Source organism: Curtobacterium sp. VKM Ac-2887, from assembly GCF_015350935.1.
In the GTDB taxonomy this organism is placed as follows: Bacteria; Actinomycetota; Actinomycetes; order Actinomycetales; family Microbacteriaceae; genus Curtobacterium.
Genome location: NZ_JADKSB010000005.1, coordinates 1 through 56347 on the forward strand (window position 1 = coordinate 1; position 56347 = coordinate 56347).

The following is a 56347-nucleotide window of genomic DNA, read 5'->3' on the forward strand; positions in this document are numbered from 1 at the left end:
GGTGCCGGTCCGGCGGACCGGCACCGGGCCTCCAGGCGGTCACGCCCACCCCGTCGGGCCGCACCCTAGGGCGGTCACGCCCACCCCGTCGGGCCGCACCGTAGGGCGGTTGCGCTCGGCGCGTCGCGCCGCGGCTAGAGTGGTCGGCATGCCCCGGGACGAACACGGACACCTGACCGCCGGCCGCGTCTCCCCGCTCCGGACCGTCCCGAAGGACATCGAACGCCCGGAGTACGTCGGCAAGGTCGAACCGCACGAGCACGGCCTCGGTGACACGTACTCCCCCGACGAGGTCGAGCGCATCCGCACCGCCGGCCGCATCGCGTCCCAGGCCATCGACGCCGTCGGCGCGGCGATCCGTCCGGGCGTGACCACCGACGAACTCGACCGCATCGGCCACGACTTCGTCGTCGCACACGGCGCCTACCCGTCGACGCTCGGGTACCGCGGGTACCCGAAGTCACTGTGCTCGAGCCTCAACGAGGTCATCTGCCACGGCATCCCCGACGACACCGTCCTGCAGGAGGGCGACCTCGTCAACATCGACATCACCGCCTACAAGGACGGGATGCACGGCGACACAAACCGCACGTTCATCGTCGGGCAGGCGTCGCAGGAGGTGTCGGACCTGGTGACGCGGACCGAAGAAGCGCTCCGACGCGGCATCAAGGCCGTGGCCCCCGGCCGGGAGGTGAACGTCATCGGCCGCGCCATCGAGGCGTACGCGAAGCGCTTCGGCTACGGAGTCGTCCGCGACTACACCGGCCACGGTGTCGGTCGTGCCTTCCACTCCGGCCTGATCATCCCGCACTACGACGCGCCGCAGTACGACGACGTCATCGAGCAGGGCATGGTGTTCACCATCGAACCCATGTTGACCCTCGGCGGGATCGAGGCCGACATCTGGTCCGACGACTGGACGGTCTCGACGCGCGACAAGTCGTGGACCGCGCAGTTCGAGCACACCCTCGTCGTCACCGAACGCGGCGCGGAGCTCCTCACCGTCTCCTGACCGGACACCCCTTCCTGACCGGGCACTCCGGCAGGCAACCGAAAGGCACGACAACCTCATGACCTCCCTCGCAGTCGGCGTCGACATCGGTGGTACGGGCATCAAGGGCGCGATCGTCGACGTCGCGTCCGGTGAACTGACCACGGACCGCATCAAGAAGGCCACCCCGGAAGGCGGGAAGCCCCACGACATCACCGCCGTCGTCGCCTCGATCCTCGACGAACTCGCACCCGCGGCCGACGTCCCCGTCGGCGTGTGCTTCCCCGCGATCGTGCGGGACGGCAAGACCATGTCGGCTGCGAACGTGTCGAAGAAGTGGATCGGCTTCGAGGCCGAAGCGCTGTTCGAGAAGGAGCTCGGCCGCGCGATCCACTTCGTCAACGACGCCGACGCCGCCGGGTTCGCCGAGCAGCAGTTCGGCGCGGCGAAGGGCAAGGACGGCCTGGTGATCGTGACGACGCTGGGCACCGGGATCGGCAGCGCGCTCATCAACGACGGTGTGCTCATCGTGAACTCGGAGCTCGGACACCTGGAGATCGACGGGCACGACGCCGAGTCGCGCGCGTCCTTCGCTGCCAAGGAGCGCGACGACCTGTCGTGGAAGCACTGGGCGAAGCGCCTGCAGACCTACTACTCGACGCTCGAGGCCCTGCTCTCCCCCGAGCTCTTCGTCGTCGGCGGCGGCGTGTCGAAGCAGTACGAGGAGTTCCTGCCGCTGCTCGACCTGCAGGCGAAGATCATCCCGGCGACCCTGCGCAACAACGCCGGCATCATCGGCGCGGCGACCCTGGCTGCCCGGAGCGCCTGACCCGGCGGTCGGTCGGACGATCGAGCCCGCACTGGCCCGCACCGTGCGGCGTGGGAGTCGTTCGCTGCGGTTCGACGCGCCCCGCCGCTGGCGCCGAGGTTCCACGACTCGCCGCCTGCGGTGCGCCGAGGTTCCACGGAGCCCCCTCGTGCGCGCCGACATGCCGAGATCTCGGAACCTCGGGGCGCGGGCACGGGCGGGCACGGGCACGGGCACGGGGCCGGTACACTCGGACCTGCGAATGGGTCGGTGAGACGGTCGCGTCACTCCCCCGGGAGTGCCGAGGAACGTCCGGGCTCCACAGAGCAGGGCGGTGGGTAACACCCACCCGGAGCAATCCGCGAGACAGTGCCACAGAAAGCAGACCGCCGGCGGCAACGTCGGTAAGGGTGAAACGGTGGTGTAAGAGACCACCAGGGGTCCGGGTGACCGGATCCGCTCGGTAAACCTCGCCCGGAGCAAGGTCAGACAGAGGACGCTGAGGCTGCTCGCCGAGTCCTCGGGTAGACCGCTGGAGGCCGACGGCAACGTCGGTCCGAGAGAGATGGCCGTCACCGCCGTGCAAGCGGCGGGACAGAACCCGGCGTACGGCCGGCCCATTCGCCCCACTTCCACGAGACCCGTGCTCGACGCATGGTGCGGCGCTCGCGATCCCGTGCGAGGTTGCACGCTCGGTGCAGCGTCACAAGGCCGCACCGAGCGTGCAACCTCGCACCAGGCGACGGACCCCGCACCGTGCGCCCCCGCGCCGCCACACCCCGCACCGTGCGCCCCCGCGCCGCCACACCCCGCACCGTGCGCCCCCGCGCCGCCACATCCCGCACCGTGCACCACAGACGGCAGGCGCGGTGCCAGCTGGCACCGCGCCTGCCGTCGACAGCGTGCGAGCGCCTACAGCCCGGACTCGGCCGTCCGCACCAGGATCGCGTCGCTGTCCGGGCACAGCACCACGTCGTCCGGCGCGGCCCGGCGGATGTCCTGCAGGTCCGAGTTGTTCAGCGCCACGCCCGACGCCGTCGACACCCCACCCTGCAGCAGCGACGCACCGAAGCCGTAGCGGGCACGCTGCCGGTCGTAGAGCGCGAGCAGCTCGGCCGGCACCTTCGCGGCGACGTCGGCCCGGGCCTGCTCGGCAGAGGCACGGTCGGACGACAGCCGCGCGATCTCGGCGTCACGCTCGGCGACCAGGCTGGAGCGGGCGGCTTCGACGTCGGCGAGCTGCGCCTCGATGTCGCCGACCCGGGCGCGGAGGCCGTCGAGGTTCTCCATGACCTCGAGTTCGGCGGTCTCGAGGCCACCGATGCGGCGCTGCAGCGACTCGAGCTCGTTCTGCAGGCCGGTCGCGTCCTTCGAGTTCGACACGTTCTGCAGCATCGTGGTGTCGCGCTCGACGCGGGCCTGCGCGGTGGCGGTGTCGGACTCCAGGCGGGCGAGTTCGCGTTCGGCGTCCTCGACCAGGCCGGTCGCGGCGACGAGTTCGCTGCGCAGCCCGGCGGCCTTGGTGCCGAGTCCGGTGAGCTGGTCGCCCTTCTGCAGCGACGTGATGCGGTGCGCGATGCGGGTGACGTCGTTGTCGAGTCGTTGGACGTCGAGGAGGATGACCTGGTCCTCGGGTGCTGCCTTCATGGTCAGACTCCTTCAGTGGGGGTGGTGGGTTCGGCCGCCGGCAGGACCGCGAAGTCCCACGGGTCGGTGCGGAGGTCGCTCACGGTGACCCGGACGCCGGCAGCCTGGCGCAGTTGCGCGGCCGCGACGTCGAGCCAGAGCCACTCGGTGGCCCAGTGCGAGGTGTCGATGAGGGCGGGACCGCCGCCGAGCAGCGCCTGCTCGCGGAACTCGGACGCCGGGTGGTGGCGGAGGTCGCTCGTGATGTACACGTCGGCAGCGAGGACGGCGGGGTGGCCGAGCAGCGAGTCCCCCGCGCCGGCGCACAGTGCCACGGTGCGGACGGGCTGGTCGAAGTCGCCGGACACCCGGACCCCGGTCGCGGTGGGCGGCAGCAGGTCGACGAGTTTCCGTGCCAGGGCGCCGAGGGTCGTGCCCTCGGCGAGGACCCCGACGCGGCCGATGCCCGTCGCGGGGTCGGCGCCCGCGTCGAGCGGACGCTGGTCGGTGAGGCCGATCCGGTCGGCGAGCACGGCCGAGGTACCGGTGGTGACGACGTCGGCGTTGGTGTGGGCCGCGATCAGGGCGCTGCCACCGCGCACGAGGGTCGCGAGGACGCTGCCCTTGTACGTCGACTCGGCGATCGTCGTGACGCCGCGGAGCAGGAGCGGGTGGTGCGTGAGCAGGAGCCCGGCACCGAGCTCGACCGCTTCACGTGCGGTCGCGGGGAGGGCGTCGACGGCCAGGTGGACGTGCTCGACGGTGGCGTCCGGGTCCCCGGCGACCAGTCCGACGGCGTCCCACGACTCGGCTCCTGCGGCGGGCCACAGGTCTTCGATCACGGCCTGGAGTTCGCGGAGCGTCGGCATCCGGTCAGTCTACCGAGGCGACCGCGTCGGCACCGGCAGCCGGTCCGCGCGGGGTGATCCGGGCCTCCCGGTCAGCGGCGACCGAGCGCACGGAGCAGGCCGGCGACGAGTCGCGACCACCAGCCGGGCCGGGCCGGCTCGTCGGTGCCGGTTTCGGTGTCGGTGCCGGTTTCGGTGTCGAAGCTCGCCGGTGCGGCCGTCTCGACGACGGGTACGGCGATCACGTCCGGCAGCACGACGGGCGTGCTCGCGGTCGTGCCCTGGTGGGCGGTGAGGGCGGCCGCGAACGCGGCACGGTCGATGACCGTCGGCCCGGTGGCGGGCTGGACGAGCGGCGTGGGTCGCGTGTTCGCGGACACCGGCGACACGGCCGGGAGGCCCAGCACCGGTCGCACGGGCTCGTCGCGTTCCGGGGCGACCAGCGCCACGGCCGGGGTCGCCGTGACGACGTCGGCTGCCGGTGCGGCTGCTGCCGCCGGTGCGGGGCGGACCACGGCCACCGCGGGAGCGGGGGCGACGCCGGTCACGACGGCGACCGGAGCGGTCGCGGCACGGCGGGCGGCTGCACGGTCGCGACGGTCCGACTCGGCGGCGGCGTCCTCGAGCAGGTCCGCGAAGACGGTCTGGGCGAAGGCGCGGGCTGCGGTGACCTCCGGGTCGTCCGCGCCGTCGACGGTGGCCTCCCAGGCGGCGAGGCGGGCGAGGTCCTCGTCGCGGCGACGGACCTCGTCCTCGAGCAGGACGATCCGCTCGATGGTGCTGCGACCGGTGGACGACGAGACCTGGATCGCGAGGTCCTCGATGCGCAGGGCGAGGCGCTCCGGCGGTTCGGGGAACGACGGTGCGCAGACGGCGGCGTGCCGGGCGCGGTCGCGGCGGAACGCGGGAGCTGCGGGCGCGGTGCTGGCTTCAGGCGCGGTGCTGGCTTCGGGCGCGGCGACTGCTGCAGCCGCGGTGCTGGCGTCCGGCGTCTGGACAGCGGTGGCGTCCGGCGTCTGGACAGCGGTGGCGTCGGCCACGGCGCCGGGGCGCTGCACCGGGCCGGTGACGGGCGGGACCACGAGGTCCGCCACGTACGGCGTGCGCGTCGCCGGGGCGTCGCGGAGCCACTCCTCGACCTCGCGACCGATCGGGTCGACGAGGGGGGTGCGTGCACCGGACTGGGTCTCCATGTCCGAAGGATAAATATCGCGCGCGCCGAAACTCGGGACATCCGCGGTGTGTCGCAGCAATCCCTGCCATATCGCCCCGAACGTGAACGGCGTGTCGCCCGTCGCCCCGGGGGTCGGGTCAGAGCGTCCGCTCGAACGCGCCGAGGAGCTCCCGACCGGCGGGCCAGGCGCCGACACCGCTGGCGACGTTGACGTGGCCGAGCGGGCCGACCCGGAGTACCGCGGCCCCCATCGTCTCCGCGAACGCCAGAGCACGGTCGGCGGTGCAGTACGGGTCGTCGTCGCTCACCACCAGGCGGGTCGGAACGCGGGCCGCTGCGGTGCCGACCGGGATCGGGCGGGGCGCGGGGAACCCGGAGGCGGCCGCGGGGAAGCCCGGTGCCGCGGGGTCCGGCGGCGCAACGAGGAAGGCGCCGGCGACGGTGGGACCGGCGGCTCCCGCGACGGCTGCGGCGTCTGCGACGAGCCAGTCGGCGACGGCGAGCACGCCCAGGCTGTGCGCGACGAGCACCGGCGGTTCGGCGCACGACGCGACCGCGCGGGAGATGGCGTCTCGCCAGTCCCCCGGGTCCGGCTCACCCCAGGACGCCGGTGCGATGCGGACGGCGTCGTCGCCACACTCCCGCTGCCAGACGGACTGCCAGTGCTCCGCGTCGGAGTTCCAGATCCCGGGCACGATCACCCACGGTCGAGGTCTGCTCACCCGGGCAGCGTAGCGAACCCCGGACGGACCTAGCGCTGCAGGGTGTCGCGCGGGTACTCGGAGAAGCGCGCCGCGTACGCCGCCGAGAACCGGCCGAGGTGTGCGAAGCCCCACCGCATCGCCACGCTCGCCACGGTCAGGTCGCCCGTCGACGCACGGCGGAGCTCCTCGCGCACCCGATCGAGACGGATCCCGCGCAGCATCGCGTTCGGGGCGGTGCCGACCTGCCGCTGGAACGCCTGCTGCAGGCCGCGGACGCTCAACCCGACGTGCTCGGCGACGTCGGTGGTCGAGATCGGCGTGTGCGCGAAGGCGTGCATGTACTCGACGGCCTCGCGGACACGGCCCGTGGCGCCCTGCGGCAGGGGGACGTCCGGGGCCAGCAGCTTGTGCGGGAAGGTCCGGAGCAGGGACCGGGCGGTGTCCCGCGCGACCTCGGCCAGGGCGAGCGAACTGACCGACGCCCGACCGAGCACGACCGCCGCGGCACGCTGGACCTGCGCGTTCCAGCCCCGCAGCTCGGCCGTGCGCGGCGTCGCCGTGTGGTCGAAGACGAGCGGACCCGGCTGCGCACCGTGGACCTCGGCGGCGACGCGCTCCAGGGCGGTGCGGTCGAACTGCACCAGGCTCTGTCGGACGTCCTGCAGGTCGAAGGCGAAGGGACGGCCGGTCGGGAACATCATCGGGGCGGCGGGCGTGAACGCGACCTCTTGCCGGCCGATGTCGACGCGCCCGCCGCCGTCCGTGATCCACATGACGACGTACTCGTCGCGGACGTCCAGCTCACCCTGCATCCGCGCGTCGAACCGGGTCGACCGGAACGACATCACGTCGTCGCCGACGACGCGGAAACGGTACGCGAACGGACGCTCCGTGCGGGTCGCGGTGAAGCCCACACTGGCGTAGGCGTCCTCGTACATGTGCACGGCAGCGTCGAGATCGGCCCCCGACGTCTCGAAGCTGATCCTGGGATCCGGTTCGGCTGTCATCGCGCGAATCGTGACACGGCGGCCAGGAACCCCGGGAATCCCCCGCGGCACCTTGCGGATTGTGGCCCACGGAGTGCGCGAGACGGACGAAGCGACGGGTCACGTGGTGGCGGTCAGTGACGGGCGCGCAGGACCGTCCACCGGTTCTCGTCGGCGATCCGCTCGTACCGCAGGTCGTCCACGACCATCCGGACCAGGGCGAGTCCGCGGCCGCTCTCGGCGAGTCCGTCGGGCAACTCGGCCGACTCGGTGTCCACGGCGGCGGCGACGCCGTCGTCGGAGAGCAGTGCGGCGAACCGGTCCGCTCCGATCTCGAGGCGCAGGCGGCAGGAGACGCCCTCCGGGCGTGTCCCGTGCTCGATCACGTTCGAGGTCAGTTCGACGATCGCGAGTTCGAGGGCCATCCGGTCCTCGACGGAGACCGTGGGCTCGTGCTGCCACACGCCCGCCAGGAACTCGTGCACGGCGGACACGTCGTCCGGCGGGCACGACAACGCGAGCGTGTGCTCGGCAGCCGGGGCAGTCATCACCAGTCGGTGACCGCAGCGTCCCCGTCGGGGTACGTGCGGAGGATCTTGTCGATGTTGGAGAGCTGCAGGACCATCTGCACCTGCTCGGACGGCGCTGCGATGCGGAGGTCGCCGCCCGCCTGCCGCGCGGTCTTCAGGCTTCCGACCAGCGCGCCGAGCCCGGACGAGTCCATGAACTCGACGCCGGAGAGCTCGACCACGACGCGGGCACGTCCGTTGTCGACGACCTTCGCGACCGCCTCGCGGAACTCGGGGGCGGACACCATGTTGAGGCGCCCGCTGCACTCGAGTACCGCGGTGTCGGGCTGCGCTTCGTGTACGACGATGTCCATGCCGGGTGGTCTCCTCTGATCGGTGCGCCTTGCAACCAGCAACCTACCGGCTCCGCCGCGTCAGGTCCCGCTGCGATCCCGACGCGTCGCGGTGACCTGCACCACGACGGCTGCGGCCATGAGTGCTGCCATGACTCCGCCCATCGCCAGCGCGGTCCCGCCGAGCGCGCCAGCGAGCGGTGTCCCGAGGCCGCCGATCCCGAACGTCAGGCCGCCCTGCAGGGCCGCGGCCGTCCCCGGGTGCGCCGCCCCGACGTGCTGCGTCCGGGTCATCGCCGCGGGCAGCACGAAGCCCCACGCACCCGTGACGACCGCGAGGGCGCACCAGACCGGCACCGGACCGAGGTCGAGCAGCGCCGAGACGAGGACCGCCGCCGCACCTGCGGTGCCGACGAGCAGTCCGACGGTGAGCAGGGAGTCCTCGGAGAACCGTCCGACGACCCGGCCGAACACCAGCGTGGTGACGATCATCATCGAGGCGTTCGTGGCGAAGACCAGCGTGTACAGGCCCTCGGAGAAGCCGAACTGGGTCTGGAACACGAACGAGCTGGTCGCGATGTACGCGAAGAACCCCACGGTGGACAGCACCCCGCTCAGCACGTACGCCCGGAACCGCGGGATCGCCAGCAGTTCACGGATGCGTCGACCGTTCGCGGCGAAGCCCACGCGCCCGCGTCGCTCCGGCGGCAGGGTCTCGCGGAACCGCAGCACCACCATCGCGAAGAACAGCGCGCCGAGCACCGCCAGCACGACGAACATGATCCGCCACGTGCCGAACGTCAGCACGGCGCCTCCGGCCAGCGGTGCCACGACGGGGCCGATCGCGTTGATCGCGGCGAGCGTGCCGAAGACCTTCGCCATCCGGGTCCCGCTCGCCACGTCCGACACCATCGCCCGGCCGGCGACCGCTCCGGCCGCCCCGCCGAGCCCCTGGGCGATGCGGGCGAGGACGAGCGTGACGACGTCCGGCGCGAGGGCGCACCCGACCGAGGCGAGCGCGAACACCGCGGTGCCGACGACGAGCATCGGCCGCCGACCGACCCCGTCGCTGACGGGTCCGACGAGCAACTGCCCGACCGCGAAGGCGACGAGGAACGCCGTGAGCGACAACTGCACGGCACCGGGGGTCGTGCCGAGGTCGTGGGCGATCTGCGGCAGCGCCGGGATGTACATGTCGGTGGCGAACGGCGACACCCCGACGATCAGGGCCAGCGGCACGATCGGCGGCAGGGTGGTCGTGGTCGGTTTCCGGGTGCGCTCCGTCGTCACGACCGACACGCTACGCGCACCCGAATCGATTCGACGGGGGTACGGCGTGCGTGCAGGCGGACAGGAGCGCGCCGCTCACGTCTGCCGAGTGGTCACTAACCGTCGCACGGCGACCGGGCAGCCGACGTCGCGTGACCGCTCGGCGGTGCAGCCCTGGACGTGCGCGGCGCCGGACGGGAGGCCCGGGACAGCGCCGCCACGGGCCTCCCGTCCGCCACGGCGAGCGGACACGGCGCGCCGCTCACGTCCGCCGAGTGGTCGCGAACCGTCGCGCGGCGACAACGGAGCCGACGGTTCGTGACCACTCGGCGGTGCGGGGCTGCCGGCGTCAGCCGGTGTTCTGCAGGCCGGCGGCGATCCCGTTCACGGTGAGCAGGAGCAGACGGTGGTCGGCGTCGGTCGGATCGGTGCTGCCCGTCGTCCGGATGGACCGGAGCGCGCGGAGCTGCAGGTGCGACAGGGCGTCGACGTAGGGGCTGCGCAGGCGCACGGCCCGGGCCAGGACCGGACGGTCCTCGAGCACGTCGCTGCCACCCGAGATCCGGAGCACCCAGTCACGGGTCCGCGTCATCTCGTCGAGCACCTTGGCGGCGAGGTCGTCGCGGTCCGCGAGCTCGAGGTACCGGCGGGCGATGTGCTCGTCGGTCTTCGCGAGCGACATCTCGACGTTCTTGATCATCGCGCCGAACAGCGGCCACTCGGCGTAGGCGGCACGCAGGACGTCGACGTCACCGACCGCCTCGAGCGCGGAGCCGAGCCCGTACCAGCCGGCCAGGTTGATCCGCGCCTGCGTCCACGAGAACACCCACGGGATCGCCCGGAGGTCCTCGAGCGACTCGACCGACAGCCCGCGGCGGGCCGGGCGGGAGCCGAGCGGGAGCAGACCGATCTCCTCCATCGGGGTGACCCGTGCGAACCACGGAGCGAACCCGTCCGCCTTGACCAGGTCGTAGAACGCGACGCGCGAGACGTCGTCCAGCTGCTGCGCGAGGTCGGCGAACCGGATGGCAGCAGCGGCCGTGCGCGCCTCGTTGGACGGCGACGACGCGAACAGGGTGGCCGAGGCCATCTGCTCGAGGTGACGGGCCGCGATGTCCTGGTCGCCGTACTGCGCGAAGATGACCTCGCCCTGTTCGGTGAGCTTCAGGCGACCGTCGATCGATCCCGGCGGCTGCGCGAGGACGGCCTCGTTGGCCGGCCCGCCGCCGCGGCCGAGCGAACCGCCGCGACCGTGGAACAGGGTGAGCTCGACCTCGTTGTCCCGCGCCCAGTCGGCGATGCGGGCCTGGGCGTCGTAGAGCGCCAGGTTCGCGGAGACCGGACCGACGTCCTTCGACGAGTCCGAGTAGCCGAGCATGACCTCGAGCCGACGGCCGGTGGCGGCCAGACGACGCTGGAACGTCTCGGTGCGGACGGCCTCGTCGAGGATGTCGACGCTGGCGTGCAGGTCGGCGAAGGTCTCGAAGAGCGGGATGACGTCGAGCACCGGGGCGGCCTCGGGCGAGCCGAGTGCGGCGACGGCGAGTTCGTGCACGTTCGCCAGGTCCGCCGCCGACTGCGTGAAGGACACGATGTACCGACTGGCGGCACGGACGCCGTAGCGGTCCTGCAGGTCGGCGATGGTCCGGAAGACCGCGAGGACCTCTTCGGTGGTCTCGCTCAGCGCGCCGCCGGCCCGGATCTCCGCCAGGGCCGTGCGGTGCACCTGCGAGTGCTGCCGGACCTCGAGCTCGGCCAGGTGGAACCCGAAGGTCTCGACCTGCCAGATGAGGTTCTGCAGCTCACCGTTCGCCGGCCGGATCGCGCCGGCGGCGACGAGCGACGCCTGGATCGTCCGGAGGTCGGCGAGCAGGGCGTCCGGGCCGTGGTACGCGAGCGGCGTCGTGCCCTGGCGGGTGGCGTCGATGCGCGCGGCCGTGAACAGGAGCGCGCGGCGGTGGGTCTCGTTCGGGGCGCGGACGCCGATGCGCTCGGCGATGCCCGGGTCGAGCGACTCCTGCGCCGCCACGAGCGCGGCGAGCCCAGCGTCGGCCGGGGTGTCGCTCGCGTCGAGGGTCAGGGCGCTGCCGATGCGGGTGGTGGCACGGGTGAGCCCGATCAGGATGTGCTCGGCCGCGATCTCCGCAGCCTGGCGCGTGATGTCGGCGGTCACGTGCGGGTTGCCGTCGCGGTCGCCGCCGATCCAGGTACCGAACCGCACGAACGCGGGTGCCGTCACCGGTGCGCGACCGGCGTCGTCGCCCTGCAGCCGGTCGTCGAGCAGGCGGTAGACCTGCGGGACGATCTCGAACAGCGTCTGGTCGAAGACGCTCATGGCCGTGCGGACCTCGTCGAGCGGGGTCGGACGGGTCGTGCGGAGCGGCGAGGTGCGCAGGAGCGTCGTGATCTCCTCGAGCAGCCGTCGCTCGTTCTCGGCACGCGCGGTGGCGTTCTTCGAGCGGTCACGCTCGTCGATGAGGTCCGTGATGCGCCGCACGCCCGTGGTCACCGCACGACGGCGGGCCTCGGTCGGGTGTGCGGTCAGCACCGGGTGGAACTGCAGCGTCCGGAGTCGCTCGGCCGCCTCGGCCTCACCGACCTCGGCCACGAGTTCCGCGTAGGTCGCCGGGAACGAGTCGCCGGCCAGGCCGCCGTCGTCGCCGCGCTGCCGGAGCACCCGCACGCGGTGGTGCTCCTCGGCCAGGTTCGTGAGGTGGAAGTACGTCGTGAAGGCCTGCGCCACCGCTTCGGCGCGCTCGGCCGACATCGCGGACACGAGGGTCTGCGCGCGGGCAGCACCCTCGGCGTGGTCGCCCTCGTAGGCGTCGATCACGGCCGCACGCAGCGACTCCACGTCACGCAGCAGCTCGTCGCCGCCGTTCTCGCGCAGCACCCGGCCGAGCAGGTTGCCGAGGTAGCGCACGTCGGCGCGCAGGTCACTGTCGACCGCGCCGCTGACGTCGTCCCGAGCGCGCTCATGGCGCGCCGATCCGTCGATCGCCGTCATGGGGTCCTTTCGGGGTCGTCCGGGAACACCGTCCCGGCTCCGAGCAGCGTATCGGCCCGCGGCCACCCGTGACGTCGACCGTCCGGACGGACCAGCGGGCAGGGCGCCCGGAACACAGACGCGCGCGCAGCGCAGGCATGCAGGGAGGGGGGGACGCCGGGATCGCGACGCGTCGCGGGAGCACCCCTGCAGTTGCGACGCGGTCCGCGATCCCGGCGGGTCTGTGGTCGGCGCGGATCGGCTCAGATCAGCTCGGATCAGCGCGGATCGGCTCGGTTCAGCTCGGTTCGGCGAGCTGGGCCTGCGCGGCGCAGTGGACCTCGACGATCTGCACCCGCGCCGAGCGGCGGTCGGTCAGCGGCGACGTCCAGGGCACGATGACCTGTTCCTCGTCGCCGTCGTCGAGCCGGGCGAGCCAGACACCGGCGATCGCGTCGATCTCGGTCATCGTCGCGGCCACGGCGGTCGCGGCCCCGTTCGCGCGGACGATCGCCAGGTTGTCGACCGCGTGGTCGGCGTTCATGTGTCGGAGGATCGCTCGGCGCGCCTCGTCGTCGAACGGCTCGGTCACGCGGTCACCGCCACGTCGCCGGCCCCGTCGCTCACCGGGCGACGCCGGGCGTCGAGACCCTCGAGCAGGCCGTTGTTGAGCGAGTACGCCAGTTCGACCTCGGCGATGACCCGCTCCTGCTCGTCGGCCGTCCACGGCGCCGCGTCGAGCTGCGCACGGTAGGTGTCCTTGAAGGCACTCGGGTCCGCGACCTGGTCGAAGATGTAGAACAGGACGCCGTTCGTGTCGAAGCCGAACTGGTCGGAGAGCATCCGCCCGATCATCTGCCCGCCGGACAGGTCGCCGAGGTACCGCGTGTAGTGGTGCGCGACGAAGCCGCCCGGCCACTCGGCCGCGACCTCGTTGAGCCGCCGCACGTACGCCGTCGTGGCGGGGAGCGGGCAGACCAGCTCGGACCAGTCCGGGCCGATCAGGTACTCGAGGTCGGCGCGGATCGCCGGCATCCGGGTCAGCTGCGAGGTGACGAACGGCGCCGCCACCGGGTGGTCCGCCATCCGCTCGGCCGCACGTTCGAGGGCGTCGTAGACGAACGAGTACTGTCCGAGCAACGCCGCGTAGTCGGCGACGTCGCACTTCCCGCCGAGCAGGTCGTGCATGAAGCCGTTCCCGGCCGAGGAACCGTGCGAGCGACGCGTGCGCTTGCGCAGCAGCTCGGAGAACGGGATGACGGTCGTGTCCATGAGGTAAGGCTAACCTTAGTTCGACAAACGTCAAGCAGGAGAGAGGACGCTCGTACCGATGAGCTCCAAGCCCAAACGCCCCCAGCACGTCTTCGTCGTCGCCCGCACCGAGCGACTGTCGCCGCACATGGTGCGCGTCCACCTCGGTGGCCCGGCCTTCGACGACTTCGTGGGCACAGCCGACCCGGACAAGCTGGCCGCCACCGACAAGTACGTCAAGCTCCTGCTCGCCAAGCCGTCGCTCGGCCTCGAGCCCCCGTACGACCTCGAGGAACTGCGCGAGACGCTGCCGAAGCAGGACCGACCGGCCCGCCGGACCTACACGGTGCGGGCTGTCGACCACACCGCGAAGACGATCTCCGTCGACTTCGTCGTGCACGGCGACGACGGGCTCGCCGGGCCCTGGGCCGCAGCGGCGCAGCCCGGCGACAAGCTCGCGCTGTCCGGTCCCGGCGGTGGCTACGCGCCCGTCGACGACCCGGACGTCACCCACGTCCTGCTCGGCGACGACAGCGCCCTGCCGGCCATCGGCGCCGCGCTGGAGTCGATGTCCGACACGGCCACGGGCGTCGCCCTGGTCGAGGTCGCCGGCCCTGCCGACGAGCAGGAGATCGCGCGCCCGGCCGGGGTCGACCTGCGGTGGCTGCACCGCGACGCCACCGGCGCCCAGCCGGGCACGCTCCTGCTGGACGCGGCCCGGGCGCTGCCCCGTGCCTCCCGGCCGGTCCAGGTGTTCGCACACGGCGAGCGGACCGCGATGAAGGCGATCCGTCGGCTGCTGCAGGACGACTGGGGGCTGGAGAAGCGCGAGATGTCGCTGTCGGCCTACTGGGCGCTCGGCCGCGGCGAGGACCAGTTCCAGGAGGAGAAGCGCGAGCCGGTCGGCGTGATCTTCACCGACTGACGGGTCTCGGCCTGCACGGTTCTTCCCAGAGCGGTTGCGGTGGGAAGCGGAAACGGGCGTACCTGGTCGTTCCAACCGACCAGGTACGCCCGTTCCCGGCAGGGACGCCCGGTCCTTCCCAGAACGGACGCGGTGGGAAGCGGGAACGGGCGTACCTGGTCGTTCCAACCGACCAGGTACGCCCGTTCCCGGCAGGGACGCACCGGTCCGGCGCGGGTGCGCGGGTGCGCAGGGCGGCCGGGAGGCCCGGGGCACGTCGGTGGGTCCGGCTAGCGTTCCGAGCATGGTCACCTCGTCGTGCTGCGTGCCGGGTTGCGCGGGCCCCGCTGCGGACGCGCTCACGGTCGTGCCCCTGTGCGCGACGCACGTCACGCTGGTGACCGAGTTCGCGGCCGAGCACGTCGGCGTCGAGGACACCCTGCCGGGCCCGTGCCCGGTGTGCGGATCCCGTGTCGGGGTGCGGTTCCCGACGGCGTTCGTCTGCGCACGGTGCGAGTGGCGGTGGGGCGACGTACCCGACGGCGACCTCGCTCCCCCGCGGGTCGACGTCGTGTACTACCTGCGGATGCGCGACGACTTCGGCGACCGGGTGAAGATCGGCACGACGATGAACCCGAGGCAGCGGCTGGCCGCGATCCCGCACCAGGACCTCCTGGCGTTCGAGCGGGGCGACCGGTCACTCGAACGTCGGCGGCACGCGCAGTTCGCGGCCACCCGGTACCCCGGCACCGAGTGGTTCCGGGCGACACCGGAGCTGCTCGCGCACGTCGACGCCGTCGCGGCCGGTGTGGAGGACCCGTGGGACCTGCACGCCCGGTGGACGAGCGAGGCACTCGCGCTGCGCGGCTGACCGAGCGGGCCGGAGCGCGTCCGCGCCGGCGGCCCGCCCACGTCGGCGGCCCGCCCAGGCCGTCAGGCCGCGCGGAGCATCCGGTCGGCGGTGCGCAGGGACAGCGCCATGATCGTCAGCGCCGGGTTCGCGATGACGGCGCTCGGGAACACCGAGTTGTCGGCGATCCACAGGTTCGGGACGTCCCACGAGCGGCCGTCCGGGTCGACGACCGAGGTCTCGCGGTCCGCGCCCATGCGTGCCGTGCCGATGGTGTGTGCGGTGCGCTCGAGGACCCGGACGTCCTTGCCGCCGGCGGCCTCGACGATGGTCGTCATGGTGCGGACGGCGTGGCGGCGGATCGCGTCCTCGTTCGCGCCCGGGGTGAACGAGACCCGGGCTCGTGGCACGCCGTGCTCGTCGACCTCGTCCGCGAGGACCAGCCGGTTGTCGTCGTACGGCAGGCACTCGGCGTTCATGCCGACGCCCGCCGAGTGCGGGTAGTCCTGCAGCGCCCGCACGAGCTCGGCGCCGCGCAGGCCGCCGCCCCGGATGAGCGTGTTGGCGAAGGTCTGCGGCTGCACGCCGAGGCTCTGGATCAGGTACCCGCCGGCGAAGTCCGCGTCGGCGGGGCGGACGAAGTCCTCGGTGATGATCGACGACGGGTAGCCGCGGTAGGAGCGCATCGACTCGTCGAACCGTGCCCAGACCTGGGTGGCGCCGTGCGCGGTGAAGTTCCGGCCGACCTGGTCGTTGCTGTTCGCGAGCCCGGTGTGCAGCAGCAGGCGCGGGGTCTCGATGCCGCCGGCGGCGAGCACGAGGGCCCGGCAGCGCTGCCGGTGCTCGCGGCCGTCGTGGGTGTACAGCACGGCGCTGACCTCGCCGGAAGCATCGAGCTCGATGCCGTGCACGAACGAGTCCGGCCGGATCTCGGCGCCGAACGCCACCGCGGCGGGCAGGTAGGTGGTGTCCATCGATACCTTCGCGCCGTTGCGGCAGCCCTGGTGGCACGAGCCGCAGGAGACGCAGGCGTGCCGCAGGCCGTGGTGCTCCTGGTGGCGGTCCTCGGTGGTCAGGCCGACGGGGGCGTCGGTCGCGGTGATGCCGGCGGCCGCCGCCCCGCGCATCATCATGTCCGACGAGGCGTTGCGCGCCGGCGGACGCATCCGGTAGCGGCGCGACGGGTCCCACGGGTAGTGCTCGGGGCCAGCGACCCCGACGTCGTGTTCGACCTGCTCGATCCACCCGGTGAGCTCGGCGTGGCTGATCGGCCAGTCCTCACCGACGCCGGACGCGGAGCGCAGCGACAGGTCGTGCGTGCTCGGACGCGGTGTGAACGCGCCCCAGTGCAGCGTCGAACCACCGACTCCGGTGCCGCTGTTGTTCGGGCCGAACGCCGTCGGTGCGCCGCCGCCACTCAGCCGCTCGTCCATCCAGTTGATGTCCCCGGGGGCGGCGACCTCGTCGGGCACGTGGTCTCCCGGCTCGGTGTTGCGACCGGCCTCGAGGGCGACGACCCGCAGGCCACGTCGGGCCAGGGAGGCCAGCAGGGGCGCTCCGCCGGCTCCGGTGCCGACGACCACCACGTCGACGACGTCGTCCGTGCCGTACGTGCGCTGTCCGTCGAGTCTCATCGTGCTGCTTCCGTCGTCGTGGTGCCGTCGTGCGTGTCGTCGTGCGTGTCGTCGCGGGTGCGCTCGCGGCAGTCGGGTGCCGCTGGCTCCCAGGCCTCGCGCTGGTCGGCGGCGAGCAACTGGAAGCCCTGCTTGCGGACGCCGTCGCCCCCGTTCGCGAAGCCGTCGAAGTCGATCGCCGCCATCGTCGCGGGGTGCGCAAGCCAGTGCTTCACGAGGTCGACGCTGGCGTCCTCGTACCAAACCCGCAGCTGTGCTGCATCCATCACGGCGTCGAGCACACCGTCGGCGCCGTACCGACCGGCGGCCACGTCCTGCAGGGCGCTGTCGAGCACGCCGTCCTGCGCCGGCCCGGCGAGTACGTCGAGCGCTGCCCGGTACGCCTCGAGGTCAGTGGGCATGCCGTCGACGCGCCATCCGTCACCGAGCCCCGCGGCGAGCTGGTCGTCGACGCGCAGGGCGAGGTCCACCTGACCGTCGCCGGGCTGCGGCACGACGATGCGCGCGATCGCACGGAGGGTGTCGAGTTGCCGAGCAGTGAGCGCTCGCGGTTCGGCGGACGGGTCATCGGGCAGCGCGCGGGCCGCCAACAGGGAGCGCATGCGCGCGCTGACCCGCGGCGAGGCGATCACCCGTGCCTGCTCGACGGGCACGACGGGCGCCCCGGTGAACCGGCGGGTCCAGAAGTCGCGGATGCGGTCCGCCACCGCCTCGGGCTGCTCCCACGGCAGCAGGTGGGCAGCACCCTCGATGACCTGGAGCTCCGAGTCGGGCCAGTGCGGCAGCGTCAGGCGCCGCTGCGCCTCGGCGTCGAGGTCGCCGTCCTCGGCACCGGCGAGCACGAGTGCCGGCACGGGGTTCGGGGCCGCGTCGGACCAGTCCTCGCGGCTGCCGCGCGTGAGCCACGCCGTCCACGCACCGGGATCGGCGCGCTCGACGTCCTGCACGGCCGTCGTGTGTCGCTCGGGCGCCAGGGTGGACGCGGTGTTCGCGTCGACGAACTCGGCGGCGTGCGCCGCGCTGATCGAGCCGTCCGCCGCCCAGGAGAGCATCGCGGCGCGGCGGTCGTCGTCCATCGGTTCGGGCGCGAGCGGCGAGGCCGCGAGCAGCACCACGGCGCGCAACCCGAACAGGCCGTTCGCGCCGGACATCGTGCGGTCGGCGACGACCGTGGCGACCTTGCCGCCCATGGAGTGACCGACGAGTACCCACTCGCTCGCGCCACTGGCGCCGATCGCGCGCTCGACGAGCACGGCCATCTCCTCGACGGTCGTGCCGGACGACGCCGGGCTGCGGCCGAAGCCGGGCAGGTCGATCCCGACGAGTTCGAGGTCGTCGCGGATCAGGGCGCGGCGGAGCAGGGCGAACTCCTCGGAGCTCGCCCCCAACGCGTGGAGGCAGAACGCAGGGGTCACTCCTCTTGCCTACCGGTCGCTCCGCGGTGGACCCAGGCGGGGTGTACCCCGTCGGCGGATCCTGTACCCCGATCGGTCACCGTGCGTACGCGTCCACGAAGAGGTCGCCGCGGATCTCCCGCAGGGTGTCGGCGAGCCGATCGACGGTCCGGCCGGAGATGCCGGACACCTGCAGGTCGTACGGCCCGAGCGCCGGCAGGCGTCCGGTGCGGATGCGGACGACCTCCCAGCCGACGGCGCGGACGGCGCGGTCCTTCCGGCGGTCGGTGTCCTGCCGCGGGCCGACGTGCTCGAGGCCGTGGCGGCCGGTCGACTCGTACTCGATCGCGACGCGCAGCTCGGGCAGGATGATGTCCGGCCAGACCTCGACGTGGTCGAAGAACGGCCGGTCGAGGCGGATCGCGGAGTGGTCGTAGGTGAACGCGAACCGGTCGGACAGCGCCGCGCGGAGCTCTGCCTCGACCGCGGAGGCCGTCGCCGGGGCGCAGACGCTCGTGAAGGACTCGCCCGAGGGCAGCCGCGGGGTCTTCGGGCAGATCGTGCGGGGCACCGGCTGACTCGGACGTCGCGGCGTGCCCGGCGCCGGTCGACGTGCGCGGGTGCGGCTCGAGGCGACAGCACCGGCCGGGGTCCCGCGGGAGGGCGCGGCCGGCAGGGTCTGGCGACCGGTGGCCCGGACCACCCGCTGCGGGACCGGCACCTGCGACGGCCAGTCGGACGGCAGGACCGGCCAGCGCTGCGGTTGCGCCTGCACCGCGCACTCCGGGCACCACACCGAGCGTCGGCGTTCACGACCCGGCCGGGAGCGCTGTTCGGACGGCGTGGCGACGAAGACGTGGCCGACGTCGCACTCCCACGTCAGCAGGACCTCGGCCGCCGGCGGGACCTGGGTCAGGACGACGCCGTGGTTCCAGTCCGGGTGGTACTGCCGGATGAGCACCGGGTACGGCGCCCAGTCGGCGCGGAACTGCCCGACGGCGTACGGCACCGCCTCGCCGCGCGACCACTGTCGGCGGCGCCACCACGCGTCGACGGGTTCGGCCACGTCCACACGCTAGGCACCGCCACCGACACTGCGGGAAACCGGGGTGCACTCAACCCGCGAGGGCCCGCTTCGCGTACGCGACGAGCGCGTTCGCATGGCCGTGGCCGAGCCCGTGCTCGGTCTTCAGCCAGGCGACGACCTGCATGTGCGGGTGGTCGTCGAGCTGCTCGGCGACCAGGTCGAGCCACTCCTGGACCGGGCGGCCGTACGTCTTCTCGATGCTCGGGAAGTACGACGCCGGCCCCTTCGCCGTGCTGCCGTCCGCCGGGGGCGCTGGAGCGGTCACGCGGTGCGCTGTCATGGCAGAACAGTACTGCGCACCCGGCGTCACGGAACGTCACGCGCGCGGCGACTGTGACGCAGCGTTCCGCCCCGTAGCGGTGTGTTTCACGGTGCGTTGTCCGGGCACCGCGACCCTTCTACGGTCGCGACATGACCGACACCAGAACGGGACTGCCCCGCGGCGCGACCAGCGCCGTCGCCGGCACCGACGGGGTCGACGCGACCGGCGTCGACCACGCGGCCGGAGCGCCGGACGCACCACGGGCCTCCCGGCCGACCGTCGCGAGCGACGCAACCGACGCAACCGACGCGACCGCCACGTCCGTGGACGCCGCCGGACGCGCCGCGCTCGACCGACCCGTCCTCCCGCTGCGGCACCCGCTGCGCTGGATCGCCGCGGCCGTCGTGCTGGTGGTGCTCCTGAACTTCGTCGAGACGCTGTTCACGAACGAGTCGTGGGGCTGGCCGGCCGTCGGGAAGTGGCTGTTCAGCCCGGCGATCCTGACCGGCCTGCAGCTCACACTCGTCGCGACGGCGCTGAGCGCGGTCATCAGCTTCACCGGCGGCATCGTCGTCGCGATCGCCCGGCTCTCGCACAACCCGGTGCTGTCCGGGTTGGCGTGGGGCTACGTCTGGCTGTTCCGCTCCGTGCCGCTCATCCTGGTGCTCGTCTTCCTGTACAACCTCGGGTCGCTGTACCCGACGATCGGCATCGGGATCCCGTTCGGGCCGCAGGTCGAGGTCACCACGGCCAACGTCCTCGGCGACCTGGCCATCGGGGTGATCGGCCTGAGCCTGAGTGAGATCGCCTACGCCTCCGAGATCGTCCGCGCCGGCGTGCTCGCCGTTGACCACGGCCAGCACGAGGCCGCGCAGGCCCTCGGGCTCCCCCGGCGTCGCCAGTTCGTGCGGGTGATCCTGCCGCAGGCACTGCGGTCGATCGTGCCGGCGTTCGTGAACCAGGTCGTCGGGCTGCTCAAGGCGTCGTCGCTGCTGTTCTACGTGTCGCTGCTCGACCTGTTCGGGGTGGTGCAGAACCTGTCGAGCACCTACCCGACCGACATCATCCCGCTGCTCGTCGTCGCGACGCTCTGGTACCTCGCGCTCACCAGCGCGGTGTCGATCGTGCAGTACTACGTCGAGCGGTGGACCGCCCGCGGCTCGGTGCGGGCGTTGCCGCCCACGCCGTTCCAGCGGGTGCGGGCCGCCGTGCGTCGCGGTTCCGGACGTGGGTCGGGACGGCCTGGAGGCCCGGATCGCCCCCGGCAGGCCGCCTCCGCCGCGCGCGGGGTCGCGTCCAGCCCCGGTTCCACCATCGACGACAGGACCATCTGATGAGCGCAGCGATCAGCATCCACGGAGCCGTCAAGGCGTTCGGTGACACGGTCGTCGTCGACGGCGTCGACCTGTCGTTGCCGTCCGGGAGCGTCACCGTGGTGCTCGGCCCGTCGGGGTCCGGCAAGTCCACGCTGCTGCGTGCGATCAACCACCTCGAACCGCTCGACCGCGGCGTCGTCACGGTCGGCGGCGAGACGATCGGCGTCCGGCTCCGGACCGGGCGCGATGGGGTCCCCCGCTACAAGGAGCTGCCCGAGCGCCTGATCCTGCGGCAGCGGTCGCGGATCGGGTTCGTGTTCCAGCACTTCAACCTGTTCCCGCACCTGACCGCGCTCGAGAACGTGGCCGAGGGGCCGATCGCCGCCGGGGTCCCCCGTGCCGTGGCGCACGCCCGTGCGGCGGCTCTGCTCGAGCGCGTCGGACTCGGTGACCGTGGCGACACCCGGCCGCGGCAGCTCTCCGGCGGGCAGCAGCAGCGCGTGGCCATCGCGCGGGCGCTGGCGCTCGAGCCGTCGGTCGTCCTGCTCGACGAGCCGACCTCGGCGCTCGACCCGGAGCTCGTCGGCGAGGTGCTCGGCGTCATCCGGGGGTTGGCGGACACGGGCACCACGCTCGTCATCGTCACGCACGAGATCGCCTTCGCCCGCGAGGTCGCCGACCACGTCGTGTTCCTCGACCACGGCCGCGTCGTCGAGCAGGGCTCCCCCGCCCAGGTGCTCGACGATCCGCAGCACGCTCGCACGCGGGACTTCCTGTCCCGCGTCCGCTGACGCCGTCCCCTCGACGTTCCTTCTTCCCCTTCCACCTTCCCCTTCCACCCGATCCCAGGAGAACCATGTCCCCCACCACCCCCGCACGCTGGCGGAACCGCGCCGGCGCCCTCGTCCTCGCCACCGGAGTCGTCGTCGCCCTCGCCGGGTGCGCCACGTCGGCGACGGCCGGCTCCGGCTCGGGCTCCGGCGCGTCGGACGGCACGGTCACGATCGGCGCCGCGTCGAACGGTGCCGCCACCGAGACCAAGGTCACCGTCGACGCGGACGAGAAGCTGCACGACGAACTCCCGGCGTCGATCAAGAAGTCCGGCAAGCTCGTCGTCGGCATCGGTGCGCTGCCGGCCGGGTTCCCGCCGCTCGCGTTCACCGGCGACGACCAGAAGACACTGACCGGCTCCGAGCCCGACCTCGGTCGTCTCGTCGCCGCGAAGCTCGGCCTCGAAGCCCAGGTGCAGAACGCCACGTGGGACAACCTGTTCGTCGGGATCGACGGCGGCAAGTACGACGCCGGGTTCTCGAACATCACGGTGACCGAGCAGCGCAAGGAGAAGTACGACTTCGCCTCGTACCGCCAGGACAACCTCGCGCTGCAGGTGCCGGAGGACTCCTCGTTGGCGTTCGACGGCGACCCGTCCGTGCTCGCCGGCAAGACGGTCGCCGTCAGTTCCGGCACCAACCAGGAGCTCATCCTGCTCGGCTGGAAGGCCGACCTCGCGAAGCAGGGCAAGACGATCACGATCAAGTACTACCCGGACGGCAACGCCGTGAAGCTGGCGCTCGACTCCGGCAAGATCGACGCGTACTTCGGGCCGAACCCGACGGTCGCGTACCAGAACACGTTGAGCGCGGACGGCGCGAACCCCACGAAGACGGCCGGCACGTTCTCCGGCGCGGGCGGGGACCTGCAGGGGCTCATCGCGGCGACGACGAAGAAGGACAGCGGGCTCGCCGAGCCCATCGCGGACGCCATCGACGAGCTGATCGACGACGGCACGTACGCGAAGTGGCTCAAGTCGTACAACCTGTCGAACGAGGCCGTGGAGCACTCCGAGGTCAACCCCGAAGGGCTGCCGCTCGACGCGAGCTGAGCCGGGTTCGGGCGGGTCCGAACGACTCGGAACGACTCCCTCGATGTCCCACGACGTCGAGGGAGTCGTTCTGTGCGCGCGCGGGTGGTCGGCGCCGATGCGGAACGACATCGTCGACGTCGCACGACGACCACGATCTCGCTCGTTGCGCGCGCATCGTCCGACATTCCACGAGGCGATCGACGCGTGCATCGTCGGAACATGCACGCGCACTCGATGCATGCGCAAGAGACGACGATCCACCTGACGATCAACAGGTGGATCGTCGGAACATGCACACGCACCGGCCGCACGCGCACCGACCCCGAACGACATCGTCGACGTCGCACGACGACCACGGTGTCGCTCGTTGCACGCGCCGCCGGTTGCACGCGCGCACGAACGACGAGCCCGATGTCGTGCGACATCGAGCTCGTCGTTCCGGGTCGACACGGACCCGTACGGTCAGCGCACCCCGGCACCCACGCCAGCCCCGGCACGCACAGCACCAGCACCCGCAGCACCGGCGTCACCACCAGCACCCCGCGCCGCCCACTCCGCCGCGAGCAGCTCGTACGAACGCACCCGGGCGTCGTGGTCGTGCGTGATCGTCGTCACCAGGAGCTCGTCAGCGCCGGTCGCCCGCTGCAGGACCTCGAGGCGGTCCGCGACGGCCGCAGCGTCGCCGACGAACCGGGTGGCGAGCCGATCGGCGACCGACGCCGCCTCTGCCGCAGCGAGCGGCGCAGCCCGTGCCGCGGACGGCGTCGGGTACTCGATCGCCCCGACGCCGGAGCGGATCGAGTGCACCCACTCCGCGTACCCGAGCGACAGCTCCGCGGCCTCGGCCTCCGTGCGCCCGACGACGACGTCCGCCGACACGATGACGTGCGGTGCCTCGAGCACCCCCGGGCGGAACGCGTCGCGGTAGGCCTGCACCGACGCCAGGACCGTGCCGGGCGACGTGTGGTAGTTCGCGCCGTACGGCAGTCCGAGTGCTCCGGCGACCCGGGCGCTCTCACCGCCGGTCGACCCGTGGATCCACAGTTCGACGGACGCTCCTGCTGCCGGCGGCGCCTCGACCACGGCGCCGTCCCGCGACCAGGTGCCGGCGAACAGCGCCCGGATGAGCGACAGTTCGCCCTCGAACCGGTCGACGTCACCGGGGACGCGTCCGAGCAGCTCCCCTTGCAGGGCGAACCGGCTGCCCGGTGCGATGTGGAAGTCGAACGGTGCGGGCACGAGCAGTCCGTCGACGACCTCGTCCGAACGGGGCGCGAGCGACGGCGGCTTGGGGGTGCCGGGTGCCGGCGCCCCGGAGCGGCCGAGCCCGAGGTCGATCCGCGGCCCGTACAGCGCCGCGAGGGTGCCGAAGGTCTCGGCGATCTGCAGCCCGCGGACGTTGCCGACGAGCGTCGCCGCACTGCCGACCCGGATCGTCGACGTGGCCGCGGCGACCGCTCCGATCACGATGGTCGGCGCGCTGCCCGCGACACCGGGGTTGAGGTGGTGCTCGGCCAGCCAGTAGCGGGCGTACCCGGCACGTTCCGCGGCGACGGCCAGGTCGACGGTGCGGTGCAGCGCCGTGGCTGCGGACGACCCGGCGGTGACCGGCACCAGGTCGAGCACCGAGAGCGGGACGGAACGAGCGGCGCTCACGAGGCGTCCTTCCACGCGCCGGTCAGCTGGTCGAGCCGGGTGTCGGCCCCGAAGACGATGCCGTGCACGTCCGTCGCCGGCGCGATGATGCTGGTGAGTTCGTGCACCGGGACGAAGTCGACCTGCGACGCGATGCGCTGCTGGATCTCCCCGAAGGTGGCCGACCGGTCGGACGCCGACGACTGCGACAGCTCCTTCGTGAAGAGCGCGTCGAGCGTCTCGTCCGATGCGCCGATCGACTGTGCACCCGAGCTGGAGAACTTCGACCGCAGGACGTCACCGTCGGCGCGCGAGCTGTTGTCCCACGACAGGTCCCAGTCGCCGCTCGTCAGGTTGGCGAGGTACTGCGGCACGGTCCCGCTCTCGAGCGTGACGCCGACGCCGACCTTCCCGAGCTCCTGCTGGATCAGCTCGAGGGACGTCTGGTTCGGTCCGAAGTTCGTGATCCAGACGAGCTTGAGGTGCAGCTTCGTGCCGTCCTTCGAGCGGATGCCGTCGGAGCCCTTCTCCCAGCCAGCGGCGTCGAGCGCCTTCTTCGCTGCGGCGGGGTCGTACGCGGCCGAACCCGACGACGCGGCCGACCCCGACGACGTGTCCGCGTACCCGGGCGTCGTCGACCCGAGGACCGAGTCCGCGACCTTGAACAGGTCGTTCAGCGAGGTGTCGCGGACCGCCTTCGGGTCGACGGCCTGTGCGATCGCCTTCCGGACTGCGAGGTCCGACACGATCGGCCGCTTCTGGTTGAACGTCAGCCCGAACACCTGGCCCGGGTTGGCGCGGGTGACGAGGTCGTACTGCGCCTGCAGGGTGTCGACGTCGCTCGGCTGCACGCTGCTGATCGCGTCGAGCTGCCCGGACTGCAGGCTGCCGGTACGGACGCTCGCCTCGGGCACGACCTGGAACGTGACCTTCGACAGGTGAGCTGCCCCGGAGCCGCCGCGGGCAGCGGGACCCCAGTCGTAGTCCTTTCGCTTCGTCAGGATCGTGGACGTGTTCTTCGTGTACGACTGCAGCGTGAACGGTCCGGTCCCGATCACGGCCTTCCCGTCGGCGCGGTCCTCGAACGGGGTCTCGGTGGTCTTCGGGGCGACGATGCCGAGGGCGACCGACGACGTGGCGTTCGGGAACGCGGCGTTCGGCGCCCCGAAGTCGACCTCGACCGTGTCGTCGTCGACGACCTTCGTCCCCTCGTAGCCGGAGAAGTACGCGGCGGCCGTGCTCGATGCGCCGGCCGAGGCGATGTCGTCGAAGGTGTCCTTGACGGCCGTCGCGTCGAACGCGGTGCCGTCCGAGAACGTGACACCGGAGCGCAGGTCGAACGTGAACGCGGTGGCGTCGGCGTTCGCCGAGTACTTCGTCGCGAGCCACGGCTTGAGCGAGCCGTCGGACGGGTCCTGCCAGAGCAGCGAGTCGACGAGCTGCCGCGTGATCGCGAGCGTGTCGTTGCCCGCGCCGGTACCCGTCGGGTTGAGCGTGATCGGGTCGTTCGCGATGGCGTAGGTGAGCGAGCCGCCGTCGACGGGCTTCGACGACGAGGACGTCGACGCGGTACCGCCCGATGAGCAGCCCGCCATGACCAGGGCCGCCGCGGTGCCGGCCGCGATCGCGGCCACCAGACGGAACGGGGTGCGGTGGGTGGTCATGAGACTCCTTCGGTGGTGGGGACGCGCCGGGATCGTCCCGGGATCGCGTCGAGCAGTGCGCGCGTGTACTCGTGCTGCGGGTCGTGCAGCACCTGCGCCACGTCGCCGTGCTCCACGACGCGGCCGCCCCGCAGGACGGACACCTCGTGCGCGATGCGACGGACGACGGCGAGGTCGTGCGAGATGAACAGGTAGGAGACGCCGAGCGTCGACTGCAGCTCCGCGAGCAGGTCGAGGATCTGCGCCTGGACGGACACGTCGAGGGCGGAGACGGGTTCGTCGAGGACGATGAACGACGGGTCGAGTGCGAGCGCGCGGGCGATCGCCACACGCTGCCGCTGCCCGCCGGACAGCTCCGCCGGTCGACGACCGAGCACGGACGACGGCAGCGCGACGAGGTCGAGCAGCTCCGCCGCCCGAGCCGTACGGGACCGCCGGGTGCCGATGCCGAAGGCCGCGAGCGGGTCCGCGATCACCGCCCCCACCGACAGCCGCGGGTGCAGCGCCGCGTACGGGTTCTGCTGCACGAACTGCGCCTGCCGCCGGTACGCCCGCAGCGCCGCACCGCGGGCTCCGCCCACGTCGGCACCGTCGAACCGCACGCGGCCGGCGTCCGGGCGTTCGAGTCCGAGCACGAGGCGCGCGGTGGTCGACTTGCCCGACCCGGACTCCCCCACCAGCGCCAGGGTGCGGCCCCGCGGGACGGTCACGTCCACCCCGTCGACGGCGGTCACGCGGTCGAAGGACTTCCGCAGTCCGGTCGCGACGACGAGTGGGTCGGGGCGGTCGGACGGGAGGCCCGGCTCGCGTCCCACGGACGCGGTCACGTCGTCGAGACTGGGCGCCGCTGCGATCAGCGCGCGCGTGTACGGCTCACGGGGTGCGCCGAGCACCTCGGCCGGGGTGCCCTGCTCGACGATCCGTCCCTCGGACATCACGACGATGCGGTCGGCCCGGTCGGCGGCGACCCCGAGGTCGTGCGTGATGAACAGCACGCTCGTGCCCCGTTCGGCGACGAGCCGGTCCAGGTGGTCGAGGATCGTGCGCTGGACCGTGACGTCGAGCGCGCTCGTCGGTTCGTCCGCCACGAGCAGCTCGGGGTCGCCGATCAGGGCGATCGCGATGAGCACCCGCTGCCGCATCCCGCCGGAGAGCTCGTGCGGGTACTGCCGCGCGCGGAGCTCGGGACGGTCGATGCCGGCACGGCGGAGCTCCTCGACGGCGCGTTCCCGGGCCTCGGCGTCGGTGGCGAGTCCGTGGATCCGGAGCACCTCGGCGACCTGGGTGCCGATCCGCGTCACGGGGTTGAGCGACACCGTCGGGTCCTGTGGCACGAAGCCGATCCGGACGCCGCGCACGGACCGCACCTGGCGGTCGGTCGCGGTGACCAGGTCGAGGTCCCCGGATCCGTCGGCCGCCCCGGAGAGCCGCACAGTGCCTCCCGTCAGGTCCGCCGCTGCGGGCAGGAGCCGGAGGACCGCGTGCGCCGTCGTCGACTTGCCCGAACCGGACTCGCCGACGATGGCGACGCGCTCGCCGCGGCCGACCTCGAGCGAGACGCCGTGGAGCGCGGTGCGCGCACTGCTGCCGCGGCCGTAGGTGACGGTCAGGTCCTGGATGCTGAGCAGGCTCATCGGAAGGCCCTCCGTTCGGTGTCGAGCGCACGGGCGACGCGGTTGCCGGCGAGCACCGTGACGGCGATCACCAGGCCGGGGATGGTCGTGAGCCACCACGAGGACGCGATGTAGTCGCGCCCGGTGGCGACGAGGGAACCCCACTCGGGCTGCGGTGGCTGCGCGCCGTAGCCGAGGAAGCTCAGGCTGGAGACGGCGAGGATCGCGGTGCCGAACTCGAGGGCGGCGAGCACCAGGACGGGACCGGCCGCGTTCGGCAGCACGTGCACGAGCAGCACGCGCCACCAGCGGTTGCCGTTCGCGCTCGCGGCCTCGACGTACGGCGCGGTGCGGACCCGGACGACCTCGGAACGCATGATGCGGGCGATCGTGGCGATGCTCGCGACGCCGACCGCCACCGCGACGTTCACGGTACCGAAGCCGAGCACGGTGACGATCGTCAGCGAGAGCAGCAGGCTCGGGATCGCGAGCAGGACGTCGGCGACGCGCATGAGCACGGCGTCGACGACCCCGCCGACGAAGCCGGCGACGAGCCCGATGAGCGAGCCGCCGACCAGGCCGATGACGATCGCGAGGACCGCGGCCTGCAGCGTGAGCGCGGTGCCGTGCACGACGCGGGCGTACAGGTCGCGGCCGAGCTGGTCGGTGCCGAACCAGTGCGCGGCGTCGGGAGCGGTGAGCTTGGCGGCCGGATCGGCGGCGAGCGGGTCGTGGTGGGTGAGCGCTCCGGGCAGGAGCGCGGCGAGGACGACGAGGGCGAGCCAGACGATGGCGATGGTGAGCGTCGGACGGGCGACGAGCGCGCGGAGCGCCGTCGTGGTGCCGCCGGGGAGGCGGTCGGTGGTGAGCGACACGGGGCGGCCGATCGCGAGCTGCGTGGTCTCGGTCATGCGGGGACCGCCTTCGGTTCGGTGGCGCTGGACGGGGTGGTGCCGGGCGTCGCTCCCGGTGTCGCTCCGTCGTGGTCGCGGAGCTTCCGACGGCTGCCGGCGACGACGACGCGTGGGTCGAGCAGCGGGTACACGAGGTCGACGACCAGGTTCACGACGACGAAGACCGCGGCGGCGAGCAGCACGATGCCCTGCACGACGGGGATGTCCTGCTGCTGCACGGCGGTGGCGGTGACCCGGCCGAGGCCCGGGCGGGAGAACACCGTCTCGGTGACGACGGTGCCGGAGAACAGCTGCCCGACGATGAGTCCCGTCACGGTGAGTGCGGGCAGCGCAGCGTTCTTGAGCGCGTGCCGGAGCTGCACCCGCCACCGCCCGGCGCCCTTGGCGTAGGCGGTGTCCACGTACGGCTCGCGGAGCGTCTGGACGAGGGACTTCGACAGCAGCTGGGCGATCGTGGCACCGGTCGGCAGCGCCAGGGTGATCGCCGGCAGGACGACCGACGCTGGGCCCTCGCCACCGAATGCCGGGAACACGTGCAGCCCGAACGAGAACCACTGCACCAGCAGCAGCGCGAACCAGAACCCGGGGACGGCGACGCCGATCGGGGGCAGCTGGAGCAGGAACTGGCCGAGGGCCCGGTTCCGGGTCCACGTCGCCAGGACCGCGATCCCGCCGCCGAACACGATCGCGAGCACGAGGCCGGCGACCGCGATCTGGGCGGTCGGCGCGATCGCTTCGCCGATGACGTCGGCGACCGGTCGACCGACCCCGATCGAGCGGCCGAGGTCGCCGGTGAGCAGGGCGCCGAGGTGCTGGACGTACTGCACGAGCACCGACTGGTCGAGGCCGTACTGGTGCCGGAGCGCGTCGAGCTGCGCCGCCGTGACGTCGGTGGCGTCCGGACCGACCATGATCCGGGCCGGGTCGCTCGGCAGCACGTAGAGGACGAAGAACGAGATCGTCCACGCCGCCCAGAGCACGAGCACGGCCTGGCCGATGCGGGAGAGCACGTAGCGGGTCATGCAGCCACCGCCGTCCGGGCACGCGTCCACCCGAGCGCCGGTGCCACCTTCGCCACGACGTCCGAGACGATCTGCTCGTACTCGTCACCGGCGAACTCGTAGGGCAGCTCGATCCGGAACTCGTCGACCTCGGCGAGCGTGGCGTCGTGCACGAGCTGCTCGACGATCTGCTCGGCGGGCCCCACCAGGTCGGCGGAGAACAGGGTCCGCCGCGGTCCCTGGGGCGCGGTCTGCCGTGCGAGACGGGACTCGTACCAGGTGCGGTACCGCTCGCGCGAGACCCGGTCGGCCGAGTCGGTCGGTACGACGCACCGGCCCCAGGCCACGCGGGGCGTTCGCCCGGTCGGCAGCGCGGCGCGGTACGCCGCGAGCTGGTTCCGCTGGGCGGTGCCGTAGTCGTCGGTGCCCTCGCCCGAGGTGAGGTTGCCGAGCAGCAGGTTGAGCCCGGAACTGCCCGCGAAGGAGGCCGACCGGAGCGACCCGCCGCCGTACCAGACCCGGTCGACCAGACCCGGGGCGTAGGGCTGCAACCGGGGGCGCTGGACGTTCCCGGGGCTCTGGATGACGGTGTCGTCCGCGCCGAGGAACGCGCCGCGCAGGTTCTCCACGAACCGGGAGACCCGCCCGTACCCACGGTCGAACGCGCGCCAGTCACCGTCGAACACCAGGTCGCCGAGGATCTCGGCGTGCGGCGACCCGGTGGACAGCCCGACCTGCAGCCGACCGTGCGACAGGACGTCGGCGAGCGAGAAGTCCTCGGCCAGGCGGAAGGGACTCTCCCACCCGATCGGCACGACGGCGACGCCGAGCTCGATGGACGTGGTGCGCTGCGACGCCGCCGCCAGGAAGACCGCGGCCGAGCCGATGCCGTGCTCGAGGTGCCGGTGCCGGACCCAGGCACCGTCGACGCCGAGCCGCTCCGCCGTGGCGAAGAGGTCGAGGGTGGCCTCGAGGCCGTCGACGGGGGCGTCGTCCTCGAAGTTGCCGGGGACGAGGATCGCCAGGCTCGAGACCGTCACGCGAGCACCCCGGCGGACGCTGCCGCACGCGCCGGACCCGCCGCAGCGGCCGTGCGTGCGGCGGCCGAACGGTCGCGGATCGTGCCGGGCAGGTCGAGCGTCTGCCGGAGGGTCGCACCCTCGTCGTAGGACTGCCGGTAGACACCGCGCTCCTGCAGCAGCGGGACGACCGTGTCGACGAACTCGTCGAGGCCGTACGGGTTGGTGTGCGGCACGACGACGAACCCGTCGGTGGCGCGCTCCTGCACGTACCGGTCGATCTCGGCGGCGATGTGCGACGCCGTCCCGACGAACCCGCCGCGGGTCGAGGCGCGGATGACGAGGTCGCGGATCGACAGGTGCTCGGCCTCGGCCAGGTCCCGCCAGGACTGCACCAGGGCGGGGACGTCGCGGGTGTGCCGTGCGCGCCCGCGGGTGATCGCGCTGCCCTCGTAGTCGGGCTCGATCGTCGGCAGCGGGCCGTCGACGTCGTACGACGACAGGTCGCGGTTCCAGACCTGCTCGAGGAACGCGATCGCCGTGGCCGGGCTGACCTGGGCGCGACGGATGGCGTTCGACCGTTCTTCGGCGTCCTCCGCCGACGACCCGATCACGAACGTCGCGCCGGGCAGGATCTGCAGCTCGTCCTTCGATCGTCCGACCCGTTCGAGCCGCTCGGTCACGTCGCGGTAGAACGCTTGCGCGTCGTCGAACTCGGTGTGCAGCGAGAAGATCACCTCGGCGTTCGTGGCGGCGAGGTCGCGCCCCTCGTCGGAGTCACCGGCCTGCACGATCACCGGGTGCCGCTGCGGACTGCGGGGCACCGGGAACGTGCCGGTGACGTCGAACTGCGCGCCGTGGTGGTCGACGTCGCGGATGCGCGACCGGTCGGCGAACACGCCGTCCGCCAGCGCGCCGACCGCGGCGGTGCCGGCGACGACGGCGTCGGCCTGCCACGAGTCCCAGAGTTCGCGGGACAGCGCGATGAACTCAGCGGCGCGCGTGTACCGGTCGGCGTGGTCGAGGAACCCGCCGCGGCGGAAGTTCGCGCCGTGGAACGCGTCCGAGCTCGTCACGACGTTCCAGCCGGCACGACCGTCGGTCAGGTGGTCGAGCGTGGCGAGCTGCTTCGCGAGCTCCACGGGCTCGTTGAACGTCGTCTGCAGGGTGCCGACCAGCCCGATGTGGTCGGTGACCCCGGCCAGGGCAGCCAGGACCGCGAGGGTGTTCGGACGCCCGACGACGTCGAGGTCGTGGACGCGGCCCTTCTGCTCGCGGAGCCGCAGGCCCTCGGCGAGGAACAGGAAGTCGAAGAACCCGCGCTCGGCGTTGCGGGCGAAGTGCTCGAACGACGAGAACGCGATCTGGCTCTCGGCGCGGTCGTCGCTCCAGATCGTGGTGTTGTTCACGCCGGGGAAGTGTGCGGCGAGGTGGACCTGACGCTTGGTGCTCATGCTGAGACCTCCACGGAGACGGAACCGGCGGGTGCGGACGCGTACCGGCTGACCGCCGGGGCGATGCCGAGCCGCGTGCGCAGGTCGGCCGTGGGACGGGACGCCACGTCGGCGCGGAGCCCGGCGGTGACGAGGGCGGGGACGAGCTGCCTCGCGATGGCGGTGCTGTCGATCGGGATGCGCAGCGGGCGGAGCCGGACGCCGGCGAAGCCGAGGCCCCGAAGGTCCCCGATCAGCGACACGAGTTCGGGAACCGTCGTCGCGAGCACGGACGTGTCCGACCCGGAGCCGACGGCGTACGGGGCACTGGCAGCGGCGTCGAGCGCGGCGAGCTCGTCGGCCGCGGCAGCGGTCGAGGACCCGATCAGCACCGCGAGGTCGGCGAGGACCGGACGACGGACGTCCGACCCGGCCACCTGCTCGAGGTGACGGACCTCGTCCAACAGGTCCCGCGCCTCCCGTCCGTCGTAGCCGGGCGTGACCAGCACGACGTCCGCAGCGTCCACGGCGAACGCCGCAGCGTCGACGCGGTGGGCCAGGGCGAAGACCGGCGGCCGGCCCTGCGGCGACCGCGGCACGATCGACGCGCCGTGCACGGACAGGTGACGGCCCGCGTACTCGGCGTTGTGGATCCGGTCGCGGTCGATGAACCGGCCGGTCGTGACGTCGCGGATGATCGCGTCGTCGTCCCAGCTGTCCCAGAGGCGCGACACGACCTCGGCGGCCTCGCGGGCCTCGTCGAACAGGTCGGCGGCGGTGTCGCCGCCGAGGCGGCGGCCGAACAGGGCCGCCTCGCGGGTCGTCGGGCTCACCTGGATCCGCCACCCGGCTCGCCCGAGCGAGACGTGGTCGAGGGTCTGGAGGCCCGTGGCGACGTGGAACGGCTCGGTGTGCGTCACCGAGACGGTCGGCACCAGACCGACGGCGCGGGTCGCGGGGGCGACCGCGTTCGCGACGAGGAGGGCGTCGAGCCGTCCGACGACGGTCGTGGTGTCGAGGTCGTGGTCGGCAGCCGTCGGGCCCGCCGTGAACGAGTCCTCGATGGTGACGGCGTCGATGCCGAGCCGGTCCTGCTCGACGACGACGTCGCGCCAGTGCCGGAGGCTCGACAGGCGCTGCGCGGCCGGGCCGGCGACGCGCCAGGCGGCGGGGTGCCAGCCGGCGCCCTGCAGCGCGGTGACGAGGGTGATGCGGTCGGGCATGGCAGTCCTCCTAGTGGGTGTGGGCGGCGTGGGCGGCGGCGGCCGGTGCCGCGTCGGCGCCGAACTTGAAGCCGAGTCGGCCGTGCGCGAACCCACCGCCGGCGCGGATGGCCGTGGCGACCCAGGCGGCCTCGGCGAGTTCAGCCTCGGTCGCACCGGCCGTCACGGCGCGCTGGCTGTGACCGTCGATGCAGTAGACGCACTGCGTGGTGATGCCGACGGCGAGGGCGATGAGCTCGCGGTACTTGAGCGGGATCGCGCGGCCCTCGGCCTGGAACACCGACTCGTCGAACTGGACGAAGGCCTTGAGGATGTCCGGGGTCTGCTGCTTGTAGACCTTCGTGAAGGTCTTGTCCTGTTCGCGGTCGAGGTAGTCGGTCATGTCGGCGACGCTAGGGCGGTCGGGGCCCCGAGGCGACGGGTGTTGCGGACCGTGACCGGCGGTGTCGCCGTGTGACACGGTGCCGCCGGCCGGCCGTCACACGGCGTCACGCGGGGCGCGGGCGCGCGGTCCGCACCGTGCGGCCTCCGTCGGTCGGTGCGAGGTTGCTCGCTCCGTGAGCGGCTGCAAGCCCCCACGGTGCGACCAACCTCGCACCAGCTGGGCGCACTCGCACCGTGCGGCAGCGCGGCCGCACCGCGGACCTCGCACGGTGCGAGGTCAGAGCCCCCGGGCGCGCGCCGAGAACCGCCCGCGCAACGTCACGTCCTCGTACGACCGGTGGAACACCCCGCGGCGCTGCAGGATCGGCACGAGCTCGTCCACGACGGTCTCGAGGCCCCGCGGGAACTCGTCGATCATCAGGTTGAAGCCGTCGGCGGCACCGCTGCGGTACCAGTCCTCGATGGTGTCGGCGGCCTGTTCGGGCGTGCCGACCACGATCCGGGCGCCGTACCCGCCGAAGCCCCGCAGCACGTCCCGCAACGAGGTGTTGTTGGCGCGCACCCACCGCACGACCGTCTCGTGGTAGCCGAGCGAGGGCCCGTAGGTGACCGGGTCGACCTCGCGGTCGAGGACTGCCGACGGGATCGGCGCGTCCGGGTCGAGCCCCGACAGGTCGGCGTCGAGGTGCGTGCCGAGCGCCCGGAGCGAGTAGCCGTCCGGCGCGAGGGCCTCGAGCTCGTCGAACCGGCGCTGCGCCTCGGCCTCGGTGCTGCCGAGCACGAGCGACAGTCCGGGCACGACGGCGACGTCCGCTGCGCTCCGGCCGTACGTCTCGGCGGCGACCTTGACCGCACGCAGGTGCTCGCGGGCGGGTTCCGGCGTCAGCTCGACGGCGAAGACGCCCTCGGCGACCCGCGCCGCCAGGTCACGACCGTGCGGCGATCCCCCGGCCTGGAACACGACCGGGTGCCCCTGCGCCGACGGTGGGACCCGGAGCACGCCCTCGAGGTCGAGGAACTCGCCGTGGTGGACGACCGGCTCCCCCGTCGCGGCGGACCGCCAGAGCGCCGTCACGAGGTCCACGAACTCCCCTGCGCGGGCGTACCGCTCGGGCCGGTCGGGGTTCGTCGCGACACCGAAGTTGGCGGAGACCGAGCGGTCGTAGGTGGTGACGGCGTTCCAGGCGACGCGCCCGCCGGACACCGTGTCCAGCGACAGCAGCCGCTCGGCGACGTCGAACGGGTCGTTGTACGTCGTCGATGCGGTGCCGACCAACCCGAGGTGGCTCGTCGCGTCGGCGATCGCCCCGAGCGCCACGAACGGCTCGAGCAGCCCGTAGGCGCGGACGTTCGGGTCGCCGAACGCCGGGTGGTCGGCGAAGAAGACCATGTCGAGCAGCCCGCGTTCGGCGGTGCGCCCGAGGTCGCCCCAGAACGCCGCCGTGAGCAGGTCGGTCGGGTCGACGTCCTGGGTGCGCCAGGCCGCCGGACGCTGCCCGAAGCCCTGCAGGTTCACGCCGAGGATCAGGCCGGCGTCGCCGCCAGCGCCCGTCACGCGGTCACCGCCGCGGCGTCCGGCACGGCCAGCCCGAGCAGGGCGCGGAGCGTCGGACGTGTCGGTCGTGTCGGTCGCGTCGGTCGTGGAGGTCGCGTCACGGTCGACCGGGAGGCCCGGTGCGGCTCCGCCCCGTCCGTCGCCCCCGGCAGCGGTGCGAGCGGGTGCGCCGCGCCCCCGAGCACGAGGTCCGCTCCGAGCACGTCGACGTCGTGCCAGACCGCGAGGACGGGTTCGCCCTGCCGGCTCGACGGCGTCGTGAGCGGTCCCCGGACGCGGTAGCCGTCCGGTCCGCCGTCGTGGTCGAGCGGTCGGATCCGGTCGGTGTGCGCGAAGACACCCGACGCGCGGTCACCGACGATGCTGTCGAGCGGCCAGGTGCGCCACAGCCCGCGGAGCACCCGGGCGAACTCGGCAGGGTCGTGCGGTGCGCCGGTGCTCGGGGCTCCGGTGCTCGGTGCGCCGTGGTCCCGGGCGCCGACGACGATGCCCACCCGGCCGTCCAGGACGTGGTCGAGCGAGAGCACCCGACGGGCGACGTTGTACGGGTGCTCGCGGGTCGGTGCCACGGCGACGAGGAACCCGTGCTCCGGCAGGGCACGGCCGAGGGTGAGCGCCGCGGTCGTCGGGTCCAGCCGGTGACCGGTGCTCGTCAGGGGGTCGAGGCGATCGGTGCCGATCGCCACGACGGCGGCTCCGGAACCGACGATGCGGACCGCGAGTCGGGCGATGCCGCCGGGTGTGGCGGCCGCCGCGGCGAGGTCCGCGTCCGGGACGGCGACGACGAGTGGTGCGGGGGCGCTGGGCGCGGTGGTCACGGTGGTCCTCCCGTTCGAGGTGCGCAGAACGGCCCGCCACGGTCACCTCCCCAGCGTCCGTGGCGAGCCGGTGCACCGACCGTAGGTGCTCACCTCGGCACGCTGCACGCAGGTGTCGGCGGGTTGCGCCCCGTGACGGTCCGTTACGGCGAAGCGGCCTGCCGTCAGCGGTCCAGCGGACTCGCACCGTTGACGAGCAGGTCGGCGACGATGCGGCGCTTGTGCACGCGCGGGTTGTGCGACGCCAGGGTGCGGGCGTTCCGCCAGTGCCGGTCGAGACCGAGCGAGCGGAACGTCCCCGAGGACCCGAGCGCGTCGAACACGAGCGTCGTCGCGTCGAGCACGGCGTCCGTGACGATGGTCTGGGCGCGCGCCACCGCGACCCAGCTGCGCTCGAGCGCCGCACGCAGCGCCGGGTCCGTCGACGGGTCCGCACCGGCCGCACGCAGGGCGGTGTGCCGGTCGACAGCCGCGTCCACCGGGCCGAGGCTCGCGGCGAACGCGGCGTCGGCGGCGTGCACCCGGGCATCGACGGTGCCGATCACGCCCAGCAGCTCCGGATCGTGGGTCGGATCCGCCGCGGTGCCGTTGTGGTGTCCGCGCGCCCGGGACCGCAGCGCCTCGACGCCCTCGCGCAGGGCAGCTCGGCCGATGCCGACCAGGATCGCGTGCATCACCGTCTGGTAGTACTGCTCCTGGTACGGGTACCGGGTCGCGTACGGCAGCACCCGCTCGTCGGGCACCGGCACGTCGGTGTAGGTCACGCTCCCGCTGCCGGTGATCCGCTGGCCGAAGCCGTCCCAGTCGTCGCCGATCAGCACACCGGGGTCGGAAGCGTCGACGAGCGCGACGGACTTCGCGCCGGTGTCGTCGACCGCCAGCACCGTGATCCACCGGGCGTACACGCTGCCCGTCGAGTAGAACTTCCGACCGGTCAACCGCCAGGACCCGTCCGGGTCACGGACGATGCGCGTGGTGAGGTCGACCCCGGTCGTGTTCGGCGACTCGCTCCACCCGCCGCCGACGAACTCGCCGTCGCCGAGCCGCGTGACGATCGCACGGTCGAACGCGGTGCCCTCGGCGTGCACGCGGTCCTCGACGAACGAGAAGTGGTTCCGCCACACGTGCGCCAGGCTCGGGTCGACCTCGGCGATCTCGGCGATCGCCCGGAACACGTCGGACAGACGGGCACCGACCCCGCCCCACGCGACCGGCGTCCGCCACCGTGCGAAGCCGGCGTCGACGAGCCAGCCGAGCTGGTCCGTGGCGAGACGCTCCTCACGTTCCCGTTGGCGGGCGTCGAGACCGATCCGCTCGATGACCGGCCGGAGCGGCGCGATCAGCGCGTCGTAGCGGTCGTCGGCCGGAAGCTCACTCGGACACATGGCGGCACGCTACCCAGGTGCGCGCGGCGATCGGCAGGGCGACGCAACGCGGGGCAACCGAGCGCAACCGGACGTCACACGGTGCGCGGACGGCCTCACCACACGATGCGCGCGAACTCCTCGCGGAGCCGTCGGGCCCGGCCCGGGTTGACCTGCTCGACCCACCCGATGCGCCCGAGCAGGTGCGCCCGGAACTCGGGGTGTCCCGCGCGGTTCTGGGAGGCCGGCCCGTGCACCACGGCGTTGTGCAGGACGGCGTGCAGCCGGTCGACCTCGCGGCGCCCGGGCGAGGTCCGCTCGTTGACGACGACGCCCGTGACCGACTGCTGGTCCCCGCGGCGCCGCACCCGGGTCTTCGACGGGTTGAGGCGGTGCCCCTGCTCGGTCACGATCCGGTCGACGCCCCGCAGGAACGCGTCCGGTCGCGCGGCGAGCTGGTCGCCCCCGCTGAACGTCAGGTCGTCGGCGTAGCGGGTGTACACCGCGTCGACGGCGCCGGCCCACCCGGCCAGCCGGGCGTCGAGGTGCCGGAGCGAGGTGTTCGCCAGCGCGGGCGACGTCGGTGCGCCCTGGGGCAGGTGCGCCGTCGCCAGCGCCTGGCGGAGCGCGTGGCGCTCCTCCGGCGAGCCACCGGCGGGCATCGCGCTGAGCACGTGCACCGGCACCCGGTGGGTGCAGAGGCCGGTCAGCACGTGCGCGAGCGGTTCAGCGAACCCAGCGGCCCGGAAGACACCGTAGACCGTCGGGGCGCTGACGCTCGCGAAGAACGACGTGAGGTCGGCGGTGACCACCACCTGCTGGCCGGTGTGCACGGCCGCTCCCGTGACGACGCTCCGCCCGGCCACGAACCCGTGCGCGGCGTCGTGCACGGGCAGCATCGTCAGGAGTTCGTCGAGGATCGTCCGTTGCGTGCGGCGGAGCATGTCCATCGGCTTCTCGAGCAGGCGCGGTGCTCGACCGGGTCGGGTGATCCACTCGTGCCGGTAGTGGTGGAGCGGGCTCGAGGGCCCGGAGCGACGGTTCCACGCGCGGGTGTCGGCGAGCCAGAGCAGCCGGCCGACGGTGAGGTCGAGTTCCCGGGCGAGCTCGGGCAGGGTGTCGACGAGCAACGGGCTCGCGGTCTCCGGACGGGCACGCACCGCGGTGGCTCGGCGCACGAGCACACGGACCGGCCGGCGGTCTTCGCGCGACCGGTGCAGCGCCACGAGCCGGGGTGCGACGGCGAGCACGGCGGCGAGCTGGCGCGGAGCGTCCACCGGTGGCCGGGGGTACGCCTCGAGCGCAGCGGCGACCGCGAGCCCGACGTACGCGCGCTCGACGCCGACGACCACGTACCCGGCGGCCGCCAGCTCGTCCGCCGCCCACCGCTCGGCCGTCAGGAACGCATCGGCCAGCGCCGCGGTGACGACGGAGAGGGGCGTGGGGTTCCCGGAGGACCTGTCGGTGCCTCCGTGCAGCGTCGCGCGAGGAGCGCGCTCGCCTGCTCGGGGCGTGTCGTCCTGCTGGTCCTGCGTGCCCCGGGGTGACCCCGGAGAGGTCGACGCGTCACGCGCGCCGGCCGCCTCCCCCGGGAACTCCACGCGCTCACCCTACGGCTGGCCCCCGACGCGCGCACCACCCCGGTCCGTGCCAGGATCGCCGGATGGTCTCGTACTTCCTGAGCCACGCCGAGGTCGTCGTGGAACCCGCCGAGCCGATCGAGTCGTGGGGGCTCTCCGCCGCGGGACGCGCACGCGCAGCGCGGTCGGGTCCGCTGGCCTGGGATCCGGGCGTCCGGACACTCGTGTCGAGCACGGAGCGCAAGGCCGTCGAGACCGCCGAGCTGCTCGGGGCCGCGGTCGGGCTCGTGCCCGCGCAGGATCCCCTGCTCGGCGAGATCGACCGCAGCGCGACGGGCTACCTGCCGCCGCAGGAGTTCGAGGGTGTCGTCGACCGGTTCTTCGCGGAGCCGACCCGATCGGTCCGCGGATGGGAGCGGGCCGTCGACGCCCAGGCGCGCATCGTCGGAGCGGTCCGGCGGCGCACTGCGGCGGGCGACGCGACCATCGTGTCGCACGGTGCGGTCGGGGCGCTGCTCCTCGCCGACCTGACGGGAGCGCCGGTGTCACGCGCGCTCGACCAACCCGGCATGGGCAGCGTGTTCGCGTTCGATGCGCGGGCGTGGCGGGCGACGAGCACCTGGCAGCGCGTGCCCTCAGGCTGACGCGCACGCCGGCCGGTGCGCGTGCATGTTCCGACGTTCCACTCGTTGATCAACGGGTGGATCGTCGTCTCTTGCGCACGCATCGAGTGCGCGTGCATGTTCCGACGTTCCACGAGTCGATCACCTCGTGGAGTGTCGGACGATGCACGCGCAGCGAACGACATCGAGGACGTCGTACCGCGTCGCACCGCAGCGGCGCGCTCAGGCGGGCAGCCGCTCCCCCGCCTCGACCGCTACGTCGAGCCGGTTCTCGGCCGGCGGCAGCGGGCACGTCGCGTGCGCGGTGTACGCGCACGGCAGGTTCGTGGCGCGGTTGGGGTCGATCCGGGTCGCGCCGGCAGCATCCGGGGCGGCGATGTCCAGGCTCCGGTTCGCGGCGTAGGTCGTGACGCCACTGGTGCGGTCGGTGAACAGGACGTGCAGACCGTCGCCGTGCCCGTTGAACGCGAGGAGCGACCGCGGCCCGTCGAGGTCGAAGGTGAGGACGCCCGGCGCTGCGTACACGTGCTGCAGCCCGTCGACGACCGAACCGACGGTGACCTCGCGCGGTTCCTCGAACGGTTCGAAGTGCGCGTCGACGACGAACCGGTCCGACGGCTCGTACGTCGGGGTGCCGGGGTACTCGGTCCGGGTCGGGTTGCCCGGGTGTCGGGGCCGGATCACGTCGCTGCCGCCACGACGGGCGACCTCGATCACGACGGTCTCGTCGCCGTCCTGCCACAGGACGTTCGTGCTCGAGCGCTCGGGCAGTGGTCCGAAGCGGTGGGTGCCCGTGACCGGCTGCCCGTCGACCGTGATGTTCTCGCCGTCCGCGAGCTCGACGACGGGGCCGTCCTCGCCCGTCGACCAGGTGCCCGGGGCGTCGTCGAACCGCTCGGGCGTGCTCGTCAGCCACCGGATGCTCGTGATGGCGAGGAAGCCGTGCTCGCTCGCCCGGGCTCGTTCGTGGGCGTCGTGCCAGGCCGCCCACTCGGTGGCGGATTCGGGTGCGGTCGGCGTCGTCGTGCTCATGCCCCCGACGCTACGACGCCCGGGCCGCGAACGCGACGTCCCCGTCGCGCGACGTCACGCGCACGGCCGACCCGACGCCCTGGACCCTCCCGCTCACCAGGGGTGGGCGATGCTGCGGACGTGCACCGGGCCTCCCGGTCGACGCCCCGTAGCGACGCCGGCGCCGCGGCCGACGGGGGCAGGCACGGCGAGGTCGGCCTGCAGCACCGCGCAGGCGGCGCCACGGGCCACCGAGGCCTCGCCGAAGGCGGTCGCCGCGACCGTCGGGAACGGCCCGTTCGGCAGCCGGACCGCGAGCCGCTCCCGGACGGCCGCGATGAAGACGTCGCCGCCGGCGAGGGCCGCGCTGCCACCGATCACGACGCGTGGCACGTCGAGCAGCTCGACGACGTGGGCGAGCGCGGATCCGAGCGCTGCACCGGCCTCGGCGACCAGCGGCGCTGCGGCCGGCGTCGCGCAGAGCCGCTCGAACGCGTGCCGGACGTCGCTCGCGCGGTCGAGCGGGATGCCCGGGGGGAGCAGCCCGGCATCGATCCCGCGCCGGACCTGCTGCAGGGGCTGGCAGGCTTCCCAGACCTCGGTCCAGCGCCCGTGGGCTTCGACGGGCATGCCACCGAACTCGCCGGCGTTGCCGGTCGCGCCGCGGACCACCTCGCCCGCGGCGACCGTCGCGGCGCTGATGCCGTGGCCGAGGAACACGGAGACCAGGTCGTCGGCACCGGCAGCGGACCAGACCTCGCCGAGGGCGCTCGCGACGCCGTCCTTCTCGAGCCGCACGGGCAGACCCGTCCGGGCGGCGAGCTCGTCGGTGACCGGCAGCGACCACCAGGCGGGCAACTGCGCGGGGGTGCCCATCCGGACGCCGTCGGGGTCGATCGAGCCGGGGACGGCGAGGCCGATGCCGGCAGGGGCGGGCACGCCCGTGCGCGAGCGGGCCCGACTGCCGTCGCCGCGGACCCGGTGCACCGCCGCCGCCATCGTGTCGAGCGTCCGCGCCGGGTCGTCCGTCGCGTCCAGGTCGACGTGCTCGACGGCCAGCACGGCGCCGGTCAGGTCGGTGCGAACGACGACGAGGTGCGCCGGGTCGAGGTGGACCCCGATCGCCGACCGCGACCCAGCGACGACCTCGAGTCGTCGTCCGCCGCCCGGTGCTTCGCGCACGAGTCCCGCTGCCACGAGTCCCGCCGCGATGTTCGACACCGTCTGCGCGCTGAGCCCGGTCGCACGCATCAGCTCGGCGCGGGCGAACGGTCCCCGGCGACGGACGAGATCGAGCACCAGCGCACGGTTCTGGACCCCGACGCGCACGAGGTTCGTGCCGCCCGTTCTGCCCTGCACCACGGTGTCAGGAAGGGGTTGACGCGGCTCGGACATGGTCCCTAGCATCTCTGGTCATACGAATTTGTCAATCAATTGGATTGAAACCGCGACGGTGCGATCGGTTCGCCCGTCCGACGACGGATTCGCCCGTGCCACACCGGCGTGGCACGGGGTCGGAAGGGACGCTCGTGACGACGACCGCACGATCCGGAACCACTGCACCACCACGGACGCGCACGGGCGGTGACGTCGCGGTCCGTCGACGACCACGCGAGAAGCATCCGTGGACCCCGGCCGAGAAGCGCCGGCTGCGCGTCGGCATCGCGTTCATCTCGCCGTGGATCCTCGGCGTGCTGGTGTTCATCGCCTACCCCCTGATCTACTCGTTCGCGATCAGCCTGACCCGGTACTCGGGCATGGCCGACATCACCTGGGTCGGGTTCGCCAACTACGTCGCCGCGTTCATCGACCCGCTCGTGCACACCGCGGTCGGCAACACCCTGTTCTACGCCGTCATCGCGGTGCCCGTCGGGATCGTCATCGCCATCGTGATCGCCATCGCGATGAACCAGGACGTCCGCGAGATCGGCTGGTACCGGACGGCGCTCTACATCCCGTCGCTCATCCCGACCTTCGCGCTGGCGTTCATCTTCGTGGTGCTCGTCAACCCGCAGACCGGCCTCGTCAACCAGGTCATGAAGCTCGTCGGCATCCCGGCGACGAACCTGCTCGGCGACCCGACCACGGCGAAGCTCGTCATCGTCGCACTCGCGCAGATGGGTGCCGGCAACGCGGCACTGATCTTCCTCGCCGGGCTGCGCGGGATCCCGAAGACCCTGTACGAAGCCGCCCGCGTGGACGGGGCTGGACCGCTCCGGCAGTTCTTCGCGCTGACGCTGCCGCTGCTCTCCCCCGTGATCCTGTTCAACCTGATCACCGGCATCAGCAACGGCCTGCAGGTCTTCACCGAGGCGTACGTGATCTCGTCCGGCACCGGAGGACTCGGCAGCCCGGACAACGGGACCTTGTTCTACATGCTCTACCTCTACAAGAACGCGTTCAGCTACGCGCAGCTCGGGTTCGCCAGCGCCATGGCCGTGCTGCTGTTCCTGGCCGGCATGATCCTGTCCGGGCTCGTGTACTGGCTGTCCAAGCGCTTCGTCAACTACGACGTGACCGGGGAGTGACCGATGACACTGCGCACTGAACGACACCCGGACCGCGACACCGTCACCTCGTCGATCGAGTCCGTCCGGCCCCGCGGTCGCAAAGGGGCCGACGACCGCTCCCGGAACGCCGACGGCTCGATCCGCTCGCCGTGGTCGTCCGTCCTCGCCCGCGTGCTCCTCATCGCGATGAGCCTGCTGTTCCTCATCCCCATCTACTGGATGGTCATCTCGGCGCTGAAGGGCAACTCCGAACTCGGTGCCTTCCCGCCCACCTGGTTCCCGCAGTGGCTCGACTGGTCGAACTTCGGCAAGGCGATCGACGCGATGCCGTTCTTCACGTTCTTCCGGAACACGCTCATCATCACGGTCTGCGTGACGCTCTTCTCGATGGTGTCGAACCTCGTGATCGCGTACGGGTTCTCGTGCCTCGAGTGGCGCGGCCGCGACAAGGTGTTCTACGTCGTGCTCGCCACGCTGTTCATCCCGTTCCCCGTCACGCTCATCCCGATGTTCGACCTGTACGCCCGACTCGGCTGGATCAACACCTTCCTGCCCCTGATCGTGCCGAGTCTGTTCGGGTCCGCGTTCTACGTGTTCCTGCTCCGGCAGTTCCTGCTGCAGATCCCGAAGGACCTGCTCAACGCAGCGCGGATGGACGGCGCCTCCGAGTGGGGCATCCTCTGGCGGATCGTCTTCCCGCAGGCCAAGGCGGCGCTCGTCACGGTCGGGATCTTCGCGGCGGTGGGTGCCTGGAACGACTTCCTCGGGCCGCTCATCTACCTGCAGGACGAGAACGTGCAGACGCTGTCCATCGGCCTGCAGATCTTCCGTCTCAACAACTCGCAGGACTTCCAGTTCAACCAGCTGATGGCGGCATCGGTGCTCATCATCCTGCCGCTCGTGGTCCTGTTCTTCGTGTTCCAGCGGACGTTCATCAAGGGCGTCCAGATCGGGAGCTTCAAGTGAGCAGCGCATTCGACCGACGAACGTTCCTGCGCGGTGCGGCCGCGACCGGCGGTGCGGGGGCGCTCGCGCTCCTCGCAGCATCGTGCGCCTCCGGCTCGAGCGGCCGGAGCAACCCGAACCAGGTCACGATCTGGGGTGTCACCGGCACGTTCGTGCCGTTCCAGACGAAGGTGATCAAGGACTTCAACGAGATCCACCCCGAGGTCGACGTCAAGGTCAACGTCGTGCCGTCGCAGGGCACCGGCGACGCCACGAGCATCATCACCGCCGTGCGCGGCGGCACCGCCCCCGACCTGTGGCTCCTCGACCGGTTCAGCGCGGCGCAGTACGCGGCGATCGGACTCATCGAACCGATCGACGACATGCTCGAGGAGTTCGAGGACCAGCCGAAGGACGAGTTCCTGGCGCAGTGGCTCGGGTTCACGATCGGCGAGGTCACGTACCAGGGCAAGACCTACGGCCTCCCCCACGACACCGACGCCCGCGGCATGTTCGTGAACCGGAAGATGCTCACCGGCGCCGGGATCGACCCCGACGAGTTCGACTGGGAGCACAACGGCCCGGTGAGCATGGACCGGATGTGGGACGTCAGCGAACGCATCACGAAGAAGTCCGGTGGCAACTACACCCACATGGGACTGCTCCCCTGGTACGGCGAAGGTTGGCCGTTCACGTGGGGGCTCGGCCTCGGTGCGTCGTACTTCGACCAGCAGGACTCGAAGATGACGATGGACTCGAAGAGCGTCCGCAGCATCTTCGAGTTCTACGAGGACTGGGCGAAGCGGTACGGGTACAAGGACGCCGACACCTTCATCGCGACCTACGAGCCGACCGGGCACCCGCCGGGACAGACCGCGTTCATGGCGGACCGGATGGCGTTCATGGTCAGCGTCCCCTCCACCATCCAGACGTTCGACAACTACGGCCCGAAGGACCTCGACTGGGGCACCGCGTACCTGCCGACCCAGCAGGACGGCGGCGACAAGTACACGTGGTCCGGTGGCTTCGCGCTGTGCGTCCCGAAGGGCTCGAAGAAGAACAAGGCCGTGTGGGAGCTCATGAAGTACTTCACGAGCAAGCAGGGCCAGGAGACCTACATGGTGCCGGCCACGAGCGTGCCGTCGAACATCGCGGCGCTGAAGGACCCGAAGGGCTCCGCGAAGTCGATCCGCTTCTTCACCGAGTCGATCGGCGCGTCCACCTGCCGCCCGCCGCTGCCCGTCGGCGGCGCGTGGTGGGACTCCCTCGCCGACGCGCGCTCGAGCGTGCTGCTCGGTACCGCGAGTCCGCAGGAAGCCGTCGAGCGGGCGCAGAACCGCGTCGACCCGATGATGCAGACCTACTCGCCGTTCAAGTTGCCGAAGGACTACGACAAGGTCCGGATCTGAGCGGGAACGCTCTGGTCGTCCCCCACGAAAGGAACCACCGACACATGCCCTCCACCCCCTTGCGCGTCGCCGTCCTCGGCTTCTGGCACGTCCACGCCGGCGACTACGCACAGCAGACCGTCGACCACCCCGGCACCGAGCTCGTGGCCGTCTGGGACGACGACACCGAGCGCGGCCGAGCCGGCGCCGAACGGTTCGGCGTCGAGTACACCGACGACCTCGATGCGTTGCTCGCCCGCACCGACGTCGACGCCGTCACGATCACGACCTCGACCGAGGTCCACCGCGACGTGATCGAGCGCGCGGCAGCGGCCGGCAAGCACGTCTTCACCGAGAAGCTCCTCGCCCCCACCGTCGAGGAGTGCGACGCGGTCATCGCCGCCTGCGACGCGGCCGGGGTCACGCTCGTGGTCTCGCTCCCGCGGCTCTACCACGGCTACACGGCCGCGATCCGGCGCGAGCTCGACGCGGGCCGCCTCGGCGACGTCACGTACTCCCGCGTCCGGCTCTCGCACGACGGTGCCGTCGCACCGTGGCTGCCGGAGCGCTTCTTCGACCCGGCGACGGCGATCGGCGGCGCCCTCACCGACCTCGGCTGCCACCCCGTCTACCTGACGCAGCTGTTCCTCGGTGCCCGCCCCGACACCGTCGAGGCCGTCTACCGCTCCTACACCGGCCGCGCGGTCGAGGACCACGCCGTGGTCACCGTCGGCTACGCCTCGCAGGCGATCGGCGTCATCGAGGCCGGCTTCGTCGCGGGCACACCGTTCACGATCGACGTGGCCGGCACCCGGGGCTGGCTCGCGTACTCCGACCAGGAGGCCCGACTCACCGCCGGCGGACCGGCCTACGGCGACGAGCCGGTCACCCTCGACGTCCCCGCCGACGCCCAGGACGCCTTCGGTCAGTGGGTGGACCACATCGCCGCCGACACGCGTGCCGACGACAACCTCGCCCGCGCCGTCGAGCTCACCCGCCTGGTGGTCGCCGCGAACGACGCAGCGGGTCAGCCCGCGACCAGCGACGCCCTCGTCGGCGCACCCGCCTGACCGTCCCAGCAGTCCAGCACCTCGAACCAACCACAGGAGTCACCATGTCCAGCGACATCATCCGCGTCGGCCTCATCGGCGGGGGCGGCATCGCGTCCGCGCACATCGCCGGGTACGCCGAGCACCCCGACACGATCCGCATCGCCGCGGTCGCCGACGCGTTCGCGGCCACGGCCGAGGAACGCGGGGCGGAGCTCGGCGTCCCGTTCTTCACCGACTACCTCGCCATGCTCGAGCAGGCGGACATCGACGCCGTCGACATCTGCCTGCCGCACCACCTGCACCGCGACGCGATCGTCGCGGCGGCCAAGGCGGGCAAGCACGTGCTGTGCGAGAAGCCGCTGTGCCTGAGCCCCGACGAGGCCGCCGACGTGCAGCGCGCGGTGTCCGAGTCCGGCATCACCCTGATGTGCGCGCACAACCAGCTGTTCATGCCCGCGGTCGCCAAGGCCAAGGAACTCATCGACGGCGGGGCGCTCGGCACCGTCTACGAGGTCCGCACCACCGACTCGTTCCGCAATGAGTTCGACCCGTCGAACATGGGGTGGCGTGCCCACGCGTCGACGAGCGGCGGCGGTGAGCTCATCGACACCGGCTACCACCCGAGCTACCTGCTCATGCACCTGGCCGGTGGCGTCCCCGTGCAGGCCACCGCGATGCTCTCCACGCACCGGTTGGCGTTCATGGAGGGCGAGGACTCGGCGCAGGCCCTGTTCCGCTTCGACAACGGCGCCGTGGGCCAGCTCGTGACGAGCTGGGCGTACGACCCGGCCGCCGGCACCGAGCGGTTCAGTGTCGTCGGCGAACACGGCGCCCTGACGAGCGACGGCACGACGCTGCGGTGGGACCTGCGGGACGGCACGAGCGAGTCGGTCACCTTCGACGAGGTCGACACCTTCGCGGCCGAGATCGGCGCGTTCGGGGCGTGCCTGCGCGACGGCACGCGGCCGATCCACACGGAGCGCGAGGGCATCGCGGTGCTCGGCATGATCCTGGCGGCGTACGAGGGCGCCCGGACGGGGACGATCGCCCCGGTGCTGACGGCGGACGAGACCGTCAGCGCCTGACCCGCGCGCGGTCGCGTCGCACTGCACACCCGTTCTGCGACGAACCACGAGTCGTTCGACGCGTGGTTCGTCGCAGAACGGGTGCTGACGCACCGCGCCGCGTCAGTGCGTCGCGGGTGCCGCGTCCTCGTCGTCGGCGGCGTGCAGCTCCGACTCGGCCTGCCCGAGCAGGTGCCGCGCGGCCAGGCTCAGCGACCGCACCCCGACCACGACGACGAGCAGGGTGAGCAGCACGAGCAGCACGGTCGTGGGCACCCACGCCACCGGAAGGTCGAGCACCCGGAACCACTCGATCGCCGCCGTCGCGACCGCCGCAGCCGGGAACACGAACGACCAGAACCCGAGCGAGAACCCGAGCCGGACGTACCGGGGCAGCAGGGCGAGCTGCACGAGGAGCATGAGGACCCCGAGGCCCGCGATGGCCTGCACGGGCAGGGTTCGGGCGTCGTCCGTGAGCGCGAACAGGGACACCGTCGCCACCGCGGGCGGAGCCACGAGGATCGCCATCGTGGGGACGAGCGGGTCGGGCAGTGCAGGGCGGAACGACAGCCGGATGAGGAGCAGCCCGGTCATCACGCCCCAGAAGAACACGCCGACGCCGAAGCACGCCCAGGACAGCCAGCCCACACCGACCTCGTGCGTGGCGACGGCGGCGACGAGGGCCGCGGCGACCGTCGGCAGCAGGTAGCCGCCGTGCACGGCCTCCAGGGTCAGGCGCCCCTCGAACCACGTGCTCAGCAACCACGCCGCGAACCCGGCAGCGACCGACACCGCGAGCACCACGAGGACCTGCCCCCCGAGCTCCCAGAACCGCGCGAGGTCGACGCCGAGGAGCATCGCCGTCGCGGGGACCAGGGCGGCGATCGGGCCCTGCGCCGGGTGGCGGAGCTGGTCGACCAGGCGTTCGTCGACCCGGACGCCCCGCAGGACATGCGCGCCGAGCAGCCACGACCACGCCACCGCCGCGACCACCCAGAACACCTGCGGGACGACGGCCGGCACTCCGAGGACGGGTGCCGCGTACGACCACGTCTCCGCGAACCCGGCCAGGCCGAACGGTGCGGCGAGGGTGTTGAGCGGGATGCGGGAGGTCGGGCGTGCGCTGGGCATAGGGGTCCCATTGTCCCCGGCTCGCGTCGTGCCACGTAACGGAGCCCGGCTCGGAGGCGCCCCGTGGCACATTGGGCCGATGCCCTTCGAAAACAGCGACCACGTCCAGGCCACCACCGCCGGGTCGCTCCCGCGCACCCCGGAGCTCATCGCCGCGAACGCCGCCCGCCCCGTGGGCGCCGACGGCTTCACGCTCGAGACCACCGACGAGGTCCGTGCGATGACGAGCGCGGCCGTCGACGACGTCGTCGCCCGCCAGACGGCCCTCGGCATCACGCAGCCGGGTGACGGCGAGTTCGGCAAGGCGATGTCGAACAGCGTCGACTACGGCGCGTGGTGGGGCTACTCGTTCCAGCGCGTCAGCGGACTCTCGCTCACGGACGCCGACATCTTCACGCAGGAGCCGGTCCGCTCGAGCCCGGGCAACGTGCAGCTGACCAGCTTCCCGGACCGTCGCGACTGGACGATCTTCCGCGAGGCCTACACCGACCCGGCGTCGGGCATCGGTACCGGCAAGAACGCCACCGCCTTCCCCACCACGACCGGCCCGATCGCCTACACCGGGCACGAGGCCGCACGCACCGACGCCGCCAACCTCAAGCACGCCGTCGAAGCGGCCGGTGCCGAGAACGGCTTCATCACGGCGCTCTCCCCCGGCTCCGCGGCCCGGGTCGCGAACGAGTACTACGCCACCGACGAAGAGCACATCTGGGCCTGGGCCGACGCGCTGCGCGAGGAGTACCGGATCATCCTCGACGCGGGCCTCGTGCTGCAGATCGACGACCCCTCGATCGCCGAGAACTGGGACCAGATCAACCCGGAGCCGAGCCTCGAGGACTACCGCGCCTTCACTCGCATCCGCGTCGAGGCGCTCAACCACGCGCTCGAGGGGCTCGACACCAGCCGCGTCCGCTTCCACCTGTGCTGGGGCTCGTGGCACGGTCCGCACACCACCGACATCGAGCTCCGCCACATCGTCGACCTGATGCTCGACATCGATGCCGGCGCGTACTCGTTCGAGGCCGCGAACGCCCGCCACGAACACGAGTGGACCGTGTGGCAGGACGTCACGCTGCCCGACGGCAAGGTGATCGTCCCCGGCGTCGTCGGCCACGCCACGAACGTCGTCGAGCACCCCGACCTGGTCGCGCAGCGCATCGAGCGGTTCGCCTCGGTCGTCGGGCGCGAGCGCGTCATCGCCGGCACCGACTGCGGCCTGGGCGGCCGCATCCACCCGCAGATCGCCGCGGCGAAGCTCCAGTCGCTCGGCGAGGGGGCACGCCGCGCGAGCGCGAAGCTCTTCTGAGCCGCACGTTCCTTCCCAGAACGGCTGCGGTAGCAAGCGAGAACGGGCGTACCTGCCACGAAGATCACGGCAGGTACGCCCGGTTCGTGGAGGTACGCCCGGTTTCGGCAGGCCTCAGGTGCTACCGCCGTGCGCGGCCGAGGACGATCGCGCCGACCGCGGCAGCGCCACCGAGCCACACGAGCGGGCGCGTGACACGCCGTCGCTTCGCGACCCAGCCGCCGTTCGTGGCGTTGCCGGCGTCCGCCGGGGCGTAGAGGTTGCCGTCGGTGGGGTCGCCCTTCCCGCGCAGCGCGAAGGTCTCGACCATCGGCTTCGTGATCTTGTGGAACAGCCCCGGGAACACGTACTGCAGCGGGACGAGCGACGCCTGGATGCGGCCGACGTAGCGGTACCGCTTCGGGTGCGTGGCGGCGGTCACGACGGCACGACCCGCGCGCTCGACCGAGACCGTCGGCGGCAGCGGGTGCGAGTTCTTGTCGGTGTAGTTGGCGCCGTTCTGGTAGATCGGGGTGTCGATCGTCGACGGCAGCAGCGTGGTGAAGCGGATGCCGGTGTGCGCGAACTCGTCACCGAGGACGTCGACCAGGCCGAGCGCCGCGTGCTTGCTCGTCACGTAGGCCGACTGGTAGGGCGCGGACAGCAGCGACTGGATCGAGCCGACGAGCACGTACGTGCCCGTGCCGCGCTGCTTCCAGTGCGGGAGCAGGTGCGTGATCGCGTTGAGGTGGCCGTAGAGGTTCGTGTCCACGACCCGCTTGAACGCCTCGGTGGGGGTCTGCTCGAACAGGCCGTAGACGAACAGGGCGGCGTTGCCGACGAAGACGTCGATCCGCCCGTGCCGACTCGTCACCGTGCCGATGAGGTCCTCGACCTGGTGCTCGTCGGCGACGTCCGTCGGGATCGCGACCGCGTCGGCCCCGAGTGCACGGCACTCGGCGGCGGCGGCCTCGAGGGAGTCGTGGCCGCGTGCGGCGAGCACGAGCGTGGCACCCTGTCGGGCGAACTCGTGCGCCGCGGCCCTCCCGATGCCGCTCGATGCTCCGGTGACGACGACGATCTTCCCGCGGTACCGATGTCCCATGCGTCCTTGGTACGCGCTGCTGGTCCGTTCCCGCACAGACGGGCCGTACCCCTCGCCCCGGTGCGAGGATGGAGCATGCGCAAGGACGACCTGACCGTCGACGAAGCCACGGTCATCGCCGAACACGCCCGGTCCGGTGCCCTCGAGCTGGACGACCCCGAGGTCCGCAAGGTCGTCGAGCAGGCGAACCGGGTGCTGGTCCGTGCACAGATGTGGGGCGAGGAGCGGAGTCCGAAGCTGCGTCGTCGCCGTCGGTTCATCGCGATCGGTGCGCTCGTGATGGTCCTCGTCTGGGTGGCCGGACTGCTCGTGCCGCTGGCGCTGCGCTTCGGCGTGTAGCCGGAGCCGAGCCGAGACCGGAGACGAAGCGTCGGCCCCCTCGGTTCAGCGGCCGGTGCGGGCGTTCCGGGCGAGGAGCCAGAGGTACGTGCTGTGCCCGACGAGCGCCAGGCCGAAGAAGATCGCGGCGACGGCGTAGACGCGGTCGAGCTTCCCCTGCCCGATGACGAGCATCACGATGCAGAAGGCAACGGCGATCGCCAGCACGCCGACCTGCACGGTCGACCAGATCCGTCGGAAGCGCGGCATGCCCGTCTCGTTCACCCGGCCATTCTCCCCCATGCCGAGCCCGCCGTGCGGTCGCCCGACGTCAGCCCGCGGTACGACGCGGGCGAGGCACGTCGGTACCGTGCTCCGATGTACGGCCCCGCAGGCCGGACCTAGCGTGCAGGCATGGACACGCACCACCCCACGGCCACCCCCACCAGCACCCCGGCCCGCCCTGCACGCCGACGCCGTCGCCCGCTCCGGATCATCGGCTTCTCGCTCGTCGGGCTCGTCGGCCTCGGCGCCCTCACGCTCGGCGGCACGGCCACCTACGACGCGATCGCGACGGCGGCGGAACGGGACGAAATCCGCCCGTACGGCGAACTCGTCCCCGTCACCGGCGGCCGGGTCAACGTCGCCGTCACCGGGTCCGGGGCATCGACCGTCGTGCTGCTGCCCGGCTTCGGCACGGCATCCCCCGTGATCGACTTCGCCCCGCTCGTCGACCGGCTGCAGGACACGCACCGGGTGGTGGTCGTCGAGCCGCTCGGGTACGGCCTGAGCGACGGCACCGACCGGCCCCGGACCAGCGCGAACATCGTCGACGAGGTGCACCAGGCGCTGTCGACCCTCGGCATCGACCGCTACGTGCTCGCGGGGCACTCGGTCGCCGGGATCTACGCGCTCGAGTACACGAACACGTACCCGGACGAGGTGCAGGCGTTCGTCGGCATCGACAGCAGTGTGCCGACGCAGCCCGGCATCGACGAAGCCGTCGGGTCTGGCCTGTTCCGCTTCGTGAAGGCCACCGGGCTCGCCCGTGTGCTCACTGCCGTGTCCGGCGACGCGTACGCCGGGTTGCCCTACACCGATGCGCAGAAGGAGCAGATGACACTGCTGTCACACCGCACCAGCATGCGCGCGACGTACCTGGACGAGTACGAGCACCTCGGCGCGAACTTCCGGCACGCCCGCAGCCTCGCGTTCCCCGCCGATCTGCCGGTCCGCCTGTTCGTCGTGGGCGACGACCCGGATGTGCCGGGGTGGGAGCGCCTGCACCGTGAGCAGGCGGCGTCGGTCACCGACGGCCAGGTCGTCCTGCTCGACGGCGGGCACTACCTGCACCACACGCACGCGGCGGAGATCGCCGAGGGCATCGACGCGGTCGCCGACCTCGGTCAGTGATCCCGCAGCGCCTCGACGTCCGCGCCGGCGCCGACCCGGCGTCGTTCCGAGCCGGCGCGCGGCTCAGCGCTTCTCGGGGTCGTGGCCCCAGTTCATCAACGAGTACCGCCACGGGGTGTCGTGCACGTCGCCGTCCGGCCGCTGTTCCGAGTGCCGGGCGACGTAGCCGACCACCTTCCGCATGTGGGCGCGGTCGTCGTCGGTCCGGTCCGCCTTGTGCTTCTCGAGGATCCGGATGACGTGCCGCCCGCTCTCGTGCCCGGTCGACTCACCGCCGCCCGGGGGCTTCTGCCCGACGTGCTTCGACTCGTCGGTGTCGAGCCACTCGCGGAGCTCCGACGGGGTCATGTTCACCGCGTCGGCGAAGTCGCGCTCGGTCTGCTGGTCGTCGTCGTCACTCATGGCCCCGAGGCAACCCCGCGGTCCTGGATGGGTGCGCAGGGCGGATGGCGCTCCGCCGCCGCCCAGCCGGGACGGGTTCCGTGGAGGCACGAGCAGGAAGGAACTCGCATGCCCACCGACCAGTACGAACACGGCGACCCGCGCACCCGCTACCCCGACGTCAAGCCGGAGCCGCAGACGCAGGACGAGCCGGGCCTCCAGTCCGCCATGGACCCGGTCCCCGACCTGGGCGAGACGAGCTACCGGGGCACCGGCCGGCTCGCCGGCCGCAAGGCCCTGATCACCGGCGGTGACTCCGGCATCGGCGGCGCCGTCGCGATCGCGTTCGCCCGCGAGGGCGCCGACGTCGCGATCGCCTACCTGCCGGAGGAGCAGTCCGACGCCGACCACGTGCTCGAGCAGATCCGTGCCGCCGGACGCACCGCCGTGGCGATCCCCGGCGACCTGCGTGACAAGGCGTACGCGCAGGAGCTCGTCGACCAGGCCGTCGCCGGACTCGGCGGTCTCGACGCCCTGGTGAGCGTCGCCGGCAAGCAGCGCTGGCAGCCGGACGTGCTCGACATCACCGACGACCAGTTCGAGGCGACCTTCGACGTGAACGTCTTCGGGCTGTTCCGCCTCGTCAAGGCGGCGCTGCCGCACCTGGAACCCGGTGCGACGATCACCACGACGGCGTCGATGGAGGCGTACAAGCCGGCACCCGACCGGCTCGACTACGCGGCGTCGAAGGGCGCGATCAACAACCTGTCGAAGGGGCTGTCGCAGCTGCTCGTCGAGCGTGGCATCCGCGTGAACGTCGTCGCTCCCGGGCCGACGTGGACGGTCCTGCAGCCGAGCGGCGGCGTCGACCCGTCGACGTTGCCGGAGTTCGGGAGCAGCGAGTCGCCGATGGGCCGCGCCGGACAGCCAGCCGAACTCGCACCGGCCTACGTCTTCCTGGCGTCGGACGAGTCGAGCTACGTCGTCGGCGAGACGCTCAACGTGAACGGCGGCATGGTCACGCCCTGACCTGCACCGCGCGCCGACGGGCAGATCAACCGCGAGGACTGATCCGCGGTACATCGTGAGCAGGAATGGTCGGGTTCGCTTGCAGCACCCGACCATTTCTGCTCACGAAGCGCCCCCGGGCCCGCCCCCGCGATCGACGCGCACTGCTAGCGTGCAGACGTGTCCTGGGGCCGGCTCTACTTCGCACTGCAGGCCCTCGGCGGCGCGGTGTGGTGGATCGGCGTCGCGACCGTCCCCGCCGTCCGGACGCTCACGCTCGGCTCGCTGGACCCGGTGGCCGTCGCGGCCCTCGACGTCCCGCTCTTCGTCGTGGCCTCGGCGCTCGCGGCGGTCTCCGCGGGCACGGTCGGACGGATCGCGGTGACCGTCGCCACCGTGTGGACCGCGCTCGTCCTCGCCGGACTCGCCGTCTGGGCGACCGTCACCGGCGAGGCCGGCTGGGGCGTCGTCGTCATGACCGCGGCGACCGTCGGTTCCGTGCTGGCCCTCGCCCTCGTCCTGCTCGGCCGGGTACCGACCGAGTGGTTGACGTCCGGTCCGCTGCGGTTCCGCACGGCCGACCCGGGTGCCGCGACGTCACGGCACGTGCTCGCGACGACCGTGCAGATCGTCGTCTTCTGGGGGCTGTTCCTCGGGGTGTTCCCCGTGGCCATCGCCGTCGCCGAGCACCGCTGGCGGCTGCACCCCGCACTGCCCGGACCGGTCGTGACCGCGCTGCTGGTGGTCGGGCTCGTCGTCCTCGCGCTCGCCAGCGCGCTCGGCCTCGCGTCGGCCGCGGCGATGTCGACCAAGGGCGCTGGCACCCCGCTGCCGTCCGCCAGTGCGAACCGGTTGGTCGTCGCCGGCCCGTACCGCTCGGTGCGCAACCCGATGGCGCTCGCCGGCATCACGCAGGGCGTCGCCGTCGGGCTGCTGCTCGGGTCGTGGATGGTCGTCGTCTACGCACTCGCCGGGTCGATCGTGTGGAACTGCGTCGTCCGGCCGCTCGAGGAGGCCGACCTCGAGGCCCGCTTCGGCGAGGACTTCCGCCGCTACGCCGCCCGGGTCCGGTGCTGGGTGCCGCGGTGGCCGATCGCCGCGAGCGTCGGCGGGGTCCCCGTCTCCGTCAGCTCGCCGCGCCGGTGATGTTCACGAGCCACGTGACCCGGAACCGGTCGGTGAGCATCCCGAAGGTGTCGCCCCACGGGGCCGTCGTGAGCGGTTCGATGATCGACGCGCCCTCGGCGAGCCCGTTCCAGTAGCGGGTCAGGGCCTCGTGGTCGTCGCCGCTGAGCGACAACGAGATCGTGCTCTCCGACGGCGTCTCCATGCCCGTCGGCGCGTCCGAGGCCATCAGCAGCAGGCCGTTCTCGCCCTCGAGCTGCCCGTGCATGACCTTGTCGGCGTCGGCGGGGTCCTGGCTCATGCCGGCTTCGCCGAAGGTGCCGATCGTGAGCTCGCCGTGGAACACCGAGTGGTAGAAGTCGAGGGCTTCGCGGGCCCCCGAGCGGAAGCCGAGGTACGGGTTGAGACGCACGGACATGGTGGACTCCTCACGACGGGCGGGCGTCGTCGCCCGCTGCGCGCCCATCGTCGCAGACGCGACGTGCCCGCGGAAGGGCGCGGTGCCTTGGACGGACGTGGGATGCGGCCTGGAGGCTCGTGGCGGCGCCGCCCCGCGCCTCCAGGCCGTCAGGCGGTCGCTCTGCGGTCCGTGGCCGGGTCTGCCCCGGCCAGGTCACGGATGCGCTTCGCCGGCACGCCCGCGTAGACGCCGTGCGCCAGCAGGCGCCCGGTGACGACCGCGCCGGCCGCGACGACCACGTCGTGCTCGATGTGCGCGCCGGGCAGGATCGTCGCACGGCCGCCGATCCACACGCGGTCCTCGATGACGACCGGACGGCCGGTCGCGGTGTCGCTCCACCGGCCGTCGGCGTCGATCGCGTGGTGGCTCGTCATGATGAGGACCTGCATGCCGATCGCGGCGTTCGCACCGATGCTGACGGGGGCGATGGCCTCGATGGTCGTCGCGCGGTTGAAGTAGACGCCTCGCGCGACCGACAGGTTGCGCGGGTCGCCCGTGAGCGAGAAGCC

General features: G+C 72.4%; 54 protein-coding genes and 1 other RNA gene (1 of these 55 cut by a window edge). 19 read left to right on the top strand and 36 right to left on the bottom strand.

The features are described 5' to 3' along the window. Window positions 1-148 precede the first annotated feature (148 nt). From map to rnpB, 3 genes are all read left to right on the top strand, one after another. Window positions 149-1012, top strand: coding sequence for a type I methionyl aminopeptidase (gene map / locus ITJ69_RS07140; RefSeq protein WP_194672419.1), 864 nt, complete (start codon window positions 149-151; stop codon window positions 1010-1012). A 58-nt stretch (window positions 1013-1070) separates the two neighbouring features. Continuing rightward, window positions 1071-1820 carry a polyphosphate--glucose phosphotransferase gene (gene ppgK / locus ITJ69_RS07145; RefSeq protein WP_194672420.1) on the top strand — a complete coding sequence of 250 codons (750 nt, stop codon included), beginning with the start codon at window positions 1071-1073 and terminating at the stop codon, window positions 1818-1820. Between the two features lie 242 nt (window positions 1821-2062). Continuing rightward, an RNA gene (rnpB, locus tag ITJ69_RS07150) (RNase P RNA component class A) lies at window positions 2063-2423 on the top strand. 288 nt (window positions 2424-2711) lie between these two features. Here rnpB and ITJ69_RS07155 read toward each other — a convergent pair. The 11 genes from ITJ69_RS07155 to ITJ69_RS07205 form a co-directional block, all read right to left on the bottom strand. Further along, window positions 2712-3446: a zinc ribbon domain-containing protein gene (locus tag ITJ69_RS07155; RefSeq protein ID WP_123938186.1), complete on the bottom strand. Its 735-nt coding sequence runs from the start codon at window positions 3444-3446 to the stop codon at window positions 2712-2714. A 2-nt stretch (window positions 3447-3448) separates the two neighbouring features. Beyond that, window positions 3449-4294, bottom strand: a complete 846-nt coding sequence (locus ITJ69_RS07160; protein WP_194672421.1) for a Nif3-like dinuclear metal center hexameric protein — start codon at window positions 4292-4294, stop codon at window positions 3449-3451. Between the two features lie 71 nt (window positions 4295-4365). Next, complete coding sequence (locus ITJ69_RS07165; protein ID WP_194672422.1) at window positions 4366-5466, bottom strand: hypothetical protein; 1101 nt, start codon at window positions 5464-5466, stop codon at window positions 4366-4368. 118 nt (window positions 5467-5584) lie between these two features. Further along, on the bottom strand, window positions 5585-6169 hold the full coding sequence (locus ITJ69_RS07170; protein WP_194672423.1) for an RBBP9/YdeN family alpha/beta hydrolase: 585 nt from the start codon (window positions 6167-6169) through the stop codon (window positions 5585-5587). 29 nt (window positions 6170-6198) lie between these two features. Next, complete coding sequence (locus tag ITJ69_RS07175; protein ID WP_194672424.1) at window positions 6199-7158, bottom strand: helix-turn-helix transcriptional regulator; 960 nt, start codon at window positions 7156-7158, stop codon at window positions 6199-6201. Between the two features lie 113 nt (window positions 7159-7271). Further along, entirely contained in the window at window positions 7272-7685 is a 414-nt protein-coding gene (locus tag ITJ69_RS07180; RefSeq protein ID WP_123292662.1) for an ATP-binding protein, read from the bottom strand. Further along, window positions 7685-8020 carry an STAS domain-containing protein gene (locus ITJ69_RS07185; protein WP_123292661.1) on the bottom strand — a complete coding sequence of 112 codons (336 nt, stop codon included), beginning with the start codon at window positions 8018-8020 and terminating at the stop codon, window positions 7685-7687. Before ITJ69_RS07185 ends, ITJ69_RS07180 begins: the two co-directional genes overlap by 1 nt. A gap of 60 nt (window positions 8021-8080) precedes the next feature. Then, complete coding sequence (locus tag ITJ69_RS07190; protein WP_323743049.1) at window positions 8081-9289, bottom strand: multidrug effflux MFS transporter; 1209 nt, start codon at window positions 9287-9289, stop codon at window positions 8081-8083. 328 nt (window positions 9290-9617) lie between these two features. Beyond that, window positions 9618-12275 (bottom strand): phosphoenolpyruvate carboxylase, encoded by a 2658-nt coding sequence (locus ITJ69_RS07195; RefSeq protein ID WP_194672426.1) that lies wholly within the window; start codon window positions 12273-12275, stop codon window positions 9618-9620. A 277-nt stretch (window positions 12276-12552) separates the two neighbouring features. Next, on the bottom strand, window positions 12553-12846 hold the full coding sequence (locus tag ITJ69_RS07200) for a DUF2470 domain-containing protein (protein WP_323743050.1): 294 nt from the start codon (window positions 12844-12846) through the stop codon (window positions 12553-12555). Beyond that, entirely contained in the window at window positions 12843-13526 is a 684-nt protein-coding gene (locus ITJ69_RS07205) for a heme oxygenase (biliverdin-producing) (protein ID WP_194672427.1), read from the bottom strand. Before ITJ69_RS07205 ends, ITJ69_RS07200 begins: the two co-directional genes overlap by 4 nt. A gap of 58 nt (window positions 13527-13584) precedes the next feature. Here ITJ69_RS07205 and ITJ69_RS07210 point away from each other — a divergent pair, with 58 nt between their 5' ends. Continuing rightward, a complete protein-coding gene (locus ITJ69_RS07210; protein ID WP_194672428.1) occupies window positions 13585-14430 on the top strand; it encodes a siderophore-interacting protein in 846 nt (281 codons plus the stop codon). A gap of 283 nt (window positions 14431-14713) precedes the next feature. Continuing rightward, complete coding sequence (locus tag ITJ69_RS07215; RefSeq protein WP_194672429.1) at window positions 14714-15280, top strand: GIY-YIG nuclease family protein; 567 nt, start codon at window positions 14714-14716, stop codon at window positions 15278-15280. A gap of 62 nt (window positions 15281-15342) precedes the next feature. Here ITJ69_RS07215 and ITJ69_RS07220 read toward each other — a convergent pair whose 3' ends face one another. From ITJ69_RS07220 to ITJ69_RS07235, 4 genes are all read right to left on the bottom strand, one after another. Further along, window positions 15343-16893 carry a GMC family oxidoreductase gene (locus ITJ69_RS07220; protein ID WP_194672430.1) on the bottom strand — a complete coding sequence of 517 codons (1551 nt, stop codon included), beginning with the start codon at window positions 16891-16893 and terminating at the stop codon, window positions 15343-15345. Next, complete coding sequence (locus ITJ69_RS07225; RefSeq protein ID WP_194672431.1) at window positions 16890-18308, bottom strand: alpha/beta fold hydrolase; 1419 nt, start codon at window positions 18306-18308, stop codon at window positions 16890-16892. Before ITJ69_RS07225 ends, ITJ69_RS07220 begins: the two co-directional genes overlap by 4 nt. Window positions 18309-18384: 76 nt before the next feature. Further along, window positions 18385-19353: a hypothetical protein gene (locus ITJ69_RS07230; RefSeq protein ID WP_194672432.1), complete on the bottom strand. Its 969-nt coding sequence runs from the start codon at window positions 19351-19353 to the stop codon at window positions 18385-18387. 49 nt (window positions 19354-19402) lie between these two features. Continuing rightward, window positions 19403-19654 carry a DUF4287 domain-containing protein gene (locus tag ITJ69_RS07235; RefSeq protein WP_123340492.1) on the bottom strand — a complete coding sequence of 84 codons (252 nt, stop codon included), beginning with the start codon at window positions 19652-19654 and terminating at the stop codon, window positions 19403-19405. Window positions 19655-19785: 131 nt separating this feature from the next. On the opposite strand from ITJ69_RS07235, the gene ITJ69_RS07240 reads away from it, so the two are divergent. The 3 genes from ITJ69_RS07240 to ITJ69_RS07250 all read left to right on the top strand — a co-directional run bounded on the left by ITJ69_RS07240 (window position 19786) and on the right by ITJ69_RS07250 (window position 22834). Next, on the top strand, window positions 19786-20970 hold the full coding sequence (locus ITJ69_RS07240; RefSeq protein ID WP_194672433.1) for an amino acid ABC transporter permease: 1185 nt from the start codon (window positions 19786-19788) through the stop codon (window positions 20968-20970). Next, window positions 20970-21743 carry an amino acid ABC transporter ATP-binding protein gene (locus ITJ69_RS07245; protein ID WP_194672434.1) on the top strand — a complete coding sequence of 258 codons (774 nt, stop codon included), beginning with the start codon at window positions 20970-20972 and terminating at the stop codon, window positions 21741-21743. Before ITJ69_RS07240 ends, ITJ69_RS07245 begins: the two co-directional genes overlap by 1 nt. Window positions 21744-21808: 65 nt before the next feature. Next, complete coding sequence (locus ITJ69_RS07250) at window positions 21809-22834, top strand: transporter substrate-binding domain-containing protein (RefSeq protein WP_194672435.1); 1026 nt, start codon at window positions 21809-21811, stop codon at window positions 22832-22834. A gap of 444 nt (window positions 22835-23278) precedes the next feature. Here the strand turns inward: ITJ69_RS07250 and ITJ69_RS07255 are convergent, their stop codons facing one another. The 13 genes from ITJ69_RS07255 to ITJ69_RS07315 form a co-directional block, all read right to left on the bottom strand. Beyond that, on the bottom strand, window positions 23279-24472 hold the full coding sequence (locus tag ITJ69_RS07255) for an LLM class flavin-dependent oxidoreductase (protein ID WP_194672436.1): 1194 nt from the start codon (window positions 24470-24472) through the stop codon (window positions 23279-23281). Continuing rightward, on the bottom strand, window positions 24469-26115 hold the full coding sequence (locus tag ITJ69_RS07260; protein ID WP_228505121.1) for an ABC transporter substrate-binding protein: 1647 nt from the start codon (window positions 26113-26115) through the stop codon (window positions 24469-24471). The genes ITJ69_RS07255 and ITJ69_RS07260 overlap by 4 nt, the downstream gene beginning before the upstream one ends. After that, window positions 26112-27749, bottom strand: coding sequence for a dipeptide ABC transporter ATP-binding protein (locus ITJ69_RS07265; protein WP_194672437.1), 1638 nt, complete (start codon window positions 27747-27749; stop codon window positions 26112-26114). The genes ITJ69_RS07260 and ITJ69_RS07265 overlap by 4 nt, the downstream gene beginning before the upstream one ends. Then, window positions 27746-28639 (bottom strand): ABC transporter permease, encoded by an 894-nt coding sequence (locus ITJ69_RS07270; protein WP_194672438.1) that lies wholly within the window; start codon window positions 28637-28639, stop codon window positions 27746-27748. Before ITJ69_RS07270 ends, ITJ69_RS07265 begins: the two co-directional genes overlap by 4 nt. Continuing rightward, entirely contained in the window at window positions 28636-29664 is a 1029-nt protein-coding gene (locus ITJ69_RS07275) for an ABC transporter permease (protein WP_194672439.1), read from the bottom strand. The genes ITJ69_RS07270 and ITJ69_RS07275 overlap by 4 nt, the downstream gene beginning before the upstream one ends. Further along, window positions 29661-30683: an LLM class flavin-dependent oxidoreductase gene (locus ITJ69_RS07280; RefSeq protein WP_194672440.1), complete on the bottom strand. Its 1023-nt coding sequence runs from the start codon at window positions 30681-30683 to the stop codon at window positions 29661-29663. The genes ITJ69_RS07275 and ITJ69_RS07280 overlap by 4 nt, the downstream gene beginning before the upstream one ends. Then, entirely contained in the window at window positions 30680-32116 is a 1437-nt protein-coding gene (locus tag ITJ69_RS07285; RefSeq protein WP_194672441.1) for an NtaA/DmoA family FMN-dependent monooxygenase, read from the bottom strand. The genes ITJ69_RS07280 and ITJ69_RS07285 overlap by 4 nt, the downstream gene beginning before the upstream one ends. Further along, window positions 32113-33318 carry an LLM class flavin-dependent oxidoreductase gene (locus ITJ69_RS07290; RefSeq protein WP_194672442.1) on the bottom strand — a complete coding sequence of 402 codons (1206 nt, stop codon included), beginning with the start codon at window positions 33316-33318 and terminating at the stop codon, window positions 32113-32115. The genes ITJ69_RS07285 and ITJ69_RS07290 overlap by 4 nt, the downstream gene beginning before the upstream one ends. A gap of 10 nt (window positions 33319-33328) precedes the next feature. Next, complete coding sequence (locus tag ITJ69_RS07295; protein WP_194672443.1) at window positions 33329-33700, bottom strand: carboxymuconolactone decarboxylase family protein; 372 nt, start codon at window positions 33698-33700, stop codon at window positions 33329-33331. 279 nt (window positions 33701-33979) lie between these two features. Continuing rightward, window positions 33980-35257: an NtaA/DmoA family FMN-dependent monooxygenase gene (locus ITJ69_RS07300; protein WP_323743051.1), complete on the bottom strand. Its 1278-nt coding sequence runs from the start codon at window positions 35255-35257 to the stop codon at window positions 33980-33982. Further along, window positions 35254-36075, bottom strand: a complete 822-nt coding sequence (locus tag ITJ69_RS07305; RefSeq protein ID WP_194672444.1) for an LLM class flavin-dependent oxidoreductase — start codon at window positions 36073-36075, stop codon at window positions 35254-35256. The genes ITJ69_RS07300 and ITJ69_RS07305 overlap by 4 nt, the downstream gene beginning before the upstream one ends. Before the next feature lie 164 nt (window positions 36076-36239). Then, window positions 36240-37460 (bottom strand): acyl-CoA dehydrogenase family protein, encoded by a 1221-nt coding sequence (locus tag ITJ69_RS07310; RefSeq protein WP_111085635.1) that lies wholly within the window; start codon window positions 37458-37460, stop codon window positions 36240-36242. Window positions 37461-37555: 95 nt separating this feature from the next. Further along, window positions 37556-39040, bottom strand: a complete 1485-nt coding sequence (locus ITJ69_RS07315; RefSeq protein WP_194672445.1) for a reverse transcriptase family protein — start codon at window positions 39038-39040, stop codon at window positions 37556-37558. A 62-nt stretch (window positions 39041-39102) separates the two neighbouring features. Here ITJ69_RS07315 and ITJ69_RS07320 point away from each other — a divergent pair, with 62 nt between their 5' ends. Beyond that, window positions 39103-39663 (top strand): histidine phosphatase family protein, encoded by a 561-nt coding sequence (locus ITJ69_RS07320; RefSeq protein ID WP_131878808.1) that lies wholly within the window; start codon window positions 39103-39105, stop codon window positions 39661-39663. Window positions 39664-39864: 201 nt separating this feature from the next. On the opposite strand, the gene ITJ69_RS07325 is transcribed toward ITJ69_RS07320, so the two are convergent. Then, complete coding sequence (locus tag ITJ69_RS07325; protein WP_194672446.1) at window positions 39865-40674, bottom strand: DUF1684 domain-containing protein; 810 nt, start codon at window positions 40672-40674, stop codon at window positions 39865-39867. Window positions 40675-40767: 93 nt separating this feature from the next. Next, the gene (locus ITJ69_RS07330) at window positions 40768-42048 is read right to left on the bottom strand and encodes an ROK family transcriptional regulator (RefSeq protein ID WP_194672447.1); all 1281 of its coding nucleotides are present in this window, start codon (window positions 42046-42048) and stop codon (window positions 40768-40770) included. Between the two features lie 134 nt (window positions 42049-42182). Here ITJ69_RS07330 and ITJ69_RS07335 point away from each other — a divergent pair, with 134 nt between their 5' ends. From ITJ69_RS07335 to ITJ69_RS07355, 5 genes are read left to right on the top strand one after another with little or no spacing between them, the layout of a single operon-like run. Beyond that, a complete protein-coding gene (locus tag ITJ69_RS07335; RefSeq protein ID WP_111085648.1) occupies window positions 42183-43181 on the top strand; it encodes a carbohydrate ABC transporter permease in 999 nt (332 codons plus the stop codon). 3 nt (window positions 43182-43184) lie between these two features. Then, the gene (locus ITJ69_RS07340) at window positions 43185-44129 is read left to right on the top strand and encodes a carbohydrate ABC transporter permease (protein ID WP_111085649.1); all 945 of its coding nucleotides are present in this window, start codon (window positions 43185-43187) and stop codon (window positions 44127-44129) included. Further along, window positions 44126-45517: an ABC transporter substrate-binding protein gene (locus ITJ69_RS07345; protein ID WP_194672448.1), complete on the top strand. Its 1392-nt coding sequence runs from the start codon at window positions 44126-44128 to the stop codon at window positions 45515-45517. The genes ITJ69_RS07340 and ITJ69_RS07345 overlap by 4 nt, the downstream gene beginning before the upstream one ends. A 44-nt stretch (window positions 45518-45561) precedes the next feature. Next, window positions 45562-46566, top strand: coding sequence for a Gfo/Idh/MocA family protein (locus ITJ69_RS07350; RefSeq protein WP_194672449.1), 1005 nt, complete (start codon window positions 45562-45564; stop codon window positions 46564-46566). Between the two features lie 44 nt (window positions 46567-46610). Beyond that, window positions 46611-47633: a Gfo/Idh/MocA family protein gene (locus ITJ69_RS07355; RefSeq protein WP_123340474.1), complete on the top strand. Its 1023-nt coding sequence runs from the start codon at window positions 46611-46613 to the stop codon at window positions 47631-47633. 102 nt (window positions 47634-47735) lie between these two features. Here the strand turns inward: ITJ69_RS07355 and ITJ69_RS07360 are convergent, their stop codons facing one another. Further along, entirely contained in the window at window positions 47736-48743 is a 1008-nt protein-coding gene (locus ITJ69_RS07360) for a transporter (RefSeq protein WP_194672450.1), read from the bottom strand. 79 nt (window positions 48744-48822) lie between these two features. On the opposite strand from ITJ69_RS07360, the gene ITJ69_RS07365 reads away from it, so the two are divergent. Beyond that, window positions 48823-50049, top strand: a complete 1227-nt coding sequence (locus tag ITJ69_RS07365) for a cobalamin-independent methionine synthase II family protein (protein ID WP_194672451.1) — start codon at window positions 48823-48825, stop codon at window positions 50047-50049. A 121-nt stretch (window positions 50050-50170) separates the two neighbouring features. Here the strand turns inward: ITJ69_RS07365 and ITJ69_RS07370 are convergent, their stop codons facing one another. Continuing rightward, on the bottom strand, window positions 50171-51133 hold the full coding sequence (locus ITJ69_RS07370) for an SDR family NAD(P)-dependent oxidoreductase (RefSeq protein WP_194672452.1): 963 nt from the start codon (window positions 51131-51133) through the stop codon (window positions 50171-50173). A gap of 75 nt (window positions 51134-51208) precedes the next feature. On the opposite strand from ITJ69_RS07370, the gene ITJ69_RS07375 reads away from it, so the two are divergent. Further along, window positions 51209-51472, top strand: a complete 264-nt coding sequence (locus tag ITJ69_RS07375; protein ID WP_123672725.1) for a hypothetical protein — start codon at window positions 51209-51211, stop codon at window positions 51470-51472. A gap of 45 nt (window positions 51473-51517) precedes the next feature. Here ITJ69_RS07375 and ITJ69_RS07380 read toward each other — a convergent pair whose 3' ends face one another. Next, window positions 51518-51721, bottom strand: coding sequence for a hypothetical protein (locus ITJ69_RS07380; RefSeq protein WP_111085656.1), 204 nt, complete (start codon window positions 51719-51721; stop codon window positions 51518-51520). Between the two features lie 144 nt (window positions 51722-51865). Between ITJ69_RS07380 and ITJ69_RS07385 the strand changes: the two genes are divergently transcribed. Beyond that, window positions 51866-52864, top strand: coding sequence for an alpha/beta fold hydrolase (locus ITJ69_RS07385; protein ID WP_194672453.1), 999 nt, complete (start codon window positions 51866-51868; stop codon window positions 52862-52864). A gap of 63 nt (window positions 52865-52927) precedes the next feature. On the opposite strand, the gene ITJ69_RS07390 is transcribed toward ITJ69_RS07385, so the two are convergent. Continuing rightward, entirely contained in the window at window positions 52928-53266 is a 339-nt protein-coding gene (locus tag ITJ69_RS07390; RefSeq protein WP_194672454.1) for a DUF3140 domain-containing protein, read from the bottom strand. Window positions 53267-53374: 108 nt separating this feature from the next. Between ITJ69_RS07390 and ITJ69_RS07395 the strand changes: the two genes are divergently transcribed. Both ITJ69_RS07395 and ITJ69_RS07400 read left to right on the top strand, forming a co-directional pair. Beyond that, the gene (locus tag ITJ69_RS07395; RefSeq protein WP_123938225.1) at window positions 53375-54274 is read left to right on the top strand and encodes an SDR family oxidoreductase; all 900 of its coding nucleotides are present in this window, start codon (window positions 53375-53377) and stop codon (window positions 54272-54274) included. A gap of 159 nt (window positions 54275-54433) precedes the next feature. Next, window positions 54434-55399 (top strand): methyltransferase family protein, encoded by a 966-nt coding sequence (locus ITJ69_RS07400; RefSeq protein ID WP_194672455.1) that lies wholly within the window; start codon window positions 54434-54436, stop codon window positions 55397-55399. Here the strand turns inward: ITJ69_RS07400 and ITJ69_RS07405 are convergent. Together ITJ69_RS07405 and ITJ69_RS07410 are read right to left on the bottom strand one after the other, a co-directional pair. Continuing rightward, window positions 55380-55796: a VOC family protein gene (locus ITJ69_RS07405; RefSeq protein ID WP_123672882.1), complete on the bottom strand. Its 417-nt coding sequence runs from the start codon at window positions 55794-55796 to the stop codon at window positions 55380-55382. The two genes, ITJ69_RS07400 and ITJ69_RS07405, sit on opposite strands and share 20 nt — an antisense overlap. 149 nt (window positions 55797-55945) lie before the next feature. Further along, window positions 55946-56347, bottom strand: partial view of an acyltransferase gene (locus ITJ69_RS07410; protein ID WP_194672456.1) — the 3' portion only. It continues 186 nt past the right edge of the window; only the last 402 of its 588 coding nucleotides appear in the window; the start codon falls outside the window, past its right edge; its stop codon occupies window positions 55946-55948.

Coding starts and splice junctions, on each gene's coding strand:
- ITJ69_RS07330 (WP_194672447.1), bottom strand. CDS start 42,048: ATGTCCGAGCCGCGTCAACCCCTTCCTGACACCGTGGTGCAGGGCAGA.
- ITJ69_RS07290 (WP_194672442.1), bottom strand. CDS start 33,318: ATGCCCGACCGCATCACCCTCGTCACCGCGCTGCAGGGCGCCGGCTGG.
- ITJ69_RS07320 (WP_131878808.1), top strand. CDS start 39,103: ATGGTCTCGTACTTCCTGAGCCACGCCGAGGTCGTCGTGGAACCCGCC.
- ITJ69_RS07340 (WP_111085649.1), top strand. CDS start 43,185: ATGACACTGCGCACTGAACGACACCCGGACCGCGACACCGTCACCTCG.
- ITJ69_RS07395 (WP_123938225.1), top strand. CDS start 53,375: ATGCCCACCGACCAGTACGAACACGGCGACCCGCGCACCCGCTACCCC.
- ITJ69_RS07275 (WP_194672439.1), bottom strand. CDS start 29,664: ATGACCCGCTACGTGCTCTCCCGCATCGGCCAGGCCGTGCTCGTGCTC.
- ITJ69_RS07180 (WP_123292662.1), bottom strand. CDS start 7,685: ATGACTGCCCCGGCTGCCGAGCACACGCTCGCGTTGTCGTGCCCGCCG.
- ITJ69_RS07235 (WP_123340492.1), bottom strand. CDS start 19,654: ATGACAGCGCACCGCGTGACCGCTCCAGCGCCCCCGGCGGACGGCAGC.
- ITJ69_RS07325 (WP_194672446.1), bottom strand. CDS start 40,674: ATGAGCACGACGACGCCGACCGCACCCGAATCCGCCACCGAGTGGGCG.
- ITJ69_RS07155 (WP_123938186.1), bottom strand. CDS start 3,446: ATGAAGGCAGCACCCGAGGACCAGGTCATCCTCCTCGACGTCCAACGA.
- ppgK (WP_194672420.1), top strand. CDS start 1,071: ATGACCTCCCTCGCAGTCGGCGTCGACATCGGTGGTACGGGCATCAAG.
- ITJ69_RS07385 (WP_194672453.1), top strand. CDS start 51,866: ATGGACACGCACCACCCCACGGCCACCCCCACCAGCACCCCGGCCCGC.
- ITJ69_RS07405 (WP_123672882.1), bottom strand. CDS start 55,796: ATGTCCGTGCGTCTCAACCCGTACCTCGGCTTCCGCTCGGGGGCCCGC.
- ITJ69_RS07295 (WP_194672443.1), bottom strand. CDS start 33,700: ATGACCGACTACCTCGACCGCGAACAGGACAAGACCTTCACGAAGGTC.
- ITJ69_RS07240 (WP_194672433.1), top strand. CDS start 19,786: ATGACCGACACCAGAACGGGACTGCCCCGCGGCGCGACCAGCGCCGTC.
- ITJ69_RS07165 (WP_194672422.1), bottom strand. CDS start 5,466: ATGGAGACCCAGTCCGGTGCACGCACCCCCCTCGTCGACCCGATCGGT.
- ITJ69_RS07250 (WP_194672435.1), top strand. CDS start 21,809: ATGTCCCCCACCACCCCCGCACGCTGGCGGAACCGCGCCGGCGCCCTC.
- ITJ69_RS07195 (WP_194672426.1), bottom strand. CDS start 12,275: ATGACGGCGATCGACGGATCGGCGCGCCATGAGCGCGCTCGGGACGAC.
- ITJ69_RS07205 (WP_194672427.1), bottom strand. CDS start 13,526: ATGGACACGACCGTCATCCCGTTCTCCGAGCTGCTGCGCAAGCGCACG.
- ITJ69_RS07365 (WP_194672451.1), top strand. CDS start 48,823: ATGCCCTTCGAAAACAGCGACCACGTCCAGGCCACCACCGCCGGGTCG.
- ITJ69_RS07260 (WP_228505121.1), bottom strand. CDS start 26,115: ATGACCACCCACCGCACCCCGTTCCGTCTGGTGGCCGCGATCGCGGCC.
- ITJ69_RS07215 (WP_194672429.1), top strand. CDS start 14,714: ATGGTCACCTCGTCGTGCTGCGTGCCGGGTTGCGCGGGCCCCGCTGCG.
- ITJ69_RS07310 (WP_111085635.1), bottom strand. CDS start 37,460: ATGTGTCCGAGTGAGCTTCCGGCCGACGACCGCTACGACGCGCTGATC.
- ITJ69_RS07355 (WP_123340474.1), top strand. CDS start 46,611: ATGTCCAGCGACATCATCCGCGTCGGCCTCATCGGCGGGGGCGGCATC.
- ITJ69_RS07220 (WP_194672430.1), bottom strand. CDS start 16,893: ATGAGACTCGACGGACAGCGCACGTACGGCACGGACGACGTCGTCGAC.
- ITJ69_RS07265 (WP_194672437.1), bottom strand. CDS start 27,749: ATGAGCCTGCTCAGCATCCAGGACCTGACCGTCACCTACGGCCGCGGC.
- ITJ69_RS07270 (WP_194672438.1), bottom strand. CDS start 28,639: ATGACCGAGACCACGCAGCTCGCGATCGGCCGCCCCGTGTCGCTCACC.
- ITJ69_RS07175 (WP_194672424.1), bottom strand. CDS start 7,158: ATGACAGCCGAACCGGATCCCAGGATCAGCTTCGAGACGTCGGGGGCC.
- ITJ69_RS07245 (WP_194672434.1), top strand. CDS start 20,970: ATGAGCGCAGCGATCAGCATCCACGGAGCCGTCAAGGCGTTCGGTGAC.
- ITJ69_RS07375 (WP_123672725.1), top strand. CDS start 51,209: ATGCGCAAGGACGACCTGACCGTCGACGAAGCCACGGTCATCGCCGAA.
- ITJ69_RS07285 (WP_194672441.1), bottom strand. CDS start 32,116: ATGAGCACCAAGCGTCAGGTCCACCTCGCCGCACACTTCCCCGGCGTG.
- ITJ69_RS07185 (WP_123292661.1), bottom strand. CDS start 8,020: ATGGACATCGTCGTACACGAAGCGCAGCCCGACACCGCGGTACTCGAG.
- ITJ69_RS07160 (WP_194672421.1), bottom strand. CDS start 4,294: ATGCCGACGCTCCGCGAACTCCAGGCCGTGATCGAAGACCTGTGGCCC.
- ITJ69_RS07210 (WP_194672428.1), top strand. CDS start 13,585: ATGAGCTCCAAGCCCAAACGCCCCCAGCACGTCTTCGTCGTCGCCCGC.
- ITJ69_RS07350 (WP_194672449.1), top strand. CDS start 45,562: ATGCCCTCCACCCCCTTGCGCGTCGCCGTCCTCGGCTTCTGGCACGTC.
- ITJ69_RS07390 (WP_194672454.1), bottom strand. CDS start 53,266: ATGAGTGACGACGACGACCAGCAGACCGAGCGCGACTTCGCCGACGCG.
- map (WP_194672419.1), top strand. CDS start 149: ATGCCCCGGGACGAACACGGACACCTGACCGCCGGCCGCGTCTCCCCG.
- ITJ69_RS07360 (WP_194672450.1), bottom strand. CDS start 48,743: ATGCCCAGCGCACGCCCGACCTCCCGCATCCCGCTCAACACCCTCGCC.
- ITJ69_RS07370 (WP_194672452.1), bottom strand. CDS start 51,133: ATGGGACATCGGTACCGCGGGAAGATCGTCGTCGTCACCGGAGCATCG.
- ITJ69_RS07380 (WP_111085656.1), bottom strand. CDS start 51,721: ATGCCGCGCTTCCGACGGATCTGGTCGACCGTGCAGGTCGGCGTGCTG.